58 protein-coding genes (1 of these 58 cut by a window edge) are annotated in these 55,135 nt (G+C 60.4%); 33 read left to right on the top strand and 25 right to left on the bottom strand.

Annotated elements, in window-relative coordinates:
* The 5 genes from dapF to PMI09_RS13165 all read left to right on the top strand — a co-directional run.
* On the top strand, positions 1 to 845 hold the 3' portion of the coding sequence (gene dapF, locus PMI09_RS13185) for a diaminopimelate epimerase (protein ID WP_007794356.1). It extends 61 nt beyond the left edge of the window; the window shows 845 of its 906 coding nt (coding positions 62–906); its start codon lies off the left edge, out of view; it ends in the stop codon at positions 843 to 845.
* Positions 842 to 2,116 (top strand): tRNA (N(6)-L-threonylcarbamoyladenosine(37)-C(2))-methylthiotransferase MtaB, encoded by a 1,275-nt coding sequence (gene mtaB, locus PMI09_RS13180; protein ID WP_007794351.1) that lies wholly within the window; start codon positions 842 to 844, stop codon positions 2,114 to 2,116. The genes dapF and mtaB overlap by 4 nt, the downstream gene beginning before the upstream one ends.
* Before the next feature lie 15 nt (positions 2,117 to 2,131).
* Positions 2,132 to 3,688, top strand: coding sequence for a signal recognition particle-docking protein FtsY (gene ftsY, locus PMI09_RS13175; protein ID WP_007794347.1), 1,557 nt, complete (start codon positions 2,132 to 2,134; stop codon positions 3,686 to 3,688).
* A 63-nt stretch (positions 3,689 to 3,751) separates the two neighbouring features.
* Positions 3,752 to 4,396 carry a septation protein A gene (locus tag PMI09_RS13170; protein WP_007794344.1) on the top strand — a complete coding sequence of 215 codons (645 nt, stop codon included), beginning with the start codon at positions 3,752 to 3,754 and terminating at the stop codon, positions 4,394 to 4,396.
* The gene (locus tag PMI09_RS13165; RefSeq protein WP_007794341.1) at positions 4,393 to 4,980 is read left to right on the top strand and encodes a DUF2585 domain-containing protein; all 588 of its coding nucleotides are present in this window, start codon (positions 4,393 to 4,395) and stop codon (positions 4,978 to 4,980) included. The genes PMI09_RS13170 and PMI09_RS13165 overlap by 4 nt, the downstream gene beginning before the upstream one ends.
* Here the strand turns inward: PMI09_RS13165 and PMI09_RS13160 are convergent, their stop codons facing one another.
* Genes PMI09_RS13160 through ccmA form a run of 5 tightly spaced genes read right to left on the bottom strand, consistent with a single transcriptional unit; the run spans position 4,981 to position 7,865 of the window.
* Positions 4,981 to 5,586, bottom strand: coding sequence for a DsbE family thiol:disulfide interchange protein (locus tag PMI09_RS13160; protein ID WP_007794338.1), 606 nt, complete (start codon positions 5,584 to 5,586; stop codon positions 4,981 to 4,983).
* Positions 5,583 to 5,750 carry a heme exporter protein CcmD gene (ccmD, locus tag PMI09_RS13155; RefSeq protein ID WP_007794336.1) on the bottom strand — a complete coding sequence of 56 codons (168 nt, stop codon included), beginning with the start codon at positions 5,748 to 5,750 and terminating at the stop codon, positions 5,583 to 5,585. The genes PMI09_RS13160 and ccmD overlap by 4 nt, the downstream gene beginning before the upstream one ends.
* A gap of 2 nt (positions 5,751 to 5,752) precedes the next feature.
* Entirely contained in the window at positions 5,753 to 6,514 is a 762-nt protein-coding gene (locus tag PMI09_RS13150) for a heme ABC transporter permease (protein WP_007794334.1), read from the bottom strand.
* 47 nt (positions 6,515 to 6,561) lie between these two features.
* Positions 6,562 to 7,221: a heme exporter protein CcmB gene (gene ccmB, locus PMI09_RS13145; RefSeq protein WP_007794331.1), complete on the bottom strand. Its 660-nt coding sequence runs from the start codon at positions 7,219 to 7,221 to the stop codon at positions 6,562 to 6,564.
* Positions 7,218 to 7,865 (bottom strand): heme ABC exporter ATP-binding protein CcmA, encoded by a 648-nt coding sequence (gene ccmA / locus PMI09_RS13140; RefSeq protein ID WP_007794329.1) that lies wholly within the window; start codon positions 7,863 to 7,865, stop codon positions 7,218 to 7,220. Before ccmA ends, ccmB begins: the two co-directional genes overlap by 4 nt.
* A 258-nt stretch (positions 7,866 to 8,123) precedes the next feature.
* Here ccmA and acnA point away from each other — a divergent pair, with 258 nt between their 5' ends.
* The 3 genes from acnA to PMI09_RS13125 all read left to right on the top strand — a co-directional run bounded on the left by acnA (position 8,124) and on the right by PMI09_RS13125 (position 12,550).
* Entirely contained in the window at positions 8,124 to 10,814 is a 2,691-nt protein-coding gene (gene acnA / locus PMI09_RS13135) for an aconitate hydratase AcnA (RefSeq protein WP_037082993.1), read from the top strand.
* Between the two features lie 231 nt (positions 10,815 to 11,045).
* Positions 11,046 to 11,783 (top strand): DUF1223 domain-containing protein, encoded by a 738-nt coding sequence (locus PMI09_RS13130; protein WP_007794324.1) that lies wholly within the window; start codon positions 11,046 to 11,048, stop codon positions 11,781 to 11,783.
* Positions 11,784 to 12,148: 365 nt separating this feature from the next.
* Positions 12,149 to 12,550 (top strand): DUF2794 domain-containing protein, encoded by a 402-nt coding sequence (locus PMI09_RS13125; protein WP_007794320.1) that lies wholly within the window; start codon positions 12,149 to 12,151, stop codon positions 12,548 to 12,550.
* 6 nt (positions 12,551 to 12,556) lie between these two features.
* On the opposite strand, the gene PMI09_RS13120 is transcribed toward PMI09_RS13125, so the two are convergent.
* From PMI09_RS13120 to PMI09_RS13105, 4 genes are all read right to left on the bottom strand, one after another.
* Positions 12,557 to 13,114 carry a GNAT family N-acetyltransferase gene (locus PMI09_RS13120; protein WP_007794318.1) on the bottom strand — a complete coding sequence of 186 codons (558 nt, stop codon included), beginning with the start codon at positions 13,112 to 13,114 and terminating at the stop codon, positions 12,557 to 12,559.
* Positions 13,115 to 13,225: 111 nt separating this feature from the next.
* Complete coding sequence (locus tag PMI09_RS13115) at positions 13,226 to 13,954, bottom strand: Bax inhibitor-1/YccA family protein (protein WP_007794315.1); 729 nt, start codon at positions 13,952 to 13,954, stop codon at positions 13,226 to 13,228.
* Positions 13,955 to 14,132: 178 nt separating this feature from the next.
* Entirely contained in the window at positions 14,133 to 16,676 is a 2,544-nt protein-coding gene (locus PMI09_RS13110) for an ABC transporter permease (RefSeq protein ID WP_007794313.1), read from the bottom strand.
* Positions 16,673 to 17,380, bottom strand: coding sequence for an ABC transporter ATP-binding protein (locus tag PMI09_RS13105; RefSeq protein ID WP_007794310.1), 708 nt, complete (start codon positions 17,378 to 17,380; stop codon positions 16,673 to 16,675). The genes PMI09_RS13110 and PMI09_RS13105 overlap by 4 nt, the downstream gene beginning before the upstream one ends.
* Before the next feature lie 53 nt (positions 17,381 to 17,433).
* Between PMI09_RS13105 and PMI09_RS13100 the strand changes: the two genes are divergently transcribed.
* Both PMI09_RS13100 and thpR read left to right on the top strand, forming a co-directional pair.
* On the top strand, positions 17,434 to 18,078 hold the full coding sequence (locus PMI09_RS13100) for an arylesterase (protein WP_007794307.1): 645 nt from the start codon (positions 17,434 to 17,436) through the stop codon (positions 18,076 to 18,078).
* A gap of 68 nt (positions 18,079 to 18,146) precedes the next feature.
* Positions 18,147 to 18,740, top strand: coding sequence for an RNA 2',3'-cyclic phosphodiesterase (gene thpR / locus PMI09_RS13095; protein ID WP_007794302.1), 594 nt, complete (start codon positions 18,147 to 18,149; stop codon positions 18,738 to 18,740).
* Here thpR and PMI09_RS30380 read toward each other — a convergent pair.
* On the bottom strand, positions 18,647 to 19,147 hold the full coding sequence (locus PMI09_RS30380; protein ID WP_007794300.1) for a low molecular weight protein-tyrosine-phosphatase: 501 nt from the start codon (positions 19,145 to 19,147) through the stop codon (positions 18,647 to 18,649). The two genes, thpR and PMI09_RS30380, sit on opposite strands and share 94 nt — an antisense overlap.
* Positions 19,148 to 19,182: 35 nt before the next feature.
* Between PMI09_RS30380 and PMI09_RS13085 the strand changes: the two genes are divergently transcribed.
* Entirely contained in the window at positions 19,183 to 19,488 is a 306-nt protein-coding gene (locus PMI09_RS13085; protein ID WP_007794298.1) for a 4a-hydroxytetrahydrobiopterin dehydratase, read from the top strand.
* Positions 19,489 to 19,538: 50 nt separating this feature from the next.
* Positions 19,539 to 19,928, top strand: coding sequence for a YkvA family protein (locus PMI09_RS13080; protein ID WP_007794295.1), 390 nt, complete (start codon positions 19,539 to 19,541; stop codon positions 19,926 to 19,928).
* 5 nt (positions 19,929 to 19,933) lie between these two features.
* On the opposite strand, the gene PMI09_RS13075 is transcribed toward PMI09_RS13080, so the two are convergent.
* Complete coding sequence (locus PMI09_RS13075) at positions 19,934 to 20,494, bottom strand: sigma-70 family RNA polymerase sigma factor (protein ID WP_007794292.1); 561 nt, start codon at positions 20,492 to 20,494, stop codon at positions 19,934 to 19,936.
* A 334-nt stretch (positions 20,495 to 20,828) separates the two neighbouring features.
* On the opposite strand from PMI09_RS13075, the gene PMI09_RS13070 reads away from it, so the two are divergent.
* The 5 genes from PMI09_RS13070 (at position 20,829) to PMI09_RS13050 (ending at position 25,699) form a co-directional block, all read left to right on the top strand.
* Entirely contained in the window at positions 20,829 to 21,392 is a 564-nt protein-coding gene (locus PMI09_RS13070; protein ID WP_007794289.1) for an invasion associated locus B family protein, read from the top strand.
* Positions 21,393 to 21,620: 228 nt separating this feature from the next.
* Entirely contained in the window at positions 21,621 to 22,856 is a 1,236-nt protein-coding gene (gene rlmN / locus PMI09_RS13065; RefSeq protein ID WP_007794285.1) for a 23S rRNA (adenine(2503)-C(2))-methyltransferase RlmN, read from the top strand.
* Between the two features lie 94 nt (positions 22,857 to 22,950).
* Positions 22,951 to 23,904: an ABC transporter substrate-binding protein gene (locus PMI09_RS13060; protein WP_007794283.1), complete on the top strand. Its 954-nt coding sequence runs from the start codon at positions 22,951 to 22,953 to the stop codon at positions 23,902 to 23,904.
* A gap of 122 nt (positions 23,905 to 24,026) precedes the next feature.
* Positions 24,027 to 24,908 (top strand): ABC transporter permease, encoded by an 882-nt coding sequence (locus PMI09_RS13055; protein WP_007794280.1) that lies wholly within the window; start codon positions 24,027 to 24,029, stop codon positions 24,906 to 24,908.
* Positions 24,905 to 25,699: an ABC transporter ATP-binding protein gene (locus PMI09_RS13050; RefSeq protein ID WP_007794276.1), complete on the top strand. Its 795-nt coding sequence runs from the start codon at positions 24,905 to 24,907 to the stop codon at positions 25,697 to 25,699. The genes PMI09_RS13055 and PMI09_RS13050 overlap by 4 nt, the downstream gene beginning before the upstream one ends.
* Positions 25,700 to 25,712: 13 nt before the next feature.
* Here the strand turns inward: PMI09_RS13050 and PMI09_RS13045 are convergent, their stop codons facing one another.
* Together PMI09_RS13045 and PMI09_RS13040 are read right to left on the bottom strand one after the other, a co-directional pair.
* The gene (locus PMI09_RS13045; protein ID WP_007794273.1) at positions 25,713 to 26,354 is read right to left on the bottom strand and encodes a LysE family translocator; all 642 of its coding nucleotides are present in this window, start codon (positions 26,352 to 26,354) and stop codon (positions 25,713 to 25,715) included.
* 81 nt (positions 26,355 to 26,435) lie between these two features.
* Positions 26,436 to 27,290 carry an SDR family NAD(P)-dependent oxidoreductase gene (locus tag PMI09_RS13040; protein WP_007794270.1) on the bottom strand — a complete coding sequence of 285 codons (855 nt, stop codon included), beginning with the start codon at positions 27,288 to 27,290 and terminating at the stop codon, positions 26,436 to 26,438.
* A gap of 187 nt (positions 27,291 to 27,477) precedes the next feature.
* On the opposite strand from PMI09_RS13040, the gene PMI09_RS13035 reads away from it, so the two are divergent.
* Positions 27,478 to 28,701 (top strand): argininosuccinate synthase, encoded by a 1,224-nt coding sequence (locus PMI09_RS13035; protein ID WP_007794266.1) that lies wholly within the window; start codon positions 27,478 to 27,480, stop codon positions 28,699 to 28,701.
* Between the two features lie 21 nt (positions 28,702 to 28,722).
* Here PMI09_RS13035 and PMI09_RS13030 read toward each other — a convergent pair whose 3' ends face one another.
* Complete coding sequence (locus PMI09_RS13030; protein WP_085990680.1) at positions 28,723 to 29,925, bottom strand: multidrug effflux MFS transporter; 1,203 nt, start codon at positions 29,923 to 29,925, stop codon at positions 28,723 to 28,725.
* 203 nt (positions 29,926 to 30,128) lie between these two features.
* Here PMI09_RS13030 and PMI09_RS13025 point away from each other — a divergent pair, with 203 nt between their 5' ends.
* Positions 30,129 to 30,770: a LysE family translocator gene (locus PMI09_RS13025; protein ID WP_007794258.1), complete on the top strand. Its 642-nt coding sequence runs from the start codon at positions 30,129 to 30,131 to the stop codon at positions 30,768 to 30,770.
* 2 nt (positions 30,771 to 30,772) lie between these two features.
* Here the strand turns inward: PMI09_RS13025 and PMI09_RS13020 are convergent, their stop codons facing one another.
* Positions 30,773 to 31,204: a hypothetical protein gene (locus tag PMI09_RS13020; RefSeq protein ID WP_007794255.1), complete on the bottom strand. Its 432-nt coding sequence runs from the start codon at positions 31,202 to 31,204 to the stop codon at positions 30,773 to 30,775.
* Between the two features lie 211 nt (positions 31,205 to 31,415).
* Between PMI09_RS13020 and PMI09_RS13015 the strand changes: the two genes are divergently transcribed.
* The 6 genes from PMI09_RS13015 to ppa all read left to right on the top strand — a co-directional run bounded on the left by PMI09_RS13015 (position 31,416) and on the right by ppa (position 41,442).
* Positions 31,416 to 33,503: a M3 family metallopeptidase gene (locus PMI09_RS13015; RefSeq protein ID WP_007794251.1), complete on the top strand. Its 2,088-nt coding sequence runs from the start codon at positions 31,416 to 31,418 to the stop codon at positions 33,501 to 33,503.
* A 269-nt stretch (positions 33,504 to 33,772) separates the two neighbouring features.
* Positions 33,773 to 35,350 carry an alkaline phosphatase D family protein gene (locus tag PMI09_RS13005; protein WP_007794246.1) on the top strand — a complete coding sequence of 526 codons (1,578 nt, stop codon included), beginning with the start codon at positions 33,773 to 33,775 and terminating at the stop codon, positions 35,348 to 35,350.
* A 125-nt stretch (positions 35,351 to 35,475) separates the two neighbouring features.
* Positions 35,476 to 37,296: a translational GTPase TypA gene (gene typA, locus PMI09_RS13000; RefSeq protein WP_007794244.1), complete on the top strand. Its 1,821-nt coding sequence runs from the start codon at positions 35,476 to 35,478 to the stop codon at positions 37,294 to 37,296.
* A gap of 201 nt (positions 37,297 to 37,497) precedes the next feature.
* Positions 37,498 to 38,004, top strand: coding sequence for a GNAT family N-acetyltransferase (locus PMI09_RS12995; protein ID WP_007794240.1), 507 nt, complete (start codon positions 37,498 to 37,500; stop codon positions 38,002 to 38,004).
* Positions 38,005 to 38,140: 136 nt separating this feature from the next.
* Positions 38,141 to 40,792, top strand: coding sequence for an AMP-binding protein (locus PMI09_RS12990; protein ID WP_007794238.1), 2,652 nt, complete (start codon positions 38,141 to 38,143; stop codon positions 40,790 to 40,792).
* A gap of 113 nt (positions 40,793 to 40,905) precedes the next feature.
* Positions 40,906 to 41,442 carry an inorganic diphosphatase gene (gene ppa, locus PMI09_RS12985; protein ID WP_007794234.1) on the top strand — a complete coding sequence of 179 codons (537 nt, stop codon included), beginning with the start codon at positions 40,906 to 40,908 and terminating at the stop codon, positions 41,440 to 41,442.
* Here ppa and PMI09_RS12980 read toward each other — a convergent pair whose 3' ends face one another.
* Together PMI09_RS12980 and PMI09_RS12975 are read right to left on the bottom strand one after the other, a co-directional pair.
* Positions 41,443 to 41,757 (bottom strand): DUF167 domain-containing protein, encoded by a 315-nt coding sequence (locus tag PMI09_RS12980; protein ID WP_007794231.1) that lies wholly within the window; start codon positions 41,755 to 41,757, stop codon positions 41,443 to 41,445. It abuts the gene before it with no gap.
* Positions 41,754 to 42,044: a YggT family protein gene (locus PMI09_RS12975; RefSeq protein WP_016556606.1), complete on the bottom strand. Its 291-nt coding sequence runs from the start codon at positions 42,042 to 42,044 to the stop codon at positions 41,754 to 41,756. Before PMI09_RS12975 ends, PMI09_RS12980 begins: the two co-directional genes overlap by 4 nt.
* 139 nt (positions 42,045 to 42,183) lie before the next feature.
* On the opposite strand from PMI09_RS12975, the gene PMI09_RS12970 reads away from it, so the two are divergent.
* Positions 42,184 to 43,431 carry an MFS transporter gene (locus tag PMI09_RS12970; protein WP_007794228.1) on the top strand — a complete coding sequence of 416 codons (1,248 nt, stop codon included), beginning with the start codon at positions 42,184 to 42,186 and terminating at the stop codon, positions 43,429 to 43,431.
* Positions 43,432 to 43,437: 6 nt separating this feature from the next.
* Here the strand turns inward: PMI09_RS12970 and PMI09_RS12965 are convergent, their stop codons facing one another.
* From PMI09_RS12965 to hemC, 7 genes are all read right to left on the bottom strand, one after another.
* Positions 43,438 to 43,923, bottom strand: a complete 486-nt coding sequence (locus tag PMI09_RS12965) for a RidA family protein (RefSeq protein ID WP_007794225.1) — start codon at positions 43,921 to 43,923, stop codon at positions 43,438 to 43,440.
* Between the two features lie 139 nt (positions 43,924 to 44,062).
* Entirely contained in the window at positions 44,063 to 44,821 is a 759-nt protein-coding gene (locus PMI09_RS12960; RefSeq protein WP_007794222.1) for a glutamine amidotransferase, read from the bottom strand.
* Positions 44,811 to 45,296, bottom strand: a complete 486-nt coding sequence (locus tag PMI09_RS12955) for a tellurite resistance TerB family protein (RefSeq protein ID WP_007794220.1) — start codon at positions 45,294 to 45,296, stop codon at positions 44,811 to 44,813. The genes PMI09_RS12960 and PMI09_RS12955 overlap by 11 nt, the downstream gene beginning before the upstream one ends.
* 15 nt (positions 45,297 to 45,311) lie before the next feature.
* Entirely contained in the window at positions 45,312 to 46,904 is a 1,593-nt protein-coding gene (locus PMI09_RS12950; RefSeq protein ID WP_007794215.1) for a heme biosynthesis protein HemY, read from the bottom strand.
* A 3-nt stretch (positions 46,905 to 46,907) separates the two neighbouring features.
* A complete protein-coding gene (locus PMI09_RS12945) occupies positions 46,908 to 48,128 on the bottom strand; it encodes a COG4223 family protein (protein ID WP_007794211.1) in 1,221 nt (406 codons plus the stop codon).
* Positions 48,129 to 48,216: 88 nt separating this feature from the next.
* Positions 48,217 to 48,924 (bottom strand): uroporphyrinogen-III synthase, encoded by a 708-nt coding sequence (locus tag PMI09_RS12940; protein WP_007794207.1) that lies wholly within the window; start codon positions 48,922 to 48,924, stop codon positions 48,217 to 48,219.
* A 7-nt stretch (positions 48,925 to 48,931) separates the two neighbouring features.
* Positions 48,932 to 49,861 (bottom strand): hydroxymethylbilane synthase, encoded by a 930-nt coding sequence (gene hemC, locus PMI09_RS12935; RefSeq protein WP_007794203.1) that lies wholly within the window; start codon positions 49,859 to 49,861, stop codon positions 48,932 to 48,934.
* Positions 49,862 to 49,934: 73 nt separating this feature from the next.
* Here hemC and tsaD point away from each other — a divergent pair, with 73 nt between their 5' ends.
* From tsaD to PMI09_RS12910, 5 genes are read left to right on the top strand one after another with little or no spacing between them, the layout of a single operon-like run.
* Positions 49,935 to 51,032: a tRNA (adenosine(37)-N6)-threonylcarbamoyltransferase complex transferase subunit TsaD gene (tsaD, locus tag PMI09_RS12930; protein WP_007794200.1), complete on the top strand. Its 1,098-nt coding sequence runs from the start codon at positions 49,935 to 49,937 to the stop codon at positions 51,030 to 51,032.
* The gene (locus tag PMI09_RS12925; RefSeq protein WP_007794197.1) at positions 51,029 to 52,012 is read left to right on the top strand and encodes an NAD(P)H-dependent glycerol-3-phosphate dehydrogenase; all 984 of its coding nucleotides are present in this window, start codon (positions 51,029 to 51,031) and stop codon (positions 52,010 to 52,012) included. The genes tsaD and PMI09_RS12925 overlap by 4 nt, the downstream gene beginning before the upstream one ends.
* A gap of 10 nt (positions 52,013 to 52,022) precedes the next feature.
* Positions 52,023 to 52,316 carry a YciI-like protein gene (locus PMI09_RS12920; RefSeq protein ID WP_007794196.1) on the top strand — a complete coding sequence of 98 codons (294 nt, stop codon included), beginning with the start codon at positions 52,023 to 52,025 and terminating at the stop codon, positions 52,314 to 52,316.
* Positions 52,317 to 52,318: 2 nt separating this feature from the next.
* Positions 52,319 to 52,750, top strand: coding sequence for an EVE domain-containing protein (locus PMI09_RS12915; RefSeq protein ID WP_007794193.1), 432 nt, complete (start codon positions 52,319 to 52,321; stop codon positions 52,748 to 52,750).
* Between the two features lie 7 nt (positions 52,751 to 52,757).
* Positions 52,758 to 53,405 (top strand): class I SAM-dependent methyltransferase, encoded by a 648-nt coding sequence (locus PMI09_RS12910; protein ID WP_007794190.1) that lies wholly within the window; start codon positions 52,758 to 52,760, stop codon positions 53,403 to 53,405.
* Here PMI09_RS12910 and PMI09_RS12905 read toward each other — a convergent pair.
* Positions 53,395 to 53,943: a hypothetical protein gene (locus PMI09_RS12905; protein WP_007794186.1), complete on the bottom strand. Its 549-nt coding sequence runs from the start codon at positions 53,941 to 53,943 to the stop codon at positions 53,395 to 53,397. The two genes, PMI09_RS12910 and PMI09_RS12905, sit on opposite strands and share 11 nt — an antisense overlap.
* 312 nt (positions 53,944 to 54,255) lie before the next feature.
* Here PMI09_RS12905 and sdhC point away from each other — a divergent pair, with 312 nt between their 5' ends.
* A complete protein-coding gene (gene sdhC / locus PMI09_RS12900; RefSeq protein WP_007794183.1) occupies positions 54,256 to 54,651 on the top strand; it encodes a succinate dehydrogenase, cytochrome b556 subunit in 396 nt (131 codons plus the stop codon).
* A gap of 11 nt (positions 54,652 to 54,662) precedes the next feature.
* Positions 54,663 to 55,043 (top strand): succinate dehydrogenase, hydrophobic membrane anchor protein, encoded by a 381-nt coding sequence (gene sdhD / locus PMI09_RS12895; protein ID WP_007794179.1) that lies wholly within the window; start codon positions 54,663 to 54,665, stop codon positions 55,041 to 55,043.
* The last annotated feature ends 92 nt before the right edge of the window (positions 55,044 to 55,135 follow it).

The following is a 55,135-nucleotide window of genomic DNA, read 5'->3' as shown; positions in this document are numbered from 1 at the left end:
ACATGCGCGGCCGTGCCGACAGGGTGACGCCTGCAGCTGCAATCGCGCTGAATGCCGAGCCGGACACGCAGTTCGACCAGATCATGGCGATCCATGATCCGAAGGCAGCGGGCACGGATGCCTGGATCGATATTCTGAACTCCGACGGTTCGAAGGCACAGGCTTGCGGCAACGGTACGCGTTGTGTCGTGCAGGCGCTCGCTTCGGAAACCGGCAAGAAGGTTTTCACTTTCCAGACGGTGGCAGGCATCCTCAATGCCGTCGAGCACGCGGATGGGACGATCTCCGTCGATATGGGTAGGCCGCTCTTCGACTGGGACAAGATCCCGCTTGCCGAGGAATTCCACGATACCAGCCGTATCGAGCTGCAGATCGGGCCGATCGACAATCCCGTGCTGCATTCGCCATCCGTCGCTTCCATGGGCAATCCGCACGCGATCTTCTGGGTGGATCGGGATGTGATGTCGTTCGATCTCGGCCGCTTCGGCCCGCTGCTCGAAAACCATCCGATGTTCCCTGAGCGCGCCAACGTCACGCTGGCGCAGGTGACCTCTCCGAGTTCGATCACAACGCGCACCTGGGAGCGGGGCGCGGGACTGACGCTTGCTTGCGGTTCTGCCGCCTGTGCCACGGCCGTTTCTGCCGCCCGCACCGGCCGCACGGGGCGCGAAGTCGCTGTGAAGGTCGCAAGCAGCCCCAACCAGGGTGTGCTCACGATCGAATGGCGCGAGCGTGATGGTCACGTCATCATGACGGGCCCTGCGGAATGGGAGTGGTCCGGCACGCTCGATCCGTCGACCGGTGCGTGGTCGCGGGATGCGGCGCAGGGAGCGGAAGCGCGGTGAGCGGCGTTGAGGTCATCACCTTCGGCTGTCGTCTCAACACCTACGAATCCGAAGTGATGCGAGCGGAGGCCGAAAGGGCTGGGCTCAACAATGCCATCCTCGTAAATACCTGTGCCGTTACCGGCGAGGCTGTGCGTCAGGCTCGCCAGGCGATCCGGCGTGTGCGGCGCGACAATCCTCATGCCCGTATCATTGTGACCGGCTGTGCGGCCCAGACGGAAAAAGAGACTTTCGCCGACATGGCCGAGGTCGATGCCGTCCTCGGCAACGAGGAAAAGCTGAAGAGCGCCTCCTATCGCGCCCTGCCGGATTTCGGCGTTTCGGCCGAAGAGAAGCTGCGCGTCAACGACATCATGAGCGTGCGGCAGACGGCGCCGCAGATGGTTAAGCACATCGATGGTCATGTGCGGGCTTTCATCCAGGTTCAGAATGGTTGCGACCACCGCTGCACCTTCTGCATCATTCCCTATGGCCGCGGCAATTCGCGCTCCGTGCCGATGGGGGCAGTCGTCGATCAGGCCCGCAAGCTGGTCGAAAGCGGGTACCAGGAGATTGTGCTGACGGGCGTCGATGCAACCAGCTATGGCGCCGACCTGCCCGGCGAGCCGACGCTCGGATTGCTTGCCAAGACGCTTCTGAAACAGGTGCCTGATATTCGCCGTCTGCGGCTTTCATCGATCGACAGCATCGAGGCCGACAGGCATCTGCTCGATCTGATTGCCGACGAGGCGCGGTTCATGCCGCATCTGCATCTGTCGCTACAGCATGGTGACGACATGATCCTGAAGCGAATGAAGCGCCGCCATTCGAGCGCGGATGCCCTGGCTTTCGTTAACGACGTGCGCCGCCTACGACCGGACATGAGCTTCGGTGCTGATCTGATCGCCGGCTTTCCGACCGAGAGCGAAGACATGTTCGCCAATGCCATGCGGCTGGCGGAAGAGGCCAATATCGCCCATCTCCACGTGTTCCCTTACAGCCCACGACCGGGAACACCCGCCGCGCGAATGCCGCAGCTCGATCGCGTGCTGGTCAAGGAACGGGCGGCGCGACTTCGCGCCACTGGACATCGCCTGCATCAGTCCCATCTCGACGGGATGGTCGGAACACAGCAATGGCTGCTGGTGGAAAACAACGGTTTGGCGCATACCGAGAACTTCACTCTTGTCGCAGCAGTAGGGCTTGCGCCCCGAAGCTTCGTGCAGGCTGTCATCACCGGGCACAACGGCAAACACCTCGACATGCAATTGACGGCCGCCGACGCGGCCTGAGCTTACGGAATCTTCATGGCGTTCAGTTTCATCAAAAAGGTCTTCACCTTCGGCCCAAAGCCGGAGGAAGAACACGCGCCGGAGCCGGATTCGCGCGAGGAAAGCCTTCCCGTTGCCGCCGACCCGGTCCTGGCAGAAGAGATGGAGACGGCCGGCGGGCCTGCCAATGACGTAGGCCAAGACGCCACCATGGAGGAGCTTGCAGAGCAGGCGGAAGCGCTTGCGCCTGAGAAGGACGACGTTTCCGAGGTCCTACCGTCGGAAGTGCAGGCGGGCGACATGGGCCTTGTGCCGCTCTCGCTGCTTGAAGCCGAAGCGGAGATCAACGCTCCTGCCGAAAGCGCTGCGGAAGAGCCGCTTCCTACAACTTCGCCCCTGCATTCGGAGATCGGCGAGCAGGCAGAAGAGGAGGATGTTGCGGAAGTAGCGTCGGCCAGCAAAACCGAAGAGACGTCCTCGGCTGCAGAGTTTGCGGAGGAAGCCGACGCGGAACAGCAGCCCGTCACCGATCGGGCCTCTCCCGCCGAACAAGAGACATCTGCGCCGGCGGAGGATGACGCTTCCGGCGATGCCTCCGCCGCTCCCGTTCTTCCAAAGGGATTTGCCACCGGTCCCGCGGCTTCCGAGGCCGCGCCTCTGGTGCCAGCGCCAAAACTTTCCTGGTTCCAGCGCCTGCGCGCCGGCCTTGCCCGCACTTCGTCGCAGCTCACCGGCCAGATCGCGGCCCTCTTCACCAAGCGCAAGCTCGATGATGATACGCTGCAGGATCTCGAGGATCTGCTGATCCAAGCCGATCTTGGCGTCGAGACGGCGATGCGCGTCACTGATACGCTGGCCTCCGAGCGCTACGGCAAGGACGTCACCGGCGAGGATGTCAGCCGCATCATGGCGAGCGAGATCGCCAAGGTGCTGAAGCCTGTCGCGAAGCCGTTGCAGCTCGATCTCAGCCACAAGCCGCATGTCATCCTGGTCGTCGGCGTCAACGGTACTGGCAAGACCACGACGATCGGCAAGCTGGCGGCCAAGCTTTCTGGCGCCGGGCTAAAGGTCATGGTGGCTGCCGGCGACACCTTCCGTGCCGCTGCCATCGAGCAGTTGAAGATCTGGGCCGACCGCACCAAGTCGGAGTTCATTGGTACCAAGCTCGGCGCCGATGCGGCGGGTCTTGCCTATGACGCCTTCGAGCAGGCCAAGGCGAAGAAGTGCGATGTGCTGATCATCGATACAGCCGGCCGCCTGCAGAACAAGGCGGAGCTGATGGCCGAACTCGAGAAGATCGTTCGTGTTCTCGGCAAGCTCGATCCGGATGCGCCGCATACGGTGCTGCAGACGCTTGACGCGACGACGGGGCAGAACGCCCTGTCGCAGGTGGAGATCTTCCGCAACGTGGCCGGGGTCAACGGGCTGATCATGACAAAGCTCGACGGCACGGCGCGGGGCGGCATTCTCGTGGCGATCTCCGCCAAGCACAAGCTGCCGGTCTATTTCATCGGTGTCGGCGAAGGTGTCGAAGATCTAGAGCCTTTCGAGGCGGAGGATTTTGCCCATGCCATTGCCGGGCTCGGTCAATAATGCCACAGATATGCCGACAAGCGCGGGCAAGCGTCTCGTGTTCACAAACGGATTTGAGATAGCATGACGACAGAGAGCGATATCACCCCAAGCGCGGCCGACCGGCATCACCCGATGCTGAAGCTGGCGCTGGAGCTTGGCCCGCTGCTGATCTTCTTTTTCGCCAACCTGCGCGGCGCGTGGCTGGTCGAGCGGTTTCCGGCTTTGTCGGAGCTCGGCGGACCACTATTCGTGGCAACGGCCCTCTTCATGGCGGCAACGGTGATCTCGCTGATCGTCTCGAAGGTCGTGCTCGGGCATCTGCCGATCATGCCGTTCGTCTCGGGGATCGTGGTCGTCATCTTCGGATCGCTGTCGATCTATCTGCAGAACGAAACCTTCATCAAGATGAAGCCGACCATCGTCAACGCGCTGTTCGGCGTTGCGCTGCTTGGCGGCCTAGCTTTCGGCAAATCGTTGCTCGGCTACGTCTTCAACGCGGCCTTCCAGCTTGATGCCGAGGGTTGGCGGAAGCTGACCATCCGCTGGGGCGTCTTTTTCCTTTTCCTCGCAGTGCTGAATGAAGTCATCTGGCGCAATTTCTCTGATGATTTCTGGGTTGCCTTCAAGGTCTGGGGGACAATGCCCATAACCATCATCTTCACGCTTGCGCAGATGCCGTTGATTATGAAGCATACGGTCACACCGGCGGGAGAGACCGAGAGTTGACGACACTGGATACGGCAGACAGAGCGAAGCATCAAACATTCTGGTTCGCTGCGTGCATTGCGGTTCTGCTGATCCAGATCATCGCCGAATACATGATGGGCCGCACCCCCATCTGCACCTGCGGATATGTCAAACTATGGGAAGGCACCGTCAATTCCAGCGGTAACTCCCAGCATATTTCCGATTGGTACACGCCGTCCCACATCATTCACGGCTTCATTTTCTACGGCATCGCGCACCTTGTTCTGCGCGGAAAGCCGATCGCCATGCGGCTGCTTTTGGCGCTGATGATCGAATCCGGCTGGGAACTGCTGGAAAATTCGCCTTTGATCATCGACCGCTATCGAACGGCGACGATCTCGCTCGACTACTATGGCGACAGCATCTTGAACTCGTCGATGGACACAGTCTTCATGGTCGTCGGGTTCTTCTTCGCCTCGCGGGCGCCCGTTGTACTGACGATCGCGATCGCGATTTTCTTCGAGTTGTTCACCGGTTATGTCATTCGCGACAACCTGACACTCAACGTACTGATGCTGATTTGGCCCATTGAGGCGATCAAGACCTGGCAAGCCGGGATCTAGTCAGGACGCCGGCTTGGCCAGCGCCTTCTCCATGGCCGGGAAAAGCACTTCCTTCAGGCTGACTTCGTCGAACGGGCCGACCCGCTTGTAGAGGATCGTGCCGTCGGGAGCGACGAGATAGCTCTCCGGGATGCCGTAGACACCCCAATCGATAGCTGCCTGCCCCTTGGGATCGACACCGATTGCGGCAAAGGGATTGCCAAGTTCGCCGAGGAAGCGAAGTGCGTTGTCGTTTTTGTCCTTGTAGTTGATGGCAACCACGTTGAGGCGGCCGTCCTTTGCCAGCTCCTTCAAGATCGGATGCTCTTCGCGACAGGGAATGCACCACGAGGCGAAAACGTTGACGAGCGTCAGTTTGCCCTTGATGGCACTGTCGGTCAGTGGCGGAAGGTTGGCGCCCTCGAGTGGCGCGAGGTTCAGCACCGGCGCCTTCGTGCCGATCAGGGCCGACGGGATTTCCGAGATATCCTTGCCGTGGACGTCCTGATCGTAGAGCATCTTTGCTGCGGTGGCTGCGATGCCGGCAAAGACGATCAACGGGATCAAGGCGACCGCGTAGCGCCCAAATCCGCGCTTGGCGCGGCTCGTTTCTGGTGCGGTGCTCATTCGCCGTCCTTTGCTCGCGCCGAGCGGCGACGGATACCGGAGGCTTCGAGGGCTGCCAGTTCCTGACGGCGCGCGCGGCCGTCAGCCCAAGTCCAAAGGGTGGCCGCTGCCGTGACAAGGGCGGCAAAGCCGTAGGCGCCGTAGACATAGAAAGCGTGTGTCATGGCTATCCCTCGCGGCTCGCCAAGCGTGCCGCCATACGACGCTGGGCGGTGACGCGGCGGCGCCAGATTTCGTTGCGCATAGCCATGATGTGCAGCGTGAAGAAGAGCGCGGTGAATGCAACGGCCATCACCAGCAGTGGCCGCAGAAACTCCGGATCGATGGCTGGACCGTCGAGACGCAGAACGCTCGCGGATTGATGCAGGGTGTTCCACCAATCGACCGAGAACTTGATGATCGGGATGTTGACGAAGCCAACGAGGATCAGGATGGCGCTGACGCGGGCCGCCTTCGATGGGTCGTCGATCGCGCGATTGAGGGCGATGAGCCCGAGATACATCAGGAACAGAATGAAGACGGACGTGAGCCGCGCATCCCAGACCCACCAGGCGCCCCACATCGGCTTGCCCCAGAGGGAACCGGTCACAAGGGCAATCAGCGTGAAGGCGGCGCCGAGCGGGGCTGCGGCCTTTGCCGATACATCCGCCAGCGGATGGCGCCAGACCAGTGTGCCGATCGCCGAAATGCTCATGATCGTATAGCCCATCATCGCCAGCCAGGCGGCCGGCACGTGGATATACATGATGCGAACCGTTTCGCCCTGCTGGTAGTCGCCTTCGGTCGTGAAGCTGAGATACAGCCCCACGATAAAACAGAGGGCCGTGAAACCGGCCATCCAGGGAAGGATGCGTGCAGCCAGCGCCAGAAACCGCGTCGGGTTGGCGAGGTCGCTGAATTTCGTGATGGCAAGGCTCGTTTCGTTCATGCCGTTTCCTTACCGCGATATGCCTGATGCCGCAATCGAGCGCTCCATCAATCCGACGTGTTACGCAGCGCCAATGCCGCCGCCGCCGGACCGATGACGGCGAAGAACAGCGTGAGCGCGATCAGGATGAGGAAAGGCGGCAGAAAGGGCGATGGCCCCTCGACCGCCGCATAAGTGGCGCTGACGCCGAAGATCAGCACGGGGATGGTCAGTGGCAGCACCAGGATCGAGACCAGCAGACCACCGCGCGGCAGGGCGACGGCAACGGCTGCACCAACCGCGCCGATGAAGGTAATCGCGGGCGAACCAACGAGCAGCGTCAGCATCGTCGCGCCGATTGCCGTCTCGCTCATATTCATGAACAGGCCGAGCAGCGGCGAGGCGATGACCAGCGGCAGGCTGGTGGCGATCCAGTGTGCCAGGCACTTGACCAGCACCGTCAGGACGAGCGGCGTCTCTTGCATCAACATGAGATCGAGCGAGCCATCGTCGCGTTCGGCCTGAAACAGGCGGTCAAGGCCGAGAAGCGCGGCAAGCAGTGCACCGATCCACACAATTGCCGGGCCGATGCGGGACAGCAGCGCTAGATCGGGCCCAACACCGAAGGGTATGACTGCGACGACGGTCAGGAAAAAGAGAACGCCGATCAGCGCACCGCCGCCGGCCCGAATGGAGAGTTTGAGGTCGCGCAGGAGAAGGGCTGTCATGCCCACACCCCCGGTCCGGCGTGGGCAAATCCCGCCATCCGCAATTCCCGCGCGCCTTCCAGTCCTAACGGCTGGTGGGTCGCTGCGAGCACGATTCCGCCTTTGCGCCGATGCGCTTCGATAAGCTCTGTAAAGAGGCGGTCGCCGCTTGTGTCCAGTGCAGCGGTCGGTTCATCGAGGATCCAGACCGGCCGGTGGGCGATAAGCAGCTTGGCGAAGGCAAAGCGGCGTTGCTGGCCAGCCGAAAGGTAGCCGAAAGGGAGGTGCGTGATCCCTGCGAGCCCGACGGCCTCGGCAGCCTCGTCTATGGAAACGGCCGAAGCGCCGTGCGTATCTCCAAGAAAGCGGCGCCAGAAGTCGAGGTTTTCGGCGACTGTCAACTCGCTTTTCATCGCATTGCGGTGGCCGAGATAGTGGCTGATTTCGCCGACACGCCGGAGAGTGTTGCCATGCGAATCAGTTAAGCTCACCGAGCCTCTTTCCTGACGCAGCAGACCGGCGACGACACGCAGCAAAGTTGACTTTCCTGATCCATTTTTACCTGTCAAAACTAGCGCTTCACCTGATTCCAGGCGAAAGGACACGCCCTCGAAAATCAGGTCTTCTCCCCGGCGCGCGGCCAGATTGGCCGCCTCGAGATGCATGACTTTTCCGTGGTTTAATTTTTCAGTCATCGCAATGCAAAAAAATCCGAAATGGGTCACGCACTCTCTGGCACCTTTCTTAGAAATTATCTATAAGACCCGCAACCACGCCAGCGGTCGGCGTGAATTTCATCCTTGCGCCGAACATGGGCTTCGCTCCACGTGCGGACAGCGGAAATGGCCGTACCCGCATCCTGATGTGCATTACGTGCATAGGCGTCCGCACGATTGTGTTCGCTATCAGAAACGGGGTCTCTCGTGTCTAAATCTCTTGACAGCTTCAATTGTCGTTCCACGCTCACCGTGAACGGTAAGGACTACGTTTATTTCAGCCTGCCCAAGGCTGAGGCGAATGGCCTGCCGGGTGTTTCGAAGCTCCCTTACTCGATGAAGGTTCTGCTCGAGAACCTGCTGCGCTTCGAAGACGGCCAGTCAGTGACCAAGGAACACATTCTGGCCGTTGCGGAATGGCTCAATAACAAGGGTGCTGTCGAAAACGAAATCGCCTATCGCCCGGCGCGCGTGCTGATGCAGGACTTCACCGGCGTTCCCGCCGTCGTCGACCTTGCCGCGATGCGTGACGCGATGGTTTCGCTCGGCGGCGATCCCGAGAAGATCAACCCGCTGGTTCCCGTCGACCTCGTCATCGACCACTCCGTCATCGTCGACGAATTCGGCACGCCGCAGGCTTTCGCCAAGAACGTCGAGCTGGAGTACCAGCGCAACGGCGAACGCTACCGCTTCTTGAAGTGGGGTCAGCAGGCGTTCAAGAACTTCCGCGTCGTTCCTCCAGGCACCGGGATCTGTCACCAGGTCAACCTCGAATATCTCGGCCAGACCGTCTGGACCAAGGAAGAGGACGGCGAGACGATCGCTTATCCGGATACCTGCGTCGGCACCGACTCGCATACGACGATGATCAATGGTCTCGGCGTTCTCGGCTGGGGCGTCGGCGGTATCGAAGCCGAAGCCGCAATGCTCGGCCAGCCGGTCTCGATGCTCCTGCCTGAAGTCATCGGCTTCAAGCTCACCGGCAAGCTCAAGGAAGGCGTCACGGCGACCGACCTCGTGCTGATGGTCGTGCAGATGCTGCGCAAGAAGGGCGTCGTTTCCAAGTTCGTCGAATTCTTCGGCCCGGGCATGGACAACATGCCGCTCGCCGACCGCGCGACGATCGGCAACATGGGTCCGGAGTACGGCGCGACCTGCGGCTTCTTCCCGGTCGATGGCGAAACCATCAACTACCTCAACATGTCGGGCCGCGCCAAGGACCGTATCGCTCTGGTCGAAGCCTATTCGAAGGCGCAGGGCATGTGGCGCGAAGGCGACGGTTCGGACCTCGTCTTCACCGATACGCTGGAACTCGACCTCGGCGACGTCGTGCCTGCCATGGCCGGCCCGAAGCGTCCGGAAGGCCGCATCCCGCTCGAAAGCATCGCCTCCGGCTTCGCTGGCTCAATGGACACCGACTACAAAAAGCCCGGCCAGCTCTCCAACCGCTACGCGGTGGAAGGCACCGATTTCGACCTCGGCCATGGCGACGTTGCCATTGCGGCTATCACGTCCTGCACCAACACCTCCAACCCGTCGGTTCTAATCGCCGCCGGCCTTCTCGCCCGCAACGCCGTTGCCAAGGGCCTGAAGTCCAAGCCGTGGGTCAAGACCTCGCTTGCACCGGGATCGCAGGTCGTCGGCGAATACCTGGCCAAGTCCGGCCTGCAGGCTGACCTCGACAAGCTTGGCTTCAACCTCGTCGGCTTCGGCTGCACGACCTGCATCGGCAATTCCGGCCCGCTGCCGGCGCCGATCTCGAAGACGATCAACGACAAGGGGCTCATCGTTTCGGGCGTTCTGTCGGGCAACCGCAACTTCGAAGGCCGCATCTCTCCCGACGTTCAGGCGAACTACCTGGCGTCTCCGCCGCTGGTCGTCGCCTACGCGCTTGCCGGTACGGTCCAGAAGGACCTGACCACGGAGCCGATCGGTGAAGACCAGGACGGCAACCCGGTGTTCCTCAAGGACATCTGGCCGACGTCGCACGAAGTTCAGGACTTCATCCAGAAGTACGTTACCCGCGAACTCTATGAGACGAAGTACGCTGACGTCTTCAAGGGCGACGAGAACTGGCAGGCGGTGCAGGTTCCTCCGGGCCAGACCTATGCCTGGGACGACAACTCGACTTACGTTCAAAACCCGCCTTACTTCGTCGGCATGGGCAAGAAGGGCACCGGCACTTCGGATATCAAGAATGCCCGTGTTCTCGGCCTCTTCGGTGACAAGATCACAACAGACCATATTTCCCCGGCCGGCTCGATCAAGGCAGCATCGCCTGCGGGTTCCTACCTGCTCGGCAACGGCGTCGCCGTTGCGGACTTCAATCAGTACGGCACGCGTCGCGGCAACCATGAAGTGATGATGCGCGGCACCTTCGCCAACATCCGCATCCGCAACCACATGCTCGGCCCGAACGGCAAGGAAGGCGGTTACACCATCCGCTATCCGTCGAAGGAAGAGGAATCGATCTACGACGCGGCCATGCAGTACAAGGCCGAAGGCGTTCCGCTCGTCATCTTCGCCGGTGTCGAGTACGGCAACGGCTCGTCCCGCGACTGGGCCGCAAAGGGCACCAACCTTCTCGGCGTCAAGGCCGTGATCGCCCAGTCCTTCGAGCGTATTCACCGCTCGAACCTGGTCGGTATGGGCGTTATCCCCTTCGTCTTCGAAGAGGGAACGACCTGGGCAAGCCTTGGTCTCAAGGGCGACGAACTCGTCACCATCGAAGGCCTGGAAAACATCAAGCCGCGCGAGAAGAAGATCGCCAAGATCGTCTATGGCGATGGCACCGTGAAGCAAGTTCCGCTGCTGTCGCGCGTCGATACACTCGACGAAGTGGTCTACCTCAACAATGGCGGCATCCTGCAGACGGTTCTGCGAGATCTCGCTGCCTGATTGTTAACAGACTTGCATGACAATGACCGCCGGAAAGAGATTTCCGGCGGTTTTTGTTTGAGCGCAAGGTATTGGATGTCTGCTCACGACGATGTGTTTCAGCTTGGCTTCCACGAAGCTTTGCCTCACCCGTTCGTGACTTTCCGTTTCGACCGAGAACCACTATCTCTACGCTCAGACATCGGACCTGCGGCGAAGCGTGGCGGTAGGTGCGGAAGAAAAGGTGCATGAATGTCCCCGCGGTTTCTGATTTCTCTGGTTGCAGGTGTGGCGCTTGCCGGCCCACTTTTTGCCCAGGACGCGCCGAAAGGTGTGGTTGAACTTTTTACCTCGCAGGGATGTTCTTCTTGTCCTCCAGCCGATGCAGCTTTCCGTAAGCTCGTCGAGGCCGGGGGCGTTATCGCTCTTGCCTATCACGTTGACTACTGGAACTACATGGGATGGGCCGACACGCTGAGTTCCAAGGAAAATACCGAGCGGCAGTATGGTTATGCGCAGGCGATGGGCCGTGCCAACGTCTATACGCCGCAGGTCATCATCAATGGCCGCGACCACGTTGCAGGCGCCGATCTCGGCGCGATCAATAAGAAGATCGATGGCTATGCAGCTGAAGGTATGGGGCTGTCAGTGCCGGTGAAGGCACAGATGCGCGGCGACCAACTCGAGATTAAGATCGGCGCAGGACAGGGCAAAGCCAATGTCGTCATGGTCTACTTCAACCGTGAGAAAACCATTGACGTCGAGAAGGGCGAAAACAGCGGCAAGAAGATCGCCTACCTAAACAGTGTTGCAGACGTGGAAACCGTCGGCATGTGGGAGGGCAAGGAAACGAGCTTGACGCTGCCGGCAAGCGTGATGCAGAAGCCAGATCTTGAGGGCTGCGCGATTTTACTTCAATCCTCCACCGCCGATGGCAAACCATCTGCGATCCTCGGAGCGACGGTCGTCATGGCCGGGAAGAACATCTGACCATTTCATCTGCTTGCGCGGATGGAAACGGGGCGGCCCGGCTGATCGTATTCGGGGCTGGGGTTAAGGTCGATACGGTCAGCCGGGCCCTTTGGCGCGCTGGCGCCAAACTCGCACGCAACCTTTTCAGCAGACCGAATCTGGCAAAAAGATCATGCGCAATTCGTGTGCAACGCGGGTCCGAACGGCCCCGCGGCGCAGTCGTGAGGGAATTTCCCTTGCAAATGAGGCGCTGTTTTGACTGAATTGCGGCACTCGGGAGATTGCACAGACTATGATTAATGTGACTGATCGCCTGCTTGCAATTTATAAACGCTAAGGCAAACTGTCATTCACCTGTCACAAGCGGAGGCACAGGGAGACTGATGACAGATCAGCAGGATTTGCGGCACGGCGAGAGCCGGTTAGCCGAGAACAGTTCCTCAGTCGTCGTAGATCTCAAGGAATATAAGCAGAGCAGGGACCCAGCGCCGGTCACGTTCCACCGACGCGAGCTCGATGCGATTTTGTGGATTTATGGCCGCATGGTTGGCGAGGGTGACTGGCGTGACTATGCGATTGATCACCTGAAAGACCGCGCCATCTTCTCGGTTTTCAAGCGATCGGGCGAAATGCCGCTCTTTCGTATCGAGAAGAATCCAAGGCTCGCCGCCAAGCAGGGGGCCTACTGCGTTATCAATACGCACGGTGTCATCTTGAAGCGCGGACACGAGCTGCAGCAGGTTTTGAAGGTCTTCAATAAGGTTCTGAAGCTCGTCGAGAAGTGAACCCTGTCACACCTTGAACAGCGTGCCTGGGTAGACAGAGGGATCGGGGTCGGTGGCCGCGCCTTCGCCCAGAGCGCGCTGCATCATCATTGTGTCAAGCCAACGGCCGTGCTTGTAGCCAGTTCCTTTCAGGCGGCCGGTTTCCTCAAAGCCCAGTGCCTGATGCAAGGCGATCGACGCCGGATGCGCGCCGCCGATCACGGCCACCATCTGGCGAAAGCCGAGATCTGTGCAGCGTCGGATCAGTTCGGCGAGCAACCGCCTTCCAATTCCCCTGCCGCGCGCTTCCGGTCCCAGGTAAATCGAATCCTCGACGATCCAGCGGTAGGCTGGGCGTGTGCGGAAGGCTGATGCATAGGCGTAACCGAGCAAGTTGCCATCCTCACCAATCGCGGCGATGTAGGGATAGCTCTGACCCGTGATTGCGGAAAATCGTGCCGCCATCTCGCTCTGCTGCGGCGGGACGATCTCGTAGCTTGCGACACCATTCAGGACGGATTCGCGATAGATGGCGGTGATGGCGGGGAGGTCGGATGAGGAAGCGTCGCGGAGGAAGATGGGCATGCGGTCGGCCGGGCGGATATGAACAATGGACTCTTCCAGAAATCATTCTCCGCATGACCAGGCAACAAAAAAGGCGGCCGAAGCCGCCTTTTTTGATACATCCCCCGTTCCTTACTTGCGGTCGCCCATGAACTGCAGCAGGAACATGAAGAGGTTGATGAAGTCGAGATACAGGGTTAGCGCACCCATGATCGCCTTGCGGCCGGCTACTTCTGCGCCGTCGGCTTCGTAATACAGTTCCTTGATGCGCTGCGTATCGTAGGCGGTCAGGCCTGCGAAGATCAGCACGCCGATCACAGAGACCGCGAACTGAAGGGCGGACGATGCCAGGAAGATGTTCACAATCGACGCGATGATCAGGCCGAAAAGGCCCATGATCAGGAACGAGCCCATCGCGGAGAGATCACGCTTGGTCGTGTAGCCGTACAGCGAGAGCGCGCCAAAGGAGGCTGCGGTCACGAAGAACGTCTGTGTAATGCTCGACTGTGTGTAGACCAGGAAGATGGACGCGAGCGAGAGCCCCACCAGCGCGGCGTAGACCCAAAAGGTCGTCTGCGCGGCGGCAACGCTCATCCGGTTAATCCTGAAGCTCAGGAAGAACACGGCAGCCAGCGGTGCAAGGATGACCACCCAGCGGAGCGGCGACTGGAAAAGCAATACGCCAAACTGCGTCAGTTGGCCGTCCTGGACGGCGAAATTGAAGCCCAGATAAGCGGCTACACCCGTGATCGCCAGACCCAGCGCCATCAGGTTGTAGACCTTGAGCATATAGCTGCGTAGGCCCTGGTCGATCATCTCGCCGGTCTGAACGCGGCCTTGGTAATTACGAAGGTCAGCCATAGTTTCCTCTTACAAGCTCCGGTGTGGACACGGTGGCGGGCGCGAAACCCGGGCGCCGCTGCGGAGCCCAGCATGCCTGCACACAATATGAGCCTTTCGGCTTTCGCAAACAAGGCCCTTGCAACCCGGGATCGGGTTAAATCGCCGTAAGGTGAAGGAAATTTCTCTGTTTGGTCAATCAGAGTTCGCGCAAAACGGGTGCCGCCTTCTGCCCCAGGATGCGCCAGGTTCCGATGAGACCGATACCGACTGTCAGTACCAAAGCAGTCACGAGCGTCAGGCCGGCGACATCGGGCAGGAAGTGCGAGGAGATGCGCATGATCCGGGCGGTGATGAACCAGGCCGCGATGCCGCCGGCGAAGAGGGCAAAGACTGCGGTCGCAGCGCCAAGGATAAGGTACTCGTAGCAGAAGGCGCGGATCAGCATTCGCCGCGTCGCGCCGAGTGTCTTAAGAACGACCGCATCATGGGTACGAGCGCGATTGCCAGCAGCCAGAGCGCCGGCAAGAACAAGCACCGAGGCGATAAGTGCAACGGAGGCGGCGGCGCGGATCGCCGTCGCCAGCTGCGCCACCAGTGTGTTGACGATGTCGATCGCATCCTTGACCCGCACGCTGGTGATTGTCGGATAGGTATTTGTCACGGATTTGAGGATCGTGGCCTCCTGGCTAGAGGTCGCCGTCGGGTCAGTGAGCGTCGCCAGCCAGGCGTGCGGGGCGCCGCGGAACGTATTGGGCGAGAACACCATCACGAAGTTGATGGAAAGCGATTCCCACTCGACCTTGCGCAGATTGGCGATCTGGGCGGTGATGTTACGCCCAAGCACGTTAACGGTGACGGTGTCGCCGATCTTCAAGCCGAGTTCTCCGGCCTCCTCGGCTGAAAAGGAGACAAGCGGCTCGCCGCTGTAATCCTTCGGCCACCAGGAACCTTCGGTCAACGACGCATTTTCCGGCAGTGTTTCCGAATAGGTAATGCCGCGGTCGCCGCGCAGCACCCACTGGCCGCCCGGCGGAACCTTCCGCTTCGTCACGTCCTCGCCGTTGAAGGCGAGGATGCGCCCGCGCAGCATAGGCACTTCGACCAGTTTGCCATCCGGGGAACCGGCTTTAACGACGCTACGGAATTTCTCGAGTTCCGACCCCTGAATGTCGACGAAGAAGAAATTCGGTGCGCCAGCGGCCATGCGTCCGGTTAATTGCTGACGCATGTTTCCGTCGATCAGCGTGAGGGTGACAAGCAGTGCAAGGCCAAGACCGAGCGACAGAACGACGGAAGGCGTCAGTGCGCCGGGCCGATGGATGTTACCGATTGCGAGGCGCAAGGCTGGCGAATTGACGCGTGGACTGCGACGCGCGAGCCAAGCAATGCCGGCCGCGACAAGCCGCAGGATCACAAAGGCGAAGGCGATTGCCCCGACAAAGACGACCGCGATGAAGCCATCATAAGCCGTTATGATCGCGAGACCGGCGAGTGCGAGGAGAAAGACCGCTGCTAGAAGAATATAGGGCCAGGATGGCAAGCCCCGCGCTTCGAAACCCTGCTCGCGGAAGAGCGCAGTTGCCGGAACCTCGCGGGAATGTCCGAGCGGCATGATGGCAAAGGCCAGTGTTGTCAAAATGCCGAAAACGACCGCGAGGGCCAAGGGCTCGGGATAGAACGTCAGATCGGTGGAAACAGGTAAGAATTGCGCAAGAAATTGCGACGCCACGATTGGCGCCAGCGCTCCGATGATGAGCCCGATGACCATGCCGCCGAGCGCAATGATGGCGATCTGGAAAAGGTAGATCAGGACTACGGTCGCCGCCGGCGCGCCAAGGCATTTGAAGGTTGCGATCGTCGTCCGCTTGGAATCGAGGAAAGCTCGCACGGCGTTTGCGACGCCGACACCACCGACGATCAGGGCCGTCAGTCCGACCAGTGTCAGGAACTGCGAAAATCGTTCAATGTTCTCGGTCAGCGAAGGGGCTGCCCGGTCGCTGGTGCGAATCGACCAGCCGGCGGACGGAAATGCCTTCGCAGCCCGATCGCGGATCGTGGATCTCTCGGCGGGGTCGTCCATGCGAATCTTGTAAACGTGCTCGACCAGGCTGCCGGTCTGGATGAGGCCGGATGCCTTGAGCGCGTCCCTGCTCACGAGGAGGCGGGGTGCGAAGCCGAAACCTTCCGAAACCGCGTCAGGTTCGGTCTTGATCGTGCCGGTGACGTTCAGAATGACATTGCCGAGGAGGATCTCGTCGCCAATGGAGAGGCCAAGTCGCTCGAGCAGAAGCGGCGCGGCCACTGCGCCATAGGTACCGCTCTGCCCGGACAGAAGCGCGTGCAACGGATAGTTCGGTTCGGCCTCGAAGGTACCGTAGAGTGGGTAGGCGCCGTCGACCGCCTTGACTTCGACTAGAGCCTGATCCGAGCCGTCGGGCTTGCGTGCCATCGAGCGCAGGCCAGTCGACGTCGACACCTTTCCGAAGCCGCGCAGGAAATCCATTTCGGCGTCAGTCGCCTCGCGGTTGTTAAGCTCGAAGCGCACGTCGCCGGCAAGAATCTCCTGACCCTGCGTGGCGATCGTGTCAGTGATCGACTGCGAAACCGAATTGACCGCCGCAATGGCGCCGGTGCCGAGAGCGATACAGGCGAGAAAGATATAGAAGCCGCCGAGCCCGCCGCGAAGTTCGCGAAGCGCGAGACGAAAGGCAAGGGAGACACGCGGGGTCAACAATCTCATGCAATCGCTGCCTCGGGCTGCACATGCGCGCTATCGCCCTCGATTTGTCCCGAACGAACCCGAATCTGCCTGGAGCAGCGTTTGGCAAGGGCGGTGTCATGGGTGACAAGCAGTAGCGTCATCCCGCGCTCTGTCTGCTTCGAAAACAGAAGATCTGCAATCTGGCGGCCGGTGTCGGTGTCGAGGTTGCCGGTCGGTTCGTCGGCAATCAGCAATGCCGGCGAGGGTGCGAGGGCGCGTGCAATTGCCACGCGTTGCTGCTCGCCGCCGGAGAGCTGGCCAGGATAGTGGTTCAATCGATCGCCAAGACCGACGGATTTCAATTCGCGGCGTGCGATTTCGAAGGGATTGGAAAGATTGGCAAGCTCCAGCGGTACGGCGACGTTCTCCAGCGCCGTCATGTTGGCTATTAGGTGGAAAGATTGGAAGACGATGCCGATGTTACGCCCACGGAAGTCGGCCACTTCGTCTTCACTCAGAGCATGCAATGGTGTGCCGCTGACATTGATCTCGCCACTATCGAGTTTCTCAAGCCCTGCAAGCACCATCAGCAATGTCGATTTGCCGGAGCCCGACGGCCCTACGATGCCGACCGACTCCCCGGCGGCAATCGTCAGATCGATGCCTTTCAGCACATGGACGGAGGCGGCGGCGCTGCCAAGCGTCAAATCGGCGCGCTTCAACTCGATGATGGTTTTTGCCAACAGTATTCGCCCTATATAGATGCCGATCGTCTTGCCAATCTAGGGAAAGCGGAATGAGATTTAAAGTTGCCGGCCTTCACATCGCCGTCATTGTTGCCTCGCTGATGTTCTCAGTCACAGCCAATGCAAGGACAATCAGCCTTGTCGGCTTTGGGGACAGCCTGATGGCAGGCTACCAGCTTCCTCCCGGCGACGGGTTTCCAGAAAAACTGCAAGCAGCTCTGAAAGCCAAAGGGGTCGATATATCGATCGCCAATGCGGGGGTCTCCGGGGACACGACGACCGGCGGTCTTGCACGAATCGATTGGTCGGTTCCCGACGGTACCGATGGCGTAATTCTCGAACTCGGCGGCAATGATGCACTGCGTGGCATCCCTCCCGAAGAAAGTGAAAAGAATCTCGACCAGATGATTGTCCGGCTAAAGGAACGCGGCATTGCCGTTCTTCTTGTCGGTATACTGGCGCCGCCGAACATGGGTGGCGACTATGCCGCACGCTTCAATGCGATCTACCCGAAACTCGCGCAAAAACATGGTGTTGCGCTCTATCCCTTCTTTCTCGACGGCGTCGCCCTTGCGGCTGGTTTGAAGCTCGAAGATGGGATGCACCCCAACAGCAAGGGGGTCGATGTGATGGTCGAAAAGATGGAGCCGGCTATCACGCAATTCTTGGGAACGATTTCTACTGTGAAGAATTAGGGGCTTGCACAGGTGCCCAATGCGTGATTCCGTGTGAGCACCTGCAATAGATTCGGGGAGTGCTCGTTATGCCGAGACTGTTTACCGCCCTCGAAATTCCGCGCAATGTCGCGATGAGCCTCTCATTGCTGCGCGGTGGTCTCCCTGGTGCAAGATGGATTGATGTGGAAAATTACCACATCACTTTGCGGTTCATCGGCGATGTCGATGGACGGACGGCAGACGAAATTGTCGATCGGCTTGACCGCATCGACCGCCCCGAATTCCAGATCCGCCTTGATGGTATCGGCGCATTCGGATCCAAGAAGCCGCATTCGGTCTGGGCCGGCGTCTCGCCTTCGCCGGAGATGTATGCGCTTCAAGCGGAAATCGAGCGGATCTGCCAGCGCATCGGATTGCCGCCGGATCCTCGCAAGTTCACGCCGCATGTCACGCTGGCGCGGCTGAAATCGTCGCGGGTCGATGATGTGGTGCATTACCTCGCTGGCCGCGGCAACTTTCAGACCTCGGCCTTCACTGTTCCCCGCTTCGTCCTGCTGTCATCGAGGGAATCGGTTGGCGGCGGGCCTTACCTGACGGAAGAGGTCTTCCCGCTCCACGAGGCATTGTCTGTGCCCAGCGCCTCCAGCAGCTTCCTGCAGCCGGTAAAGAGCCTAGCGTAGACAAGTTCGAACTCGTCCCTGCTGCCGTAGTATGGGTCGGGTATATCCTCGCCGGTTTCGAGCGCAAACTCGCCGAACAGGCGGATGTTTGTGGCTTCCGGGCGCATCCGATGCAGTTCGACGATATTTGCGCGATCCATCGCGAGTATCAGGTCGAAATGGCTGAAATCCTCCGTCGTTATCCGACGGGCGCGTTGTCGGGAGATGTCTATCCCGTGATCTCTGGCCGTTGCGATCGAACGCCGATCCGGATGCTCGCCCTCGTGCCAGCCACCGGTGCCGGCCGAATCGATTTCGAAACAATCAGCAAGACCAGCCGCGTCGACAAGATGCGAGAAGATACCCTCGGCAAGGGGAGAACGGCAGATATTGCCCATGCAAACAAACAGGATGCTAATGCGTTTCATCTGTGGTCCATGATGGAAAGAGGAGGGACAATCGCATGAAACGGGAAAAACTGGAACGGCAAGCCATCGCCGCCGAACTTGCCAAGCTTGACGGCTGGTCGCTCAATGACACTGGCACGTCGATATCGCGAAGCTTCAAGTTTCGCAATTTCGTCGAGGCTTTCGGCTTCATGACGGAAGCGGCGCTTGCGGCAGAACGGCTCAATCATCATCCGGAATGGTTCAATGTCTATTCGCGCGTCGAGGTGAAACTCAACACCCATGATGCCGGCGGCCTGACCGAGCTTGACTTCCGGCTGGCGGCAGCGATGGAGAAGGCGGCAGCACGCCGGCTTGATTGAATCCGGTACAGCCATCACATATGTGCGCGTGAACGAAAGGACCAATCGGGATGGACGACGTCAAATTCGGTGAGATCCTTCTGCCGGGCGACGATGATACGCAGAGCCGGCGCGAACAGACTGTGCGCAAGAAATTCTGGCCGACCTTCAAGAAGGCCGTGCGGCAGATTCCCTTCGCGCGCGATGTCGTCGCCGCATTCTACTGCGCGATGGATCCGCAGACGCCGACAAGGGTGCGCGGCGTGCTTCTGGCTGCGCTTGCTTATTTCGTCATGCCAATCGATATGATCCCTGATGTTTTTGCCGTGATCGGGTTTTCGGACGACGTGGCAGTCCTCTCCGCCGCCTTCGCAATGGTCAGCAGGCACCTGCAGCCGAGGCACTATGAGGCAGCGGACCGTGCGCTTGCCGACAAGCCTGAAGGCATGAAGACGATCTAGCCGCGTCAGGCGCTTTCAGCCTCAAGAGCCTTCCGGAGCTTTCCGAAGGCAAGCCGGATACGGGACTTTACGGTGCCGAGCGGCAAGCCCGTCGCCTCAGCAATCTGCGAATGGGATTGGCCGAGAAAGAACGCGGCGCGGAGCATTTCGCGTTGCTCTTCGGGGAGCTGGCTGACGGCTTTGCGCACATGGGCGTCTCGATCGTCGTTGGCGAGAATTTCGTCGGCGGCAACTTCGGCGACCGGTTGCAATGCCGGGTCTGCACCATCCAGGATGCGGGTCCTCGCGCGGCGCTGAAGATCGATCCGGCGATTGCGGGCGATGCGAAACAGCCAGGTCGACAGCGATGATCTCGCCGCGTCGTAGAGCTCAGCCTTATGCCAGAGCACGATCATCACTTCCTGAACGAGTTCTTCTGCCTCGCTGCTAGCCATCCTTTGGCGCAGTAACCAGGATTTGAGGCGCGGCGCGAAGTAATCGAACAGCACGGCGAATGCCTCTTGGTCACGGCGGTCCGCAACGGCCCTGGCGAGGTCGGCGAAGCGCTGTTTCTCCTCGGCATTCATGTCCCGTCCAAAGTCCCCTAACCCGGCGAATTCTCCAACGGATTTCTAATGCTTATTGACGTACAACGGTTTCTCAAAAGGTCAAACTCTTGCCTGAATCTTTATGTCTTAAATTCATTCATGACGATGGTCTGTGTGCGCACGCGGTATCACGTCATCACGGGCGAGGCGCCAGCGCCCGACGTTGACACTTGGGCGAAAATGGCACAGGCAGGGACTTCTCGCGGTCCCTGTTGACGCTTTGGTAACCTGAATTAAGTCAAAATAAAGCAGATCGTGATTATGCGCCGCCCGTTCGCTTCGGGCTCGAATCGCAAGAACCGGCAGGATATCCATGTTTCTTAGAAGTACCGCAATCGCCCTTTCCCTCGCTCTAGCCGGCGCCGGCATTGCATCCGCTCAGACCAGGAAGTCGCAGCCTGCGGCGCAGGCACCGCAGCAGCAGGCAACGCCGGCTTCGACAGCGCCGACACGCATACAGCAGTTCCAGGCTTGGGGCGCTTACTCCTACAAGTCCGGCGCGAACACCGTCTGCTACGTTCTGTCCGTGCCGACGGAAAAGAAGCCAGCCGGCATCGATCACGGTGATAACTTCTTCATCGTTTCGCAGCGCCCCGGCCAGAACATTTCCTACGAGCCGCAAGCGATGATGGGTTACACCGTCAAGGAAAACTCGAAGATCGATGTTGTCATCGACAACAAGACCTTCGTGATGTTCACCAAGGACAAGGCCGGCTGGGTCGAGAATGCAGCTCAGGAGCCGGCGCTCGTCGCGGCCATGAAGAGCGGCCACGCGATGACCGTCAACGCGACATCGCGCAAGGGTACTTCGACCTCCTACAGCTATTCGCTTTCCGGCATTTCCGCCGCGCTGAAGCAGGTCGAAGGCTGCAAATAGGCGGTTCGGGATTGTTCTTTGAATTCAAAGGCCGGCCTTGCGCCGGCTTTTGTCGTTTTCCATCTATAGTGACGCGCGGCAAAAATGATGCTAAAGGCCCGCGCAACAGCGGATAGATCGCGGTCCTTGCCGTATGCTCCGCATTCAATTTCTGCCACCATGCCCTTCGTACCCACAAGTCATCCGGCTTTCCGGGACGGTAGCATGTTGAATTCGGGATTAGAGACTATGTCCGTCATGGATGCGATGACCGTTACCAAGCCTTTGGGTGCTGCGATCAGCGGTGCTGATGCTGGGCTGAAGCCCTCGCTGATCGGCCTCAGCCGCGAGGAGATGGGTGCTGGGCTGCGCGAAAGAGGCGTGCCGGACAAGCAGATCAAGATGCGCGTCGCCCAGCTCTGGAACTGGATCTACGTGCGCGGCGTCTCCGATTTCGATCACATGACGAATGTCGCCAAGGACATGCGCGAGATGCTGAAGCAGCATTTCACCATCGCGCGTCCTGAAATTGTCGAGGAGCAGGTTTCCAACGACGGCACCCGCAAGTGGCTGCTGCGTTTCCCGGCGCGCGGCGCGGGGCGTCCGGTTGAGATCGAGGCCGTCTATATTCCGGAAGAGGGTCGTGGGACGCTTTGCATCTCAAGCCAGGTGGGCTGCACGCTGACCTGTTCCTTCTGTCATACCGGAACGCAACGTCTGGTGCGCAACTTGACGGCGGAAGAAATTCTCTCGCAGCTTCTGCTGGCTCGCGATCGGCTCGGTGACTTCCCGGACCGCGAGGCGCCGCAAGGTACCATCATGCCAGCGGAAGGCCGCAAGGTCAGCAACATCGTGATGATGGGCATGGGTGAGCCGCTCTACAATTTCGATGCCGTGAAGCAGGCGTTGCTGATCGCCACCGATGGCGACGGCCTGTCGCTCTCCAAGCGCCGCGTCACGCTGTCGACGTCAGGCGTCGTGCCTGAAATCTTCCGCACTGGCGATGAAATTGGCGTGATGCTGGCAATTTCGCTGCACGCCGTGCGCGACGACCTGCGCGACATCCTGGTGCCGATCAACAAGAAATACCCGCTGAAGGAACTGATGGACGCCTGCCGGAAGTATCCTGGCTTGTCGAACGCCCGTCGCATCACCTTCGAATATGTGATGCTCAAGGACGTCAACGATAGCCTGGAGGATGCCAAGGGTCTCGTTCAGCTGCTGAAGGGCGTGCCGGCGAAGATCAACCTCATTCCGTTCAATCCGTGGCCGGGCACCAATTACCAGTGTTCGGACTGGGCGCAGATCGAGAAGTTTGCCGATTTCATCAACTCCGCCGGCTATGCCTCGCCGATCCGGACGCCGCGCGGCCGCGACATTCTCGCAGCCTGCGGCCAGCTGAAGTCGGACTCGGAGCGGATGCGCAAGACCGAACGATTGGCCTTCGAAGCGATGATGATCGCCAATCACGGCGCGGACGACTGATCAGCAAGTTTGATCCGTTCAGTGTTTTCTAATGATTGATTTCATGGCCTGCTTTTCCTAGAAGCAGGCCAAAATCATATCAGGAGGATACCCAATGCGTTCCATTTTGCTTGCTGTCGCGGCGACGCTGGCCTTGACTCTGCCTGCCAAGGCCGAAGATGTGACCGTCGCAGTCACGGCCATCGTCGAGCATCCGGCGCTCGACGCCGCACGCAAAGGTGTCCTCGATGTGCTGACGGCGGCAGGCTACAAGGAAGGCGAGAACCTGAAGTTCATGTTCGAGTCTGCCCAGGGTAATCCGGCAACCGCAGCACAGATCGCCCGCCAGTTCGCCGGCGAAGGCCCTAACGTCATCGTGCCGATCTCCACGCCTTCCGCACAGGCTGTCGTTTCCGCAACACGTGACATCCCGGTGGTGTTCACCGCTGTATCCGATCCGCTCGGCGCGCAGCTCGTCAAGGACATGGAGATGCCGGGTGGCAACGTTACCGGCCTGTCCGACATGTCGCCGGTTGCCGAGCACCTTGCGCTCATCAAGGAAATCCTGCCGAACGTTAAAACGATCGGCTACCTCTACAACTCAGGCGAAGCCAACTCGGTGTCGCTGCTCGCCGTTCTGAAGACGGAAGCCGAGAAGGCCGGCCTGAAGGTTGTCGAGTCGGCTGCCACCAAGTCCGCGGAGGTGCAGGGTGCGGCCCGCGCGCTCGTCGGCCGTGCCGATGCCATCTACATCCCGACCGACAATACAATCATTTCTGCGCTCGAAGGTGCCGTCGCCGTTGCCGAAGAAAGCAAGCTGCCGCTCTTCACTGCGGATACGGACTCCGTCTCGCGCGGTGCAATCGCTGCGCTCGGCTTCAATTATTACGATGTCGGCAAGCAGACCGGCGAAATCGTCGTTCGTATCCTTAAGGGCGAAAACCCGGGCGATATTCCGGTAAAGGTTGCCGCTGGTAGCGATCTGGTGGTCAATAAGGGCGCTGCCACGAAGATGGGCGTGACGCTGCCCGAAAGCGTCTTGAAGCGCGCGACGAAGACGATCGACTGATCGCCGCGTATTTTTGAGAAACCTGCCGTCCAGCCGCTCCCGTTTTACGCGGGGGCGGCTGATGGTATTAAAAGCCTGGGTCCCGTAACAGTCGGGACGAGTCAGAAGAGAGGGCAAGAGCCTTGAGTCAGATCGCATTCTGGGGAGCTGTGGAGCTGGGGTTGGTCTATGCCTTCGTAGCGCTCGGCGTGTACCTCGCATTTCGTGTGCTGGATTTTCCTGATCTGACGGTTGACGGCTCCTTCCCGCTGGGCGCTGCGGTAACGGCGGTTCTCATCATTGCGGGAGTCAATGCCTGGCTTGCTGCGCTCATTGCCATGGTCGCGGGGGCTGCGGCCGGTATTGTTACCGCGATGCTCAATGTACGGTTCAAGATCCTCAACCTGCTGGCGTCGATCCTGACGATGATCGCGCTCTTCTCGGTCAACCTGCGTGTGATGGGCAAGCCGAACGTCGCGCTGATCAATGCGGATACGATGATCAGCCCGTTCTTCGGTCACGGGCTGCGTGATTTCTACGTTCGCCCGCTCTTCGTTGGCGTCCTCGTCGTTGTCGCCGTGATCCTCGTCTGGCGCTTTCTGGAAAGCGACTCGGGTCTGGCGATGCGCGCGACCGGTGCCAATCCCCGTATGGCCCGCGCGCAGGGTGTGGACACGAGCCGCCAGATCTATCTCGGCATGGCGATCTCCAACGCGCTGGTCGCTTTCGGCGGCGCACTGTTTGCGCAGACGAACGGCTTTGCCGATGTCACCTCGGGTGTTGGTACGATCGTTGTCGGCCTCGCGGCCGTCATCATCGGCGAAACGCTGCTCGGCCGGCGCGGGCTGCTGATCGCCTTGATCGGCTGCGTGCTCGGCTCGATCCTCTATCGTATCGCCATCCAGCTCGCGCTCTCGACTGACGTTATCGGGTTGCAGGCTTCGGACCTTAATTTCGTGACGGCGGTGCTGGTGACGATCGCGCTCATTCTTCCCCGCCTTCGCCGCGGAGGTACGGCATCGTGATTACACTCAAGGATATCAAGGTCGTCTTCGGCAAGGGTACGCCGCTGCAAAAGCAGGCGCTGAACGGTGTCAGCCTGACGATTGAGGAAGGCTCGTTCGTCACCGTCATCGGTTCGAACGGCGCGGGCAAGTCGACGCTTCTCGGCGTGCTTGCCGGCGATGTGCTTGCCAGCGAAGGCCAGGTGCTGATCGGCCATGCCGATGTCACGCGCAAGTCCACGGCTGCCCGCGCCGGCCTCGTCGCCCGCGTCTTCCAGGATCCGCTGACGGGAAGTTGCGGCTCGCTTTCGATCGAGGAAAATCTTGCGCTTGCGGCGCGTCGTGGTGAGCAGCGTGGTCTCGCCTCGGCGCTGGGTCCGAAACGGCGCGAGCTTTTCCGCGAGCGTATCAGCGAACTTAATCTCGGACTCGAGAACCGGATGCGGGATCGCATGGATTTGCTTTCCGGCGGCCAGCGGCAGGCGGTGTCGCTGGTCATGGCGACACTTGCCGGTTCCGAAGTGCTGCTGCTCGACGAGCATACGGCGGCGCTCGATCCTGGCATGGCCGAGTTCGTGATGGGCCTCACGCAGAAAATCGTTTCGGAGCGCAAGCTGACGACGTTGATGGTCACCCACTCCATGCGTCAAGCGCTCGACTATGGGCACCGCACGATCATGCTGCATGGTGGCGAGATCGTTCTCGACGTCAGCGGCGACAGCCGCAAGACGCTGCAGGTCGAAGACTTGATTGCCATGTTCCGCAAGATGCGCGGCCAGACCTTGGATGACGATGCGCTGCTGATCGGCTGATCCGGTTACCGGATCAGCGCGCCTGGGTCAGCAGGATTTTTGCCGCGAAGACGGAGAAGACGCCGGCGAAGGTAAGATCCATGCCGCGCAGAATCTTCTTGTTGCTCTGCAGCCATCCGGCCAGCCAGTCGGCCGCGAAGACGACGGCAGCGTTCACCGGCATGCCGATCACGATGAAGCAGAAGCCGAGAAACAGTAGCTTCTGCGTCACCGCCGGGTCGCCGGCGCTGACGAACTGCGGCAGGAAGGTCATGAAGAAGATGATGACCTTGGGGTTCAGGAGGTTGACCCAGAAGCCCGAGGAAATATTGGCAAGCGGCGTGCCCTTTGAGGCTTCCACCTTGTTTACCGAAAACTTCGAGCCATAGCGGATCGCCTGGACGGCAAGCCAGAGCAGGTAGGCGGCACCGCCGGTCTTCAGGATCAGGAAGGCCGTCGGCGAAGCTGTAATCAGCGCCGAAACACCGAAGGCGACCAGCATGGTGTGGACCACGATGCCGAGGCTCGTGCCGAGGACGACGAACAGTGCCGCCTTCTTGCCCTGCGCCAGCGCGCGGCTGATTGACAGAGTCATGTCGGGGCCAGGCGTCGCAGCAAGCAGAAGGGTCGCGGCTGCGAAGGCAAGAAGCGTCGGAAAGCTGGGCAGGAAGTCCATGGGTACACTCTGAAAGCCGGAAAACGTCGACCGTTTTTACCCGGCTTCCAGAAAATGTCTAATCAAACCTTCTAATACGACCTATTCCTGCCGCTCGAGATAGGCCTTGAATTTGTCGGCATAATCCTTGTGCCAGCGCGACAGCGGCGGGCGGTTCTCGATGATGTCACCCATCGCCCAGGCCATGCGGCGTTCGTCCACCGCGCGGGCGACGTCGTTGTCCGGGCAGAGGATATAGAAGTCGCCACGTTCCAGGCTTTCGATCATGAAGTTGACCGTCTGTTCGGGAGTCCATGCGGCGGCCGGCTTTTCGGCACGATCGCCCTTGGTGAGGCCGGTGAAGACGAAGCCGGGAATCAGCAAATGGGCAGAGATCTTCGAGCCTTCGGTGTTGCGCAATTCATGCTCGAGCGCTTCGGTGAACACCTTCACGCCGGCCTTCGAGACGTTGTAGGCCGGATTGCCGGGCGGCGTGGTAATGCCCTGCTTGGAACCGGTGTTGATGATAAGACCGGGTTCGCCGTGCGAGAGCATATGCTGGCCGAAGGTCCGCGTTCCATTGATGACGCCAAGCAAGTTGACGCCGACGATGCTGTCCCAATCGGCCTGGGCGCTGAAAATCGACGTCTCGGGGCCGATGCCGGCATTGTTCATAAGAATATGCACTCGGCCGAAGCGCTGGATCACCGTCCGCTCGAGCGCTTCCAGCGAGTCCTTCTGCGCAACGTCGGTTTCAACGGCGAGCACGTTCTCTTCGCCGGAGATCGATTTCAGTTCCTTTGCCGCCTCCGCAAGCCGGTCGCCGCCTAGATCGGCAATGGCGACGCTCATGCCCACCCGGGCAAAGTGTTTCGCCGCGGCAAGCCCGATGCCGGAAGCACCGCCGGTGATGACAGCGACATTGGATTTCTTGATGATGTCTTGGATTTTCGTCACGGCCAGCCACTCCTCAGCATTGTGCGGACGCTGGCAGATATGGGTTGCGCTTTCGGCCTGTCAAACAATATCCGCGCCGCCCGTGGTCGCCGTTGCCCTTGCGTCCTGCGCCGATCTCGCTAAAAGTGCCCAGCCATACCGGGCTTGGCGGGCTTGCCGCTGCCCTTTTGCAACGGACCTCATCATCATGGCATCGCACAAAGACGTAAAGAAAGTTGTCCTCGCCTATTCCGGCGGCCTCGACACCTCGATCATCCTGAAGTGGCTGCAGACCGAACTCGGTGCAGAGGTCGTGACATTCACGGCCGATCTCGGTCAGGGCGAAGAGCTGGAGCCGGCGCGCAAGAAAGCCGAGATGCTCGGCATCAAGGAAATCTACATCGAGGACGTTCGCGAAGAGTTCGTCAAGGACTTCGTCTTCCCGATGTTCCGCGCCAATGCCGTCTATGAGGGCGTCTATCTGCTCGGCACCTCGATCGCACGCCCGCTGATCTCCAAGCACCTGATCGATATCGCCCGCAAGACCGGCGCCGATGCGATCGCGCATGGCGCCACCGGCAAGGGCAACGACCAGGTTCGTTTCGAACTCTCCGCCTATGCTTTGAACCCGGACATCAAGATCATCGCGCCATGGCGCGACTGGGCGTTCAAGAGCCGCACCGATCTGCTGGCCTTTGCCGAAGCGCACCAGATCCCGGTTGCCAAGGACAAGAAGGGTGAGGCGCCGTTCTCCGTCGACGCCAACCTGCTGCACTCGTCGTCCGAGGGCAAGGTTCTGGAAGATCCCGCTCAGGAAGCGCCCGAATACGTGCACATGCGCACGATCTCGCCGGAAGCCGCGCCTGACAAGGCGACGATCATCAAGGTCGGCTTCGAGAAGGGTGACGCGGTTTCGATCAATGGCGTCCGTATGAGCCCAGCGACGCTGCTTGCTACGCTCAACAATTACGGCCGCGACAACGGTATCGGCCGCCTCGACCTCGTGGAAAACCGCTTCGTCGGCATGAAGTCGCGCGGCGTTTACGAAACGCCCGGCGGTACGATCCTGCTTGCCGCGCATCGCGCGATTGAATCCATCACGCTCGACCGCGGTGCCGCGCACCTCAAGGACGAGATCATGCCGCGCTACGCCGAGCTCATCTACTACGGCTTCTGGTTCTCGCCGGAGCGCGAGATGCTGCAGGCGCTGATCGACAAGAGCCAGGAGCATGTCGAAGGCGAAGTGACGCTGAAGCTCTACAAGGGCAACGTCATGGTCATCGGCCGCGAAAGCCCGAAGTCGCTCTACTCCGACAAGCTCGTTACCTTCGAAGACGACCAGGGCGCCTACGACCAGAAGGACGCCGCCGGCTTCATCAAGCTGAACGCGCTGCGCCTGCGCACACTCGCCAAACGCAACCTCTCGAAGTAATCGAGAGCAGAGCGCAAGAGATCAAAGGCCCGCCTCGTGCGGGCTTTCTTCATTCGCCTGTTGTGGCGTTGCGGTGCGTTGCGAGGCGCGCACGAACCAGACATAGCTTACGATCGAAATCAGCGCCATGATCGGGATCACCGTTCCGAAGGCGAGGAGTGGCATGCCGATCAGCGAACCCGCGACGCCGCCGGCAAATCCGCCGCCCATCTGAATGAAGCCCATCATTGCCGAGGCCGAGCCGGCGATATGCGGGAAGGGGTAGAGGCCCGATGTCGTCATGTGTGGCGTCAGGAAAGCCAATCCGAAGGCCAGGAACGCGATCGGCCCCATGATCGAGAGATAGGAGGGCGTCACGAAGTGGACGGACAGCGCAATCATGATGCCGGCGAGCCCGAGTAGCCCAAGCCCGACGCGCACGGAACCGTCGCCGCCCAAGCGCGGCGCCGCATAACGCAGGCAGACGGAGCCCAGGAAGTAGGAACCGGACTGCATCAGCATGCCCAAGCCAAAGGCTGTCGGTGAAAGGCCGACGACCTTGATGAGGATAAAGGGGAGCAGCGTCGCCTGTGCGTAGAGTGCGCCGATCGAGCCACCGAGCACGAGCGAGGCGGAGACGAAGCGGCTTTCGCGTGCAAGCTCCAGATAGGCGCGAAGCAGCGGAACCGGGAGCGCGCGGCGCGGATCCGGCACGCTCGTTTCGCGCATGAACACGATCACTCCAAAACAGATCAGGAGTCCGAAGCCGATCAGAAGGAAGAAGACGGATTGCCAGCCGAAAGCGGCAAGTGCCAATCCACCAATCGTCGGTGCGGCCGCCGGTCCAATGGCGATCATGATGCCGATCAGGTTCATGATGCGCGAGGCTTGGGTTCCGGTGAACTGGTCGCGCACGATGGCGCGGGCAACCGTAATCCCGACGGAGGCGCCAACGCCCTGGATCAGGCGGCCAGCGAGCAGCCATTCGATGCCGGGCGCGAAGGCAGCAAGCAGGCTGCCGACGACATAGATGCCGACAAACAGGAGCGTCGCCGCACGCCGGCCAAAGGCATCCGAAAGCGGACCTGCAAGCAATTGCGCCACAGAGAAGCCGGCGAAATAGACGGAGAGCGTCATCTTGATTGCCGAGTCGGACGTCTGGAACGCATGGACGAGTTCGGGCATCGCCGGCGTGTAAATCGACATCGAGATCGGGCCGATGGTTGCGAGAAGCGCACCGAGCATGCTCGTTCGCCGTTCGCTCATCCGGAATGGGGGCATAGGGGTACTCGGTCTTTGGTAACATGCGCGATCCGCACGAGGGCGGCCGCTTTCCTTCTGTCGGAAGCTGCGTGATCCGGCAATTCAAAAATCTCATGGGTCGCCATGACAGCTTGACGCCTTTCTATTGGCGCATAAGCTGCGGCGGTCCCTTCTGGAGTTTGTTGATGACCCAATCCCTGCTCGCGGGCGCCTTTCTGGCAGCTCTTCTCTACGTGCTCATTCCAGGGCCTGCCTTCCTCGCGCTGCTTGGTATCGGTGCGGGGCAGGGACGCCGCGCCGGCGCGCTGTTCGTCGGCGGCCATCTGGTCGGCGATCTGCTCTGGGCGTCGCTGGCACTGATCGCGATCATCGGCGCCAAGACGATCGGCACTTTTGTCTTCGACGCGCTCGGGCTTCTCTGCGGTTTCTACCTCGCCTGGATCGGCTGGAATGCGGTGCGCGCAAAGCCGAAGGGTGACGGGCAGGCATTGATGGTCGTGGAGCGACCGTTCCGTCGCGGCCTGATCTTCGGCGTGACCAATCCGAAGGGATATCCAGTCGCGCTCGCGACGTTCACTGCGCTCGTTGCCGGCTCTGCAAGCGCACTGCAGTTTCACACGCTGCCGGTTCTGCTGGCGGTTTCGTTCCTGGGCTTCATCGTGGCGGACATGATCCTGATTACCGTCATTGGCGCGGGAACCGTCCGGCGATTCTATCGAGCGCACGAGCGGTTGATCGTCCGCTGCTCGGGCGTCCTGTTCATGGGTTTCGCAGCGCAGGCCCTTTGGCATGCGACGCCCGGCCTGCTCGGGTGGCGGAAAGCCTGAGATCAGACGTCGAGGAAGCTGACGACGGAATTCAGCCGTTCCACTGTTTCCCGGTCACCGATCGATGTCGCGATCTGCAGCTGGTCTTTGTAGTAGTCCCGGAAATTGAAGCTCGTCGCGTCGGTAACGGCGGACAGGTCGAGAATGTTGCCTGATGGATCGATCGTTCGCATCGGCAGCGGCTCGGAAATGGCGGCGAATGTATCCTGATCGATTGCGCCGGCATCGAAGCTCTGCCTTGCATACTGGCGCAGTTCACTGGCGCTGATCGCGGAAAAATCAGGCGTATCTGCGCTCGTTTCATCAATATGGAACGCCGTCGAAGCCTTCGTTGTTGTGCCGAGCTGCGCTTCTAATTCGTTGTAACTGCTTGGATTATCTTGGTTTCTTCTGAAAAGGAAATTCGGCGAAGACCGCACAGAAAGGATTTCCATGGCGCGTATCCACTGCAAAAGGATGATCGTGAAACTACCGCGCGTGGCGAACGTGCGTCAATCGTTAACGATCAGTTAATTCTTATGCATCATTTCTTGCCATGAACTTTTTCGCAGTCAGGCCGGGAGATGCGCGCCTGATCGGCAATACCAATTGCGGGCGCGCATCCCTATATTGCCTGTTCAGTTGCCTGCCACAAAGGATCTCCGCATGCCTTCCACACCAGAATTCAACCCCGCACTCGTCGAATGGAACGGTCTCCACGGCCTGCCGCGTTTCGATGCACTCAATGACGGCGACTTTGGTCCCGCCTTTGATGCTGCGCTTGCCGCGCATGAGAAGGAGATCGACGCGATCGCGGGCAATCCGGAGGCGCCGACATTCGAGAATACCGTCGTTGCTCTCGAGATCGCGGGCGATGAGCTGTCACGCGTATCGGCATTGTTCTGGAACAGGGCGGGTGCTCACACCAACGATACGATCCAAGCGCTGGAACGGGACATCTCGCCGAAGATGTCGCGCCATTACTCCAAGATCGGCATGAACGCCGCACTCTTTGCCCGCATCGATGCCCTGTGGGAAGCGCGTGAAAGCCTTGGCCTGACGCTGGAGCAGACGCGCGTGCTGGAGCGGCACTGGAAAGGCTTCGTCAAATCGGGTGCGAAGCTGCCGAAAGCCGAGCAGGAGGAGCTCGCGGGCATCAACGAAAGGCTTGCCGGTCTTGGCACCCAGTTCGGGCAGAACGTGCTCGCCGATGAAAAGAACTGGGCGCTCATCCTTTCCGACGGGGCCGACCTCGAGGGTATCCCCGAGTTCCTGAAGGATGCGATGGCCGCGGCTGCGCGCGAGCGAGGCGAGGAGGGCAAATTTGCCGTTACCCTGTCGCGCTCGATCATCGAACCGTTCCTCACCTTCTCCGAACGGCGGGATCTGCGTGAGCAGGCCTTCAAGGCTTGGGTTGCGCGCGGCGAGAACGATGGCGCGACCGACAATCGCGGCATCATCCGCGATACACTTGCGCTTCGCGACGAGGTGGCAAAGCTCCTCGGTTACGGCAACTTCGCGGAATTGAAGCTCGACAACACAATGGCGAAGACGCCGGATGCCGTGAACCACCTGCTTCAGGAGGTATGGACGAAGGCGGTCAAGCGCGCCGGCGAGGAGGAGGCAGACATCGCCAGGCTGATTGCGGACGAAGGCAAGAACCACGACGTCATGCCCTGGGATTGGCGGCACTATGCCGAGAAGATCCGGGGGCAGCGGTACAATTTTTCCGAGGCCGAGCTGAAGCCCTACCTGCAGCTCGAGAAGATTATCGACGCCTGCTTCGACGTCGCCGGCCGGCTGTTCGGCATTCGCGCTGTCGAGAAGAAGGGCGTTCCGGCCTACCATCCTGATGTTCGCGTCTTCGAAATCCGCGACCGCGAGGACAGGCTGGTGGCACTCTTCCTTGGCGATTACTTTGCCCGTAGCTCGAAGCGCTCCGGCGCCTGGATGAGCTCGTTCCAATCGCAGCACAAGCTGCCGTTGAAGAACGGTCGCAACGGCGAATTGCCGATCATCTACAATGTCTGCAATTTCGCGAAGCCCGCCGAAGGCAAGCCGGCGCTCCTTTCGCTCGACGATGCACGCACGCTGTTCCACGAGTTCGGTCATGCGCTGCACGGGATGCTGTCGAACGTCACCTATCCGTCGGTGTCGGGCACGGGCGTCTCGCGTGATTTCGTAGAATTGCCGTCACAGCTTTACGAGCACTGGCTAACGGTGCCTGCGATCCTGAAGCAATATGCCGTGCATTTCGAAACCGGCGAGCCGATGCCGCAGGCGTTGCTCGACAAGGTTCTGGCCGCGCGCACCTTCAATTCCGGTTTCAATACGGTTGAATTCACCTCCTCCGCGCTCGTCGACATGGCGTTCCACACTCGCGACAAGGTCGAGGATCCGATGGCTGTGCAGTCCGAGGTGCTGTCCGAGCTTGGCATGCCGAAGTCGATCGTCATGCGTCATGCCTCGCCGCACTTCCAGCACATCTTCTCCGGCGGTTATTCAGCCGGCTACTATTCCTACATGTGGTCCGAGGTTCTCGATGCTGACGCCTTTGCCGCCTTCGAGGAAACCGGCGACGCGTTTAATCGCGAGATGGCCGCCAAGCTGAAAGACAACATCTACTCCGTCGGCGGCGCGATCGATCCCGAGGATGCTTACAAGGCTTTCCGTGGCAAGCTGCCGAGCCCGGATGCAATGCTGGTGAAGAAGGGGCTTGCGACCTTCGAGGAACTGTCCGGCAGTGATGCCTAACAGGTCCGGGATTGCGCCTCTTCGCCATCCCGATCATGACGCAGCCGGCGCTCCTCTGCTCAGCCTGCTGCGTCCTAGCGGGCTGGCCGCGGAATAACGATTTTCACGCAGCACGCATTTCGGCTTCCCTGCCGGGCCTCTCGCTTAACAAAACTGTCGCGGAAGTTTCGAAAAACCGTCATGCCGTCTTCAAGAAGATGACATGACGACCGCCATAGGTTCGGCGCGGGAGGCTCTCTCCCGCTCGAGCAAGCCGGACACACCTTGGCATGAAACTGACCGAAACGACCCGCCGGCGCTTCCTATCGTCCATGGGAGCGGTCGGCGGATTTTCACTGGCAGGGCTGGCGATGCCCTATTATGCGCGTGGTTCCTCCAGTCGTCCGGTCTTCACATCCGGCGTCCAGTCCGGCGACATTGATGTCAGCTCCGGCGTGATCTGGACGCAGCTGGACCGGCCCGCGCGACTGCATGTCGAATACTCGACGAGCGACAGGTTCGCCAATGCGGTGCGCATCGCGCCCATAGACGTCACGCCACAAACCGGTCTTGCCGGGAAGCTGCTGCTTCAGGATCTTCCGCCTGACCAGGACATATTCTACCGCTTCCGTGCGGCCGACCTGCAGGACATCAACGATCTTTCGGAGCCTATCCCGGGTCAGTTTCGAACGGCGCCATCGGGCAAGCGCAGCATCCGCTTCGCTTGGTCGGGCGATACGGCTGGTCAGGGCTGGGGCATCGACGACGAGGGCATGCGCACCTATCAGACGATCGCCTATCACCGTCCGGATTTCATGATCCACTCCGGCGATACGATCTACGCCGACAATCCGATGCCTGATGAAATCAAGCTGCGAGACGGCAGTGTCTGGAAAAACAGGATCGTCACCGAGGCAAAGCGCGGCATCGCCCAGACGCTCGACCAGTTTCGCGGGCAATGGGCCTACAACTTGCTCGATGATCACGTGAAGCAATTCAACGCGGTCTGTCCCGTCTTCTATCAATGGGACGATCATGAGGTGCTGAACAATTGGTCGCCATCGACCGACCTTCGCGACGACGACCGCTATACGGAAAAATCCGTCACGACACTCGCCAGTCGCGCCAGCCGCGCCTTTCACGAAATGACACCAATCCGCTATGTCGCCGATGAGCCCGGCCGCATCTACCGCAAAATCTCCTATGGTCCATTGCTCGACGTCTTCTTCGTGGACCTGCGCGCTTATCGCGGTCCCAACAGCCTTGGCGTTGATGCCACCTTCTCTGACAGCTCCCGTCTGCTGGGCGAGCGCCAGGTGGCATGGCTGAAGCGTGAACTGGTTCGCTCGACGGCGACCTGGAAAGTGATTGCCTGCGATCTGCCGATCGGACTGGTGATCTGGGACGACTACGGCCACCGGAGCGGCAACGAGTCGATCTCGAATGGTGATGATGGTGCCCCGCTCGGCCGCGAGGTGGAGTTTGCCGATTTGCTGCGGTTCATCCGCGATGCCGCCATATCCAACATGATCTGGCTGACGGCTGACGTACACTATACCGCTGCGCACCACTACGATCCCGGCAAGGCGAAGTTCCGGGAGTTCCTGCCGTTCTGGGAATTTGTGGCAGGTCCTCTCCATTCGGGAACCTACGGTCCGCAGCAACTCGACATGACCTTCGGGCCACAGGTGAAGTTCATGAAAGCAGCGCCTGGCGGCTCGGAGCAGAACTTGCCGCCGTCGGCCGGCATGCAGTTCTTCGGGCTCGTCGACATCGACGGGCAGACCGAGCAACTGACCGTGAGGTTGATGGACCGGAACGATACGGAACTGTGGCGGATGACCCTCGACCCGCAGATATCGAGTTGACGACATGCATGGCAGGCAATCCGGCGTCCCCCCCTTTCGCAAAAGCGAAAAACACTGTATGAGCCGCCCAAATGAAATTGGCGCCTTCTCCCAGCGCGGCGCCCCAGCCTCAGAGATATAGAAATATGGCACTTCGCAACATCGCGATTATCGCGCACGTTGACCATGGCAAGACGACACTGGTTGACGAGCTCCTGAAACAGTCCGGCTCGTTCCGCGAGAACCAGCGCGTCGCAGAACGCGTCATGGATAGCAACGACCTGGAAAAAGAGCGCGGCATCACGATTCTTGCCAAGGCGACCTCGGTTGAGTGGAAGGGTGTCCGCATCAACATCGTCGACACCCCCGGCCACGCCGACTTCGGTGGCGAAGTCGAGCGTATTCTCTCGATGGTGGATGGCGCGATCGTTCTCGTCGACGCTTCCGAAGGCCCGATGCCGCAGACGAAGTTCGTCGTCGGCAAGGCGCTGAAGGTCGGCCTTCGCCCGATCGTCGCGATCAACAAGATCGACCGTCCCGACGGCCGCCACGAAGAAGTCATCAACGAAGTCTTTGACCTCTTCGCAAACCTCGACGCGACCGATGAGCAGCTCGACTTCCCGATCCTCTACGGTTCGGGCCGTGACGGCTGGATGAACGTCAACCCGGAAGGCCCGAAGGACCAGGGTCTGGCGCCGCTTCTCGACCTCGTGCTCGAGCATGTTCCGGAGCCGACGGTTCACGAAGGTCCGTTTACGATGATCGGAACGATCCTCGAAGCCAACCCCTTCCTCGGCCGCATTATCACCGGCCGTATCAATTCCGGCTCGATCAAGCCGAACCAGGCCGTCAAGGTTCTGCACGCCGATGGCAAGACGATCGAAACCGGGCGTATTTCCAAGATCCTGGCTTTCCGCGGTATCGAGCGTCAGCCGATCGAAGAAGCGCATGCCGGCGACATCGTCGCGATCGCCGGTCTTTCCAAGGGCACTGTCGCCGATACCTTCTGTGATCCCTCGGTCACCGAGGCGCTGCAGGCGCAGCCGATCGATCCGCCGACCGTCACCATGTCGTTCATCGTCAACGACAGCCCCTACGCTGGCACCGAAGGCGACAAGGTCACCTCGCGCGTCATCCGCGACCGTCTGTTCAAGGAAGCCGAAGGCAACGTTGCGCTGAAGATCGAAGAATCCTCCGAAAAGGATTCGTTCTTCGTCTCCGGCCGCGGCGAGTTGCAGCTTGCCGTTCTCATCGAAACGATGCGCCGCGAAGGTTTCGAACTGGCCGTGTCGCGTCCGCGCGTCGTCATGCACAAGGACGAAGCGACCGGCGAAATGCTGGAGCCAATCGAAGAAGTCGTTATCGACGTTGATGAAGAGCATTCCGGCGTCGTCGTCCAGAAGATGTCGGAGCGCAAGGCCGAAATGGCCGAGCTGCGTCCGTCGGGCGGCAACCGCATCCGTCTGAAGTTCTTCGCGCCGACGCGCGGCCTGATCGGTTACCAGTCGGAACTGCTGACGGATACGCGCGGGACGGCCGTGATGAACCGTCTGTTCCATGACTATCAGCCGTACAAGGGTGAGATCGGCGGCCGCGTCAACGGCGTGCTGCTTTCCAACGACAATGGCGAGGCTGTCGCCTATGCTCTGTTCAACCTGGAAGATCGCGGCCCGATGATCATCGACGCGGGCGAGAAGGTCTATGCCGGTATGATCATCGGCATCCACAGCCGCGACAACGATCTCGAAGTCAACGTCTTGAAGGGCAAGAAGCTGACCAACATCCGCGCAGCCGGCAAGGATGAAGCCGTCAAGCTGACGCCTCCGATCCGCATGACGCTCGATCGCGCGCTCTCCTGGATCCAGGACGATGAACTGGTCGAAGTCACGCCGAAGTCGATCCGCCTGCGCAAGATGTACCTCGACCCGAACGAGCGCAAGCGCATGGAAAAGGCGAAGTACGCTTAAGCGACTGAAGTCTTTCAAGCTTCAACCCCGGCCTTCGTGCCGGGGTTTTTTATTTGTGCAGTTTGCCGAATCTTGCTTGTCGCAATAGTTAAAAAAGCGTTAAATTTCAGCCGTCGTCCACATTTTAAGCCTGTGGGCAAAGGGCCTGAATGCGCGGCGCGCATATGGTTAATTGCCGACAATCGGACCAGAGTAAGCGTTATGAAGACGTTGTCGATCGATGTTCGGCGGGCCGAGCCGCACGATTCCCGAGCCATATCGGAAGTGCATCGGCTTGCGTGGCAACACACCTATGCGGGGATCATTCCGCATCGTGCGTTGCGGCAAATGATCGAGCGTCGCGGTGAGAATTGGTGGCGCAAGGCCACCCGCGGACCCGCAACGCTTCTCGTTCTCGACGTCGCCGGCACGGTCGCAGGCTACGCAACACTCGGCCTCAATCGTGCCCGTGCACTTCCCCAGGAAGGCGAGATCTACGAACTCTATCTTCGACCGGAGTACCAGGGGATTGGCCTCGGACACCTGCTTTTTGGTGAGGCGAGGCGCCTGCTGAAGTCGCTCGGTTGCAATGGACTGGTTGTCTGGTGCCTCGAGGAAAACGAGACGGGCGCTCAGTTCTATCGCAGCCACGGCGGCGTTGACTATTGCGAAGGCATGGAAACTTTCGACCAAAAGCAGTTAAAGAAAATCGGCTTTATCTGGGGTTGAATCACCGAGCTTTGAGCGGAGCTTTTTCACTGAAATCGCTTTGCCTGGCAGCAATTGTCGGTCGCTAAAACTTGCAAATCATATTCAACTTATATAAGTCGCGGCTCACGCTCTTGGTGCGCGTGGGAGAACAAGCATGTTGGATGGCTTTTGGACGCGTATCGACCACGTGGGCGATAGGCCGGCCCTCTTGTTGTCGTCCCGACCTGCAATCACCTATCGCGAACTCGCAGATCGTGTTGCGTCGCTAAGCCGTGAATTAGGCACGAGCAAGAAGCTTGTCGCGATAGAGGCGGCACAATCCGAGCATTCGATCATCGCCTATCTCGCGGCCCTTGCCGGCGGGCATGCCGTGGCGCTGTTGCCGCCGGAGGACGGCGTGGCCTCGTCGTCCTTCATGGAGCGATTTGCACCCGAGATCGTCTACCGCCGCGAGGGCGGGCGCTGGCGGCTCACCGAAACAAATCTCGGTTCCCGTGATGTGGCCATGCATGCTGATCTCGCCCTGATGCTTGTGACATCAGGGAGTACGGGCAGTGGCAAGGCCGTGAGATTGTCGAAGACGGCCGTTGCCGCCAATGCAGAGCAGATCGCCGACTATCTTGGCCTGCATCCGGGCGATATTGGCGCCCTGGTCCTGCCATTTCATTATTCCTACGGATTGTCGGTGCTCAATTCCCACCTTGCGGTCGGTGCCGCTGTCTGGATGCCCGGGACATCAGTCCTCGAGCCGACATTCCTGGATGATTTCAGGGCAGCGCGATGCACGAATTTTGCAGGTGTCCCGCATTCCTACGAGCTCTTGGAGCAACGTGGATTTCGCCAACAGCGCTATCCTGATCTTCGCTTCATGACGGTTGCCGGAGGACGCATGGAGCCGGAGGCGGTGCGACGTTATCATGGCTGGCTGCAGGGTGCGGGGCAGCGCTTCTATGTGATGTACGGGCAGACAGAGGCGACGGCGCGAATTGCTTATGTCCCTCCCGAGCGTCTGCCAGGCAGTGCCGATCGGATCGGGATTGCGGTGCCGGGCGGTGAACTGTGGCTGGTCGACGACCAGGGAGTGACGATCACGGGCACCGACGTTGCCGGGGAACTCGTCTATCGCGGACCGAACGTCATGCTCGGCTACGCCGAGGCGCGTCAAGATCTGGCGGGAGGCGCTGATATCGAGGAGCTTCGGACCGGCGATCTTGCTACGCGCGATGAGAATGGCCTGTTTCGAATCACGGGCCGCCTGCGGCGGATGTCGAAGATTGGCGGTGTCCGTCTCGGTCACGACGCGCTCGAAACGGCGCTGGCTGCGAAAGGTATTGCTGCCGCTGTTGTTGGCAACGACCAGCAGTTGCTTGCGGCCTTTACGGGCCCGCAAGACGAGAAAGTTGTTCGTGAGGCGCTGGCGATGCTTGCATGTATCGGCTTGCCGCAGGTGCGTGCGATCGCCCTTAGGGAATTGCCACGGTTGGCCAACGGCAAGATCGACTACGAACAACTTCGCTTGCGCATGGAAGAGCCGCCGGCACGCGAGAAAGCAACGGTCATAAGCCTGTTTCGCGAGGTGTTCTTCCCGCTGCAGGTTTCGCCCCAGGACAACTTTGCAGAGCTTGGCGGAGATTCGCTGCGTTACCTTGAGCTTACCGTTGGTCTTGAGCGGCTGCTCGGCACGGTGCCGGATGGCTGGGAAAAGATGAGTGTTGGCGCTCTGTCGGCTTTATCGCATTCGACGAGCGCCCGACGAACGATCGCCAGCGATATCCTCCTGAAATCGATCGCAATTCTGCTGGTCGTGCTGCATCACGCGACGCCGTGGCCGATTCCGGGCGGTGCCGGTACAATGCTCGTGCTGTGCGGATACGGACTGGCACGCTTCCAATCGAGTGCGCTTTTCGCCGGCGATCTGAGGCGCTTCCTGCGGCCGCTCGGTCTCGTTCTCTGGCCCTATTACCTCGTCGTCCTTGGCTTCAGCATTGCCTGGGGCGCAATACCATGGGCCTCGGTGTTTCTTGTCGGAAACCTCGGCTTCGCCCAGCCAGGGCGACACGAGATGCTGCCTTATCTCTACTGGTTCGTGGAAACCTTCGCGCAGCTTCTGCTGCTTTGGGGGACGCTGTTTGCGGTGCCGCCTGTTCGGCGTTTCGCTGTCAGGGATCCGTTCCGTTTCGGCATGCTGCTGCTGGCCTTTGCGGTGCTCGCACACTTCGTTATCCCAGCGCTCTGGCCAGTTGGCCAAAGGCAGATATTCACTCTTGCATGGGTGCTGCACCTTGCGGTTTTCGGGTGGTGCGCGGCATTTGCGAATTCGGCGGGAAAACGGCTTGCAGTCATCGCCGCCGGGTGCGCGGTGATGCCGCTCATGGCCTATACCGGTGGAAACTGGGCAGGCTCCTGGATCCTTTACGGCATGCAGGTGCCGGTGCTCGCGGTTCTTCTCTATCTGCCTCGGGTCAGGCTGCCGGCACTGCTTGCTGCCGTGTCCGTTTCGATCGCAACTGCGAGTTATCACATCTACCTGCTGCATCGTATCCTGCCGGAAGTCATATTTGATACCGGCAATCCCAAGATCTTCACGGCGCCGCTGCCGGTCGCGATCTCGGTGGCATCAGGCCTCGTGACCGGCATCCTTGCTTACCGGCTGCAGCGTCGAATGATGCTTGGCCACCAGTTGTGGAGAGGGTTGAGGCAACTCGCCCGTCGCCTGCGCTACGTGCCAGCAGGCCGACGAAGGACGCTGCTCGGAGCCGGTGCGGCGTTTGCGCGGGAACAACACGGAAGCCGCGTATCGCCCTGAACGTCGGTCTGCCGACGCCCGCAGGCGGATCTCAAATCGACACTGGCGTGTTGCGTTGCGGGATGATTCCCAGTATCTGGCAACCATCGACTTAACCTTTAGAGGGAAGCTCTATGCGCATCGACGCGATTTCCATCGGCAAGAACCCGCCGGAAGATGTCAACGTAATCGTTGAGGTGCCCGTCGGCGGCCACCCGATCAAATACGAGATGGACAAGGAAGCCGGTACGCTCGTTGTCGATCGCTTCCTCTATACGCCGATGACCTATCCGGGCAATTACGGCTTCGTGCCGCACACACTTTCTGAAGACGGCGATCCGATCGACGTCCTGATCGCCAGCACGCGTCCGCTTGTTCCGGGCTGCGTCATCAACGTGCGCCCGATCGGCGTTCTGAAGATGGAGGACAATTCCGGCAAGGATGAGAAGATCATCGCCGTGCCGTCGCCGAAGCTGACGCTGCGCTACGAGAAGGTAAAGGACTTTACCGACCTTCCGGAGATCACGCTGAAGCAGATCGAGCACTTTTTCGAGCACTACAAGGATCTCGAACCCGGCAAGTGGGTGAAGATCTTCGGCTGGGGTGATTCCAAGGAAGCCGGCGCGCTGATCCTCGAGGCGATCGAACGCGCCAAGAAGGAAAAGGCGTAATCAACTCTCCACGAGAGCACTCAATTTCCTGATCAAATCCTCCGGGTCGCTATCGATCCGGAGGATTTTTTTGCGCGACGTATCGCCGGAGGCGATCCTGACGGATGACTTTGCAACACCAAGCGACTTGGCCACCAGCGCGACCAATGCCTTGTTCGCCTTGCCCTTCTCGGGAACGGCCGTCACTCTGACTTTGAGGTGGGACTTGCCTTCGGCGTCTATTTCCACACCGTCAATTGCGTCGCGTCCGCCATTGGGGGTCAGACGAACTGCGAGAGAGATGTGATCGGTGAACGCAGCCCATGGCTGGCTCATGCCACCAGCGGGAAGATCGAATTCCACATCAGCGAACGCACGAAGAAGATGATCAGCAGCAGGATGATCGGCGAGATGTCGATGCCGCCGAGGTTCGGCAGCACGCGGCGGATCGGTCGCAGCAGCGGTTCGGTCACGTTGTAGAGGAACATGCCGACCGAATTGACGAACTGGTTGCTAGAGTTGATCACGTTGAACGCATACAGCCAGGAAAAGATAGCGCTGGCGATCAGCACCCAAGTGTAGAGATTCAACGCCAAATCAATGGTTTGAAAAAGCGCAAGCATTGCCGTCTCCAGTTCGTTGTTGACAGACATGTAGACATTGGCGACTAAACGAGCAAGTGCTGTCTCGAAACGCATTGTAAATCATGTTTAACAGCGGCGTCGCGCGTTGGCGTCTGGCCTGTTGTCTTGGAAAGCCTTCATGTCCTTTTCGCCAACCGGAGATCGTTTTGCCGCGTTCCGGCATTCGTCCTACACCCGGTTCTTCTTCGCACGGTTTCTGTTGTCTTTTTCGCAGCAGATCGTCAGTGTCGCCGTCGGCTGGCAGATGTATGACCAGACCGGCAGCGCGATCTATCTCGGCCTGATTGGCCTCGTGCAATTTCTGCCGTCGCTGGTGCTGATTCTTGTCACCGGATCCGTCGCTGACCGACACAATCGACGTGCGATCGCCGCCATCTGCTCGCTCGTCAGCGCGTTGTGTACGCTGGCGCTGCTATTGATGACGATAACCGGCACGTTCTCGCCGTTGCCTGTGTTTGCCGTTCTGCTGGTTTTCGGCATCGAGCGCGCCTTCATGTCGCCGGCAGTGCAATCGCTGGCCCCGAACCTTGTGCCGCCGCAGGATCTGTCGAATGCCATCGCCTGGAATTCGTCTTCGTGGCAACTGGCGGCGATCACGGGGCCGGTTCTCGGCGGGCTCCTCTATGGCATCAGCCCTCATACGGCTTACACCGTCGCTGTCGTCTTCGCTGCCCTTGGCGCAGCGCTGCTCTATATGATCCCCAAACCGCCGCAGAAGACGACTGGCGAAGCCAAGAGCTGGGATATGATCCTCGGTGGCTTCCGCTTCATTCGCGCCGAAAAAGTCGTGCTCGGCGCCATATCGCTCGACCTCTTTGCGGTGCTGCTCGGCGGCGCGACGGCACTGATGCCGATTTTCGCGCGCGATATCCTGACACTCGGCCCCTGGGGGCTTGGCCTCCTGCGCTCGGCGCCCGGGGTTGGCGCGATCGCCATGGCGATTTTTCTCGCTGCCTATCCGCTGAGGCACAGTGCCGGCATTGCCATGTTCATCGGCGTCGCCCTGTTCGGCATCGGCACTGTCGTCTTCGGGTTTTCGACCAGTACGGAACTGTCGATCGCAGCGCTGGCCATCATGGGTGCGGCCGATATGATTTCCGTCTACGTGCGAGAGAGCCTGATTGCGCTCTGGACGCCGGACGAACTGCGCGGCCGGGTCAATGCCGTCAACATGGTCTTCGTGGGTGCCTCCAACGAACTCGGCGAATTCCGAGCAGGCACAATGGCTTCGATTTTCGGCGCCGTCCCCGCCGTTGTGATCGGTGGCGTTGGAACACTTGCCGTGGCGGCAATTTGGGCAACGAGCTTTTCGAAGCTGCGCAAGATCGACACGCTTGATGCGCCGGAGCGGCGAGGGCAAGTGTGACGGCCTTCAGGTCGAGACGATGAGCTCTGCTTCGATTTCGACCGGAAAGTTTAGCGGCAGGCCGGCAACGCCGATCGCGGATCGGGAGTGACTGCCCACCTCCGGTCCGAACACCTCGATGATCAGCTCGGTGAAGCCATTGATTACGGCGGGCGGATTGGCAAAGCGCGGCGCGCAATTCACCATACCGAACACGCGGCACCAGCCGGAAATGCGATCAAGGCTGCCCAACTCCCGCTTCAGGCTGCCCAACATCGAAAGAGCTACTTTCCGAGCGGATGCCTTAGCCTCCTCAATGGAGATGTTTTCGCCAACGGCTCCGAACGGACCGGCGGGCGTACCATCGGTATTCTGCGGACCATGGCCTGAGACGAACGCGCGATTGCCGCGCACGTTCACCCACGGAAACGGAAGGACCATGTTGGAAGGCAGTTTCAGGGGCTGTGGTAGAACCAATCCCATCGCGGCAAGTCTCTGCTCGTAGTTAGCCATGGAATTCCTCCGGAGATAGCTTGCTGGTCATTGCTCGGGCACGGAGATTTCCAAGATCTGATCCTGGATCGGAACGCATTCTTGCTGGTGAATATCGCCAGAGTGGATTCTAGCACGACGCGGTGCGGGGCGCACGCTGCTAAGCGGGAAGGGCGGCCTTGGATGTCGCGACGGACTTGGCCGCCTTGCCTTTGAAAACGATGTCAAGGAACTCGTTCAGCCATGCTTTCAGCGGCGCGTCGAAGAGCATTCGTCCTTCCAGATGTTCACGACCCTGCTGTGCGTTCGGAAGAATGAAGCGATGGGCGCCGTGAACCACCCAGCGGTGCATCATCGCGCGCGTCAGCTCTGCGTGGAACTGCAGACCCCAGGCATGGCCGCCGTAGCGAAAGGCCTGATTGGGATAGGTATCTCCCTCCGCCAGCAGCTCCGCGCCGTGCGGCAGGTCAAAGCCTTCGCGGTGAAAGTGATAAACCATCCTCGGCCAGTGCATCAGCAGTCGGCCTTTCTCGGTGGGGCGTAGCGGATACCAACCGATCTCGGTGGAGCCATCGGCGTTCGCCTGAACCTTGCCGCCGAGTTGCCTGACCAGCATCTGTGCGCCAAGGCAGATGCCGAGCAGCGGGCGCTTCTCCCTCAGCGGCACATCGAGCCAGTTGATCTCCGTCTTGACGAAATCATCCGTATCGTTGGCGCTCATTGGTCCACCGAAGACAACGGCTCCTGCGTGCTCGGCAAGCGTGGAGGGAAGCTTGTCGCCGAGAGCCGGGCGCCGGATATCGAGCCGATACCCCTTCTCGACCAGCAGCTGACCAACCCGGCCAGGGCTCGAGCGCTCCTGATGCAGAACAATCAGAACCGGAGGTTGGATGTGCTCGGGTAAACGGTCAGTCGGCATCGTCCTGTACCACCTCGGTATCCGTGACCCGTCGTGCTGCCTCCTGCCGCTTCTGGATCCGCTCACGCGCGGAAACGCCGAGAAGTTCGGCGATCCGCCAGATCGCGTCATCCTCCATCTCGCTGCGCTCGCCATCGGCATAGACGATGTCCCAGAGGACTCCGATTAGTTCGAGCCGCTGTTCCGTGTTGAGGTGGCGCTTGAGATCCGAGGTGAAGCGGTAGTAGTCGACGGCATCGCTCTCTGCCTCCTGACCGGCGGCCATCAGCGCATCGAGCTGCTTGCGGTCTAGCCCATACTGATCTTTCAGCAGCTTGCGAAGTCGCTTCGTCTCACTGTCCTTGACCTGACCGTCGGCCTCCATGACCTGCATGCAGAGCGCGGCCACAGCGATGCGCGGATCATCGGGGGCGAAGCCTTTCTTTGCATTGTCGGAAGTCAGATTCTGAAAGAATTCCTGGAAGCGTTCGAACATTTAGGTCCTGTTTGTCTAGAAAAGGCGAAGCCGTGTCTTGGGTTCTGGCTCCGCCGCTGGATTGCGAACGCCGGGATCGTCCGGCAGGCCACCAAAGAAGGGGCGCGGTTCGGGTGAAGTTGCAGCTTCTGCCGCCTGCTTGCTTGGCGCCGGCGGTTTCGGAGATGGACGCGCCGCCTCGGCTATCGTGGCAGCCCGCTCGAGTTCGATGATACGGTGATCGCTGGCCAGGCTTTCGGAGCGAGCTTCGCGCACGGGCGGCAGCGTTTTCAGCGCGCTGTCGATGGAGATCGTCGTGCTTTCATCGACCGCTTTGTCCACATGGTCGAAAGGCGCCTTCCAGACAAAGGCATCCAGTCGACCCGTGACGGGTGAGAGTGGTAGCCATTTGTCGGAAACGAAGCCATCCGCCACCCACGCCGGATCGCGCGGCGCCTTAAGGGCCTGCGCAAGCCAATGGCGAATACGACCCTGATCGCCGGTTTCAGCCTCCTCGATATCCGCGAGCAGCAGGAAGGCGGCTTCGCGTGGCTCGATACGGGCAGCGGCTTCCGCCTTGGCGCGGGCTTTTGCAAAGTCCTGGGTGTCGAGAGCGGTCTGCGCCACGAGAAGCAAGGATTCGACGTTGTTTGGCCGCATCCCCTCCAGGCGCTCGGCGCGCTTCAGGCGGTCAGCGGCAGAGTCGCCGCTGCGGGCGCGAACATAGGTGCGGCCGATGTCGGGGTGCGGCGCGGACTTCCACGCCTGCTCGAGGATGGACGCCGCCTTGCGCAGCTTGTCTTCGCGGAACAGCGCCTTCGCGGCGATAATTGCGGCAGGCTCGAAGTCGGCGGCGAGCTTGAGCGCATGCGTGGCGTCGTCGCGCGCGCCCGCTGGATCGTTTTCTAGTTTTTCGGTGGCGCGGGCGGTCAACAGCACGGCGCGAAGTCGGTCAGCCTCGGCCCTTTCGATGACGCGGCCTGCCTTTTGCTGCTCCAGCAACCGCATCGCATCATCCCAGCGGCCTGCCTGGCTGCGATACTCGAGCGTTGCCTGGGCAGCCCAAGGCAAGTAGGGCGCGTTGTCGGCAGCCTTTTCCGCATACTGGCGCGCTGCCTCACTGGCGCCGAGCCGCTTGGCTTCCAGATACAGTCCGCGCAGCCCGAGTTCGCGGGTCTCGGGATCGTTGGTCATCGCTTCGAATTTGGCCCGGGCTTCGTCGTGGCGACCCTCGATCAGCGCTGCCTGTGCCTCGAGGAGAGCGATCAGCGGCTCCTGATCGGCGCGAATCAGACCGCGGGAGCGTGCGGCCATCTTGCGCGCCATCACCGCATTGCCGGCACCCGCTGCGATCAGGCCTGTTGATAGTGCCTGATAGCCGCGATCACGCTTGCGGGCACGAAAGTACCGGGTGACGGAATAGGGCGACAGCCACAGCGTTCGCAGCAACCACCACAGGACCATCACCGCCGCAATCAGTGCGATCAGGGCGCTTGCCGCAACGATAAGCCGGGTCTGGTAGAGCTGTCCTTCCCAGATCAGCGAAAGGTCGCCGGGGCGATCGGCCAGCCAGGAAAATCCGTAGCCGAGTGCCAGGACGAGGAGGGCAAATATGACGAGCCTGACCATGCCTCAGCCCTCCTTGCCGGCGTTGGAAACGGCCTTGGACAAGGCGCTGCCCACCAGATCCTCGACACGGATGCGAGCTTCAAGCGATTGTTTGAAGGCGGCGGATGCCTGTTTCGCCTGAGCCGGCAGATTGGCCCATTCGGATGCGGCGCCCTGCAGGTCGCCGTTCTTCACCTTGTCCTCCATGCGTGCGGCGATCGCCTCTACGCTCTCGCCCTCGACATTGCCGACGGGACGAACCTTCACCAACGATTTGGCACTCGCCATCAATCGGTCGGACCAACTCTGGTTGGGGTCGGTCTGATTAACGGAATCGACGATAGCCGTTGCGACGTCCGGTACCTGGCGGACCAGCTCGGCACGCGAGGGAACGCCGGTCTCCGCGAAATTGCGCAGATCTGTGGTCGCGGGATCATCAGGGGAGACGCCGGCAAACGTGTCGAGTTCGGCAACGAACGGCCCGCCGCGATCGATCGCCGCCTTCAGCGCGGCGGCCGCGATCGCCTTGGCGACGGCGACATCCTGCCGCGGTTCATTGAGCTTCTTTTCCGCTTCAGCCAGACGTTGCTCCATTTCGGCGCTGTCGGAGGTTTTCTGTTCCGAGGCCTGAGTGACGGCGCCACGCAACTCGTCAATCTGGCCGGTCAAGTCGACAATTTTCTGATTGAGCGCATCGACTGCCGGCGTGTCGGTGGCAGCAGCGGTCGGGTTCTTGGCGGTCGCTTCCAATGCCGCAATGCGCTGCTCCAGCGCACTGTTATCTGATGTGGAGGGGGCAGCGGTGAGATTGGCGACCGATTGCTTCAGCCCGTCGATTTCGGCGGAGAGATTGGTGACATCGGCAGATGGTACAGCGGGAGCGGACGGGCTGGGCAGGTAGCCGGCATATTGAATGGCCCCGGCGCCGACCAATGCTATTAGACCACCAACAATACCGGCGGCGACCAAGGACGACGTGCTACCCCGCTGCGAGGCAGGCGGCGCCGGAGGAACCGGCTCATTAGCCACGGGCTCAGCAGCTGTTGGCGCTTCATGAGGCGGCGGCTCATTGGGCGTTTCGGCCTGCGCTGCGGGTTCATCTGAGGGGCTCGCGTCCGGTTCATCGGTCGGCTCCTCGGCCTTCGTTTCGGCATCCTTGGCAGAAGCAAATTCCTGCGTGTCCAGATCGATAGTGACCGGCTCTTCGGTGCTCTTCGAGTGGCGAGGCGGATTTCCTGGTGCCATGAGATCCTCATCTTAATGCATCGCAAGGAAACTAATCAGTGATGCCAGTCAAGGAAAGAGGTTAGATGAAATTTGGGCATCTAAGCGTTCAAAGGAGCGACAAAAGGCTGCGCTCCTCCGGCATCGTCGCGATGCTCACGGCGCCCTGCAGTGGCATCGGGACTGCCTCCGCAACGGACTTGCTGAGGCAGAGAAGGCGCGTCCCATCTAGCGCATCGGGGCTCATGTGCGCCTCGACCATGCCGAAGAAGTTTTCGGCTGTCTGACGCGAGTAGAAGAGGATCGCATCCGGCCGTTGGTGTGCAAAGATCGTTTCCAGCGTCTGCGGTGCGATCCGTGTCGGCTCCATCCGGTAACATTCGGCGACAGTGATCTCCAGGCCGATTTCGCGCGCTCGCTTCTCGAAGGTCTCGGCTCTTGGCAGGCCGGTCAGATACAGAACGGGGCCGCCAGCTCTCTCCGCAATCGTCTGCGCAAGTTCGTGGCCGTTGCCGCTGGATGCGGTGACGGAGACGAAGCCGAACGCGCGTGCTTCTTCGGCGGTTGCCTTCCCGACCGCAAAGACGGGGCGTGCGAGGTGAACGGCGAACTCAGCGCTTCGCCAAGCGAGCGCCCTGATCGCTTCAGCACTGGTGATTGCAATGCTGCCTTCGGTCGTCTCGAGGCCACGTACCGCTGCATCAACGTAGTGAACCGGCTGCGACAGCGGCAGCGATATCGGTTCGTGTCCCAGCTCGCGAAGACGCTTGGCGGTGCGCTCGCCCGAATACTGGGGACGGGTCACGAGCACGCGCATCGGGACGTCAACTCCAGTCGTCGAAGAAGCTGCTGCCGGCGCGTGCGCGGATTTCCTGCCCGGCACGCGTGCCCAATGCAGCAGCATCGCGCCGGTGGCCATCGACGCTGACGGCGTGCTGATTGCGACCGTCCGGCGTGATGATCAAGCCGGAGAAGCGGACTTGATCGCCTTCACAGATGGCATAGCCGCCGATCGGCGTGCGGCACGAGCCGTCCAAGGCGGTGAGAAACGCTCTTTCGCAGGAAACCGCATCGAAGGTTGCCGCATCATTGATGGGTGCAAGCAGGTCATCGATGCGGGCGTTGCCGATCCGGCTTTCGATGCAGATCGCGCCCTGTGCCGGCGCGGGCGGAAAGGTTTCCACGGCGAGGATATCTGTTATCACGTCGACCTTGCCGAGGCGCTTCAATCCGGCGAGCGCAAGCAGCGTCGCATCGACCTCGCCCTCCTGCAGCTTTCTCAACCGTGTATCGACAAGTCCACGAAAGGTAATAACGTTGATGTCGGGGCGCAGGCGACGGATCAACGCCTGTCGGCGAAGCGACGAAGAGCCGACGGTCGCGCCGTGGGGTAGGTCGATCAGTTTCGGCGCTGTGCGTCCGATCACCGCGTCTCGGACATCTTCGCGGGGCAAGTAAGCGGAAAGACAGAGCCCTTCGGGAAGCCGCGTCGGCATGTCCTTGGCGGAATGCACGGCGATGTCGAGGTCGCCGCTCGCAAGCTGCTGCTCCAGCTCTTCCGTGAACAGGCCCTTGCCGCCGATCTCGGCCAGCGAGCGGTCGGTGATGCGATCGCCCTTGGTGCTCAGCACGACGATTTCGAACATCTCTTCCGGCAACCCGTGCGCCGCCATCAGCCTGTCACGCGCTTCGCGAGCCTGGGCGAGCGCCAGCGGGCTGCCTCGAGTGCCGATCCGGAAAGGTTTTGTTTGCATCCGCATTGATCCGTTGTTACCGGAGTTCCTCGTAAACAGGTTTAAGACCCATCGCAATCAACGATCAGGTTTCATGGCGCCCTTTCTACGCATCCTCGGCATCGAAACAAGCTGCGACGAAACCGCGGCGGCAGTGGTCGAGCGAGCTCTTGACGGGCAGCCGACGGTGCGTTCGGACGTCGTCTTGAGCCAACTCGAGGAGCACAGCGCCTATGGCGGCGTCGTGCCGGAGATCGCCGCGCGCGCCCATGTCGAAGCCCTCGATACGCTGATCGAGGAAGCCTTGAAACGTGCCAATGTGTCGCTCTCGGATATCGATGCCATCGCGGCAACCTCGGGGCCTGGCCTCATCGGCGGTCTGCTCGTCGGCCTCATGACCGGAAAGGCGATCGCCAAAGCATCCGGAAAACCGCTCTATGCCGTCAACCATCTCGAGGGGCATGCATTGACGGCGCGGCTGACGGACGGGCTCGCCTTTCCTTATCTGATGCTGCTCGTTTCGGGCGGCCATACCCAGCTTATTCTTGTCCGCGGTGTCGGGCAATATGAACGCTGGGGTACGACGATCGACGACGCGCTCGGCGAAGCCTTCGACAAGACGGCGAAACTGCTGAGCCTGCCTTATCCCGGCGGTCCGGCGGTCGAGCGCGCGGCCAAGAGTGGTAACCCGGATCGCTTCGATTTTCCGCGACCTTTGGTGGGAGAGGCCAAGCTCAATTTCTCGTTTTCCGGTCTGAAGACGGCGGTGCGCCAGGCGGCGACAGAAATCGCGCCGTTGACGGAGCAGGATGTCGCCGACATCTGCGCCTCATTCCAGAAGGCGATCTCACGGACGCTGAAGGATCGCATCGGCCGTGGGTTGGAACGCTTCAAGGCTGAGTTCCCAAATGTCGACGGCGGGCCGGCCCTCGTGGTTGCTGGCGGGGTCGCTGCCAATCTGGAGGTTCGCAGTACCCTGCAGTCGCTTTGCGGCAAGCATGGCTTTCGTTTCGTCGCGCCGCCGCTGCGGCTGTGCACCGATAACGCCGTGATGATTGCCTGGGCTGGCCTGGAGCGGATGGCGACAGGCGTCGAACCGGATGACCTCGATGTGCAGCCGCGCTCGCGCTGGCCGCTGGATTCCAACGCCGAGACATTGCTTGGCTTCGGCAAGCGGGGAGCGAAAGCATGAGCGAGAAGATTGCCGTCATCGGAGCCGGTGCTTTTGGAACCGCACTTGCCGCGGTGATCGCCTTGACGGAACGCAACGCGGTGACACTCGTCGGTCGGGATCCTGAATTGATCGCGGACCTGAAGGCCGAACGTTTGCACGATGCGGTCTTGCCGGGCATCGCGTTGCCGGAGTCCCTTGCCTTTTCCGCCGAACCAGATGCGATCGGCGATGCCGACATGGTGCTCTTCGCGATGCCTTCACAGGCGCAGGCGGATGCGGCGAGACAGTACCGGCCCTATCTCGCAAGCGATGCCATCGTTGTCACCTGTGCCAAGGGCATTGAGAGGGCAACAGGCAATCTGCTGACTGACATGCTGGAGCGCGAAATACCGGGTCACGCGATTGCTGTCCTATCCGGACCCGGCTTTGCGGCCGATATCGCGAAGGGATTGCCAACGGCCATGGCAATTGCTGCGGCGGATATGGACGTTGCCGAAAGGCTGGCCCACGCCATTTCCGGGCGGACGTTCCGGCTTTATGCATCGTCTGACCGGATCGGCGTGCAGCTCGGCGGAGCACTGAAAAACGTCCTGGCGATCGCATGCGGTATCGTCGAGGGAGCCGGCATTGGCGACTCGGCGCGCGCGGCACTGATTGCACGCGGGCTTGCCGAAATGTCCCGTTTCGTCGTTGCAAAAGGCGGGCAGGCGGATACGGTGCGCGGGTTGTCCGGCCTCGGCGATCTGGTGCTGACGGCGACCAGCCATCAATCGCGTAACCTACGCTTCGGGATCGCGCTCGGCCGCGGCGAGACAGTCGATCCCGCCCACGGCGAGCTCGTTGAAGGCGCCTTTGCGGCCGCTGTTGCATCGCGTCTGGCGCAGTCGCTGAATGTCAGCATGCCGATCACCGATGCCGTTTCCGCTATCATCGAAGGCAAGCTCGGCATCGCCGAAGCCATCGATCAGCTCATGACGCGTCCGATTACGACTGAATAGGAGTTCCGATATGCTTTTTGCTCTCCTCTGCAAGGATAAGCCCGATCACCTCAATGTCCGCATGGAGGCACGGCCCGCCCACGTGGAACATCTCAACAAGCTCAATGCTGAAGGCGTTTTGAAGATGGCTGGACCGTTTCTCGATGGCGAGGGCAAGCCCTGCGGCAGCCTCGTTATCATTCATGCCGACACGATCGAAGCGGCCAAGGCCCTGGCGGACAGCGATCCCTACGCAAAGGCCGGACTTTTCGAGAGCGTCGACATCAAGCCCTTCAACTGGGTCTTCAATAATCCGGAGGCATGAGCGTGGCGCACTGGCTTTACAAATCCGAACCTGCTTCCTGGTCTTGGGAGCAGCAAAAGGCGGCCGGCGAGAAGGGCACCGAATGGACCGGTGTCCGCAACTATCTCGCCCGCAACAACATGCGGGCGATGCAGCTGGGTGACAAGGGCTTCTTCTATCACTCCAACGAAGGTCTCGAGATCGTCGGTATCGTCGAAGTCTGCGCTCTGTCTCATCCGGACTCGACGGCAAAAGGTGACGACCGCTGGGATTGCGTGGATATTCGCGCTGTCTGCGACATCCCCAAGCCGGTCTCGCTCAAAGACATCAAGGCCAACGAGAAGTTCGCCAAGATGTCGCTCGTCACCTCCATGCGGCTTTCGGTCCAGCCGGTGACGGATGAGGAGTATCTGGAGATCTGCCGGCTGGGTGGTCTCGACAATCCGCCGCGTTGAGCCGCCTTTGAGAACCGATCCCGAGATCTTCATCCGCGCCAATACCAGCCCGATGACGCCGCCGCATGTGCCGGAAATTCGACTGCATCTGGCAGACGAGGCGCATGAGTTGTGGCTGAAGACGGAAGAGGAGCTTGCGGAAATCGGTCTGCCGCCGCCCTTCTGGGCGTTCGCCTGGGCGGGTGGTCAGGGGCTGGCGCGCTACATACTCGACCATCCTGATATCGTTGCCGGCAAGCGCGTTCTCGACTTCGCCACAGGTTCCGGCCTGGTGGCGATTGCCGCAAAGATGGCGGGAGCTGCCAAGGTCGTTGCCGCCGACATCGATCCGTGGACCGAAACCGCTGTGCGGCTCAACGCCGGCCTGAACGCGGTCGAGGTCGATTTCACTGCTGCTGATCTGATTGGCGGCAAGGTCGAGGCCGACATTCTGCTCGCCGGTGATGTCTTCTACGACAGCGGCTTTGCCACCGCGATCGTTCCGTGGTTCGAAGCTCTCAGCCGCCAAGGCATTACGGTCCTCGTCGGCGATCCGGGTCGCAGCTATCTTCCCAAGGACCGCCTAAAATTCTGCGCAGTCTATCAGGTGCCGGTTACGCGAGCGCTTGAGGATAGCGAGGTGAAGAAAACAACTGTCTGGCGTTTCACGGCCTGATAACGCAGACGCCTGCCTCGTAAGAGCAGCTGCTGCTTTTCGCCGTGACGTTGATGACCTTGGCCATTGGTGCAAGGGTCGTGGTTTGCGTTGGTGCTGGAAGGCCGTAGCCGCTGCCGACCGCATAAGTTCCGCCGTCGTTGTCATACACGTAGGACGATCCGGCATAGGTGCCGCTTGCGTTTCCGCCGCCCAGCTGTGGCGCAACGAGGACGATGACGTTGCGTCCACCGTAGCCGCCATAACCTCCGCCATAGCCGCGATAACCATTGTAGCCACCATTCGGCCATGAAGCGCGCTTGATCAGAGGCGTTCGGCCGTGGCGATAGCCGAACTGGCCGTATCCATCTGAGAAACGGATGCGTCCATCGTTCCATCCACGAAAGGGTCGGCCGACGATGGTGGGTGCATGATGCCTGATGAATCCCTTACCACCGTGGCGAGAGAACGAATTCTTGCCGAAATCGCCCGCCGAGGTCGGTAGCGCGATCAAAGCAGCGGCGACAAGTGAAACGAGCGTGGAGATAGTCTTCAGCATCACGCGGATCTCCGAAAATGAAATGGTTAACAAAGCGTTAACAGCAAAATGCGCCAAAAGTCGTCGGTTGTCCAGAAGACGTCGCGGCATGCCGCTTGCGTCGAGCACCGGCCGGACCGTCAAGCACAGTTCGCGCCACCCAGAGACGCAAATCGATTAAATTAAATTGGGGGTGCAATTATACTTGTCGTTAGGGGCTTCCGTGATTAAACGTCGCCATTGATGCGACGCACACAAACAAGTTTGTCATTCGTGTGGTTGCCTTGAATGCTCCGAAATCCGGGAGCGCAGAGAAGACGCCGCGAGGTTCTGATGGCGAATGTCACAAATAACCGGCCCCTGTCGCCGCATTTGCAAATTTACAAACCAATCCCCACTATGGTTATGTCGATCGTCCACCGTATTACTGGTGGCGCACTTTATGTCGGCACGCTGCTGGTCGCCTGGTGGCTGATCGGAGCTGCAACCGGCCAGGCCTATTATGATTGGGTCAACTGGATACTCGGCAGCATCGTCGGCAAGCTCGTGTTGCTCGGCTATACCTGGGCACTGCTGCACCACATGGTCGGCGGCTTGCGTCACTTCGTCTGGGATCTCGGCTACGGCTTCGATAAAGAAGTCTCGACTAAGATGGCTCAGGCTTCGATCGTCATATCGCTCTGTCTGACCGTGCTGGTCTGGGTGATCGGCTTCCTCATTCGCTTCTGAAGGTTGTTCTCATGGATATGCGCACCCCCCTCGGCAAGGTTCGCGGCCTTGGCTCGGCCAAGGAAGGAACCGATCATTTCTGGCGCCAGCGCGTCACGGCGGTTGCCAATGTGCCGCTCTTCCTCTTCTTCATCATTTTCATGATCGTTCACGCAGGCGCGCCTTACGCAGACGTGGTTCACGCCTTGTCGAACCCGCTTGTTGCAGTCGTCATGGGTCTGATGGTCGTCTCGGGCACCATTCATATGCGGCTCGGTATGCAGGTGATCATCGAGGATTACGTACATGGCGAATTCGCCAAGATCGGCCTGCTGATGCTGAACACCTTCTTTTCGATCCTGATGGCGGGGCTCTGTCTCTTCGCCATTTTGAAAATTGCATTCGTAGGATAACCGTATCATGGCACCGACTTCACCCGTTCAGAATGGGAAGGCCTACAAGTACGTCGATCACTCATACGATGTGATCGTCGTCGGCGCCGGTG

Origin of the sequence: Rhizobium sp. CF122 (assembly GCF_000282035.1) — a bacterium.
In the GTDB taxonomy this organism is placed as follows: domain Bacteria; phylum Pseudomonadota; class Alphaproteobacteria; order Rhizobiales; family Rhizobiaceae; genus Rhizobium.
The sequence above is the reverse complement of the archived record's forward strand: the minus strand, read 5'-3'. Positions and strand labels throughout refer to the sequence as shown.

Excerpts from the sequence above, each read along its gene's own strand:
- PMI09_RS13035 (WP_007794266.1), top strand. The coding sequence starts at position 27,478 with ATGGCATCGCACAAAGACGTAAAGAAAGTTGTCCTCGCCTATTCCGGC.
- PMI09_RS12990 (WP_007794238.1), top strand. The coding sequence starts at position 38,141 with ATGTTGGATGGCTTTTGGACGCGTATCGACCACGTGGGCGATAGGCCG.
- PMI09_RS12965 (WP_007794225.1), bottom strand. The coding sequence starts at position 43,923 with ATGGCTAACTACGAGCAGAGACTTGCCGCGATGGGATTGGTTCTACCA.
- hemC (WP_007794203.1), bottom strand. The coding sequence starts at position 49,861 with ATGCAAACAAAACCTTTCCGGATCGGCACTCGAGGCAGCCCGCTGGCG.
- PMI09_RS13125 (WP_007794320.1), top strand. The coding sequence starts at position 12,149 with ATGACAGATCAGCAGGATTTGCGGCACGGCGAGAGCCGGTTAGCCGAG.
- PMI09_RS13070 (WP_007794289.1), top strand. The coding sequence starts at position 20,829 with ATGTTTCTTAGAAGTACCGCAATCGCCCTTTCCCTCGCTCTAGCCGGC.
- PMI09_RS13080 (WP_007794295.1), top strand. The coding sequence starts at position 19,539 with ATGGACGACGTCAAATTCGGTGAGATCCTTCTGCCGGGCGACGATGAT.
- PMI09_RS13150 (WP_007794334.1), bottom strand. The coding sequence starts at position 6,514 with ATGAACGAAACGAGCCTTGCCATCACGAAATTCAGCGACCTCGCCAAC.
- PMI09_RS13160 (WP_007794338.1), bottom strand. The coding sequence starts at position 5,586 with ATGAGCACCGCACCAGAAACGAGCCGCGCCAAGCGCGGATTTGGGCGC.
- PMI09_RS12925 (WP_007794197.1), top strand. The coding sequence starts at position 51,029 with ATGAGCGAGAAGATTGCCGTCATCGGAGCCGGTGCTTTTGGAACCGCA.
- rlmN (WP_007794285.1), top strand. The coding sequence starts at position 21,621 with ATGTCCGTCATGGATGCGATGACCGTTACCAAGCCTTTGGGTGCTGCG.
- PMI09_RS13030 (WP_085990680.1), bottom strand. The coding sequence starts at position 29,925 with ATGCTCGGTGCGCTTCTCGCAACCATCGGCCCGATCTCGATGTCGATT.
- PMI09_RS12980 (WP_007794231.1), bottom strand. The coding sequence starts at position 41,757 with ATGAGCCAGCCATGGGCTGCGTTCACCGATCACATCTCTCTCGCAGTT.
- PMI09_RS12975 (WP_016556606.1), bottom strand. The coding sequence starts at position 42,044 with ATGCTTGCGCTTTTTCAAACCATTGATTTGGCGTTGAATCTCTACACT.
- PMI09_RS12970 (WP_007794228.1), top strand. The coding sequence starts at position 42,184 with ATGTCCTTTTCGCCAACCGGAGATCGTTTTGCCGCGTTCCGGCATTCG.
- sdhC (WP_007794183.1), top strand. The coding sequence starts at position 54,256 with ATGGCGAATGTCACAAATAACCGGCCCCTGTCGCCGCATTTGCAAATT.
- PMI09_RS13110 (WP_007794313.1), bottom strand. The coding sequence starts at position 16,676 with ATGAGATTGTTGACCCCGCGTGTCTCCCTTGCCTTTCGTCTCGCGCTT.
- PMI09_RS13085 (WP_007794298.1), top strand. The coding sequence starts at position 19,183 with ATGAAACGGGAAAAACTGGAACGGCAAGCCATCGCCGCCGAACTTGCC.
- PMI09_RS12955 (WP_007794220.1), bottom strand. The coding sequence starts at position 45,296 with ATGTTCGAACGCTTCCAGGAATTCTTTCAGAATCTGACTTCCGACAAT.
- PMI09_RS13075 (WP_007794292.1), bottom strand. The coding sequence starts at position 20,494 with ATGAATGCCGAGGAGAAACAGCGCTTCGCCGACCTCGCCAGGGCCGTT.
- PMI09_RS13060 (WP_007794283.1), top strand. The coding sequence starts at position 22,951 with ATGCGTTCCATTTTGCTTGCTGTCGCGGCGACGCTGGCCTTGACTCTG.
- typA (WP_007794244.1), top strand. The coding sequence starts at position 35,476 with ATGGCACTTCGCAACATCGCGATTATCGCGCACGTTGACCATGGCAAG.
- PMI09_RS13025 (WP_007794258.1), top strand. The coding sequence starts at position 30,129 with ATGACCCAATCCCTGCTCGCGGGCGCCTTTCTGGCAGCTCTTCTCTAC.
- PMI09_RS13120 (WP_007794318.1), bottom strand. The coding sequence starts at position 13,114 with ATGCCCATCTTCCTCCGCGACGCTTCCTCATCCGACCTCCCCGCCATC.
- PMI09_RS13020 (WP_007794255.1), bottom strand. The coding sequence starts at position 31,204 with ATGGAAATCCTTTCTGTGCGGTCTTCGCCGAATTTCCTTTTCAGAAGA.
- PMI09_RS12920 (WP_007794196.1), top strand. The coding sequence starts at position 52,023 with ATGCTTTTTGCTCTCCTCTGCAAGGATAAGCCCGATCACCTCAATGTC.
- PMI09_RS13015 (WP_007794251.1), top strand. The coding sequence starts at position 31,416 with ATGCCTTCCACACCAGAATTCAACCCCGCACTCGTCGAATGGAACGGT.
- thpR (WP_007794302.1), top strand. The coding sequence starts at position 18,147 with ATGCCGAGACTGTTTACCGCCCTCGAAATTCCGCGCAATGTCGCGATG.
- ccmA (WP_007794329.1), bottom strand. The coding sequence starts at position 7,865 with ATGCATCTCGAGGCGGCCAATCTGGCCGCGCGCCGGGGAGAAGACCTG.
- PMI09_RS30380 (WP_007794300.1), bottom strand. The coding sequence starts at position 19,147 with ATGAAACGCATTAGCATCCTGTTTGTTTGCATGGGCAATATCTGCCGT.
- sdhD (WP_007794179.1), top strand. The coding sequence starts at position 54,663 with ATGGATATGCGCACCCCCCTCGGCAAGGTTCGCGGCCTTGGCTCGGCC.
- PMI09_RS12995 (WP_007794240.1), top strand. The coding sequence starts at position 37,498 with ATGAAGACGTTGTCGATCGATGTTCGGCGGGCCGAGCCGCACGATTCC.
- PMI09_RS13115 (WP_007794315.1), bottom strand. The coding sequence starts at position 13,954 with ATGGCTGACCTTCGTAATTACCAAGGCCGCGTTCAGACCGGCGAGATG.
- tsaD (WP_007794200.1), top strand. The coding sequence starts at position 49,935 with ATGGCGCCCTTTCTACGCATCCTCGGCATCGAAACAAGCTGCGACGAA.
- PMI09_RS12945 (WP_007794211.1), bottom strand. The coding sequence starts at position 48,128 with ATGGCACCAGGAAATCCGCCTCGCCACTCGAAGAGCACCGAAGAGCCG.
- ccmD (WP_007794336.1), bottom strand. The coding sequence starts at position 5,750 with ATGACACACGCTTTCTATGTCTACGGCGCCTACGGCTTTGCCGCCCTT.
- PMI09_RS12950 (WP_007794215.1), bottom strand. The coding sequence starts at position 46,904 with ATGGTCAGGCTCGTCATATTTGCCCTCCTCGTCCTGGCACTCGGCTAC.
- PMI09_RS13005 (WP_007794246.1), top strand. The coding sequence starts at position 33,773 with ATGAAACTGACCGAAACGACCCGCCGGCGCTTCCTATCGTCCATGGGA.
- PMI09_RS12940 (WP_007794207.1), bottom strand. The coding sequence starts at position 48,924 with ATGCGCGTGCTCGTGACCCGTCCCCAGTATTCGGGCGAGCGCACCGCC.
- ccmB (WP_007794331.1), bottom strand. The coding sequence starts at position 7,221 with ATGACAGCCCTTCTCCTGCGCGACCTCAAACTCTCCATTCGGGCCGGC.
- PMI09_RS13045 (WP_007794273.1), bottom strand. The coding sequence starts at position 26,354 with ATGGACTTCCTGCCCAGCTTTCCGACGCTTCTTGCCTTCGCAGCCGCG.
- PMI09_RS13170 (WP_007794344.1), top strand. The coding sequence starts at position 3,752 with ATGACGACAGAGAGCGATATCACCCCAAGCGCGGCCGACCGGCATCAC.
- ppa (WP_007794234.1), top strand. The coding sequence starts at position 40,906 with ATGCGCATCGACGCGATTTCCATCGGCAAGAACCCGCCGGAAGATGTC.
- ftsY (WP_007794347.1), top strand. The coding sequence starts at position 2,132 with ATGGCGTTCAGTTTCATCAAAAAGGTCTTCACCTTCGGCCCAAAGCCG.
- PMI09_RS13130 (WP_007794324.1), top strand. The coding sequence starts at position 11,046 with ATGTCCCCGCGGTTTCTGATTTCTCTGGTTGCAGGTGTGGCGCTTGCC.
- PMI09_RS12960 (WP_007794222.1), bottom strand. The coding sequence starts at position 44,821 with ATGCCGACTGACCGTTTACCCGAGCACATCCAACCTCCGGTTCTGATT.
- PMI09_RS13100 (WP_007794307.1), top strand. The coding sequence starts at position 17,434 with ATGAGATTTAAAGTTGCCGGCCTTCACATCGCCGTCATTGTTGCCTCG.
- PMI09_RS12905 (WP_007794186.1), bottom strand. The coding sequence starts at position 53,943 with ATGCTGAAGACTATCTCCACGCTCGTTTCACTTGTCGCCGCTGCTTTG.